At 57.9% G+C, this 57,671-nt stretch carries 43 protein-coding genes and 16 pseudogenes (1 of these 59 running past the window's edge); 26 read left to right on the top strand and 33 right to left on the bottom strand.

Going from position 1 to position 57,671, the window contains the following annotated elements:
• The 4 genes from ISN39_RS32090 to ISN39_RS32075 form a co-directional block, all read right to left on the bottom strand.
• On the bottom strand, window positions 1-919 hold the 5' portion of the coding sequence (locus ISN39_RS32090) for an N-6 DNA methylase (RefSeq protein ID WP_194732041.1). Its footprint begins 1,430 nt before the window's first position; 919 of the gene's 2,349 nt are visible here — the first part of the coding sequence; the start codon lies at window positions 917-919; its stop codon lies beyond the left edge, outside the window.
• Window positions 919-1,530: a hypothetical protein gene (locus ISN39_RS32085; protein WP_194732040.1), complete on the bottom strand. Its 612-nt coding sequence runs from the start codon at window positions 1,528-1,530 to the stop codon at window positions 919-921. Before ISN39_RS32085 ends, ISN39_RS32090 begins: the two co-directional genes overlap by 1 nt.
• Window positions 1,531-1,623: 93 nt before the next feature.
• Entirely contained in the window at window positions 1,624-2,229 is a 606-nt protein-coding gene (locus ISN39_RS32080) for a DUF1419 domain-containing protein (protein ID WP_194732039.1), read from the bottom strand.
• 156 nt (window positions 2,230-2,385) lie between these two features.
• Window positions 2,386-3,285 carry a DUF3991 and TOPRIM domain-containing protein gene (locus ISN39_RS32075; RefSeq protein WP_348652006.1) on the bottom strand — a complete coding sequence of 300 codons (900 nt, stop codon included), beginning with the start codon at window positions 3,283-3,285 and terminating at the stop codon, window positions 2,386-2,388.
• Window positions 3,286-3,867: 582 nt separating this feature from the next.
• Between ISN39_RS32075 and ISN39_RS32070 the strand changes: the two genes are divergently transcribed.
• From ISN39_RS32070 to ISN39_RS32035, 8 genes and pseudogenes are all read left to right on the top strand, one after another.
• Window positions 3,868-5,175 (top strand): hypothetical protein, encoded by a 1,308-nt coding sequence (locus tag ISN39_RS32070; RefSeq protein WP_194732038.1) that lies wholly within the window; start codon window positions 3,868-3,870, stop codon window positions 5,173-5,175.
• Window positions 5,176-5,182: 7 nt separating this feature from the next.
• The gene (locus ISN39_RS32065) at window positions 5,183-6,913 is read left to right on the top strand and encodes a hypothetical protein (protein ID WP_194732037.1); all 1,731 of its coding nucleotides are present in this window, start codon (window positions 5,183-5,185) and stop codon (window positions 6,911-6,913) included.
• Between the two features lies 1 nt (window position 6,914).
• The gene (locus ISN39_RS32060; RefSeq protein WP_194732036.1) at window positions 6,915-8,084 is read left to right on the top strand and encodes a hypothetical protein; all 1,170 of its coding nucleotides are present in this window, start codon (window positions 6,915-6,917) and stop codon (window positions 8,082-8,084) included.
• A 51-nt stretch (window positions 8,085-8,135) separates the two neighbouring features.
• Window positions 8,136-9,002 (top strand): S1/P1 nuclease, encoded by an 867-nt coding sequence (locus tag ISN39_RS32055; RefSeq protein ID WP_194732035.1) that lies wholly within the window; start codon window positions 8,136-8,138, stop codon window positions 9,000-9,002.
• A gap of 6 nt (window positions 9,003-9,008) precedes the next feature.
• Window positions 9,009-10,319, top strand: coding sequence for a serine protease (locus tag ISN39_RS32050; RefSeq protein ID WP_194732034.1), 1,311 nt, complete (start codon window positions 9,009-9,011; stop codon window positions 10,317-10,319).
• Window positions 10,320-10,321: 2 nt separating this feature from the next.
• The gene (locus ISN39_RS32045) at window positions 10,322-11,131 is read left to right on the top strand and encodes a DNA/RNA non-specific endonuclease (RefSeq protein WP_246763565.1); all 810 of its coding nucleotides are present in this window, start codon (window positions 10,322-10,324) and stop codon (window positions 11,129-11,131) included.
• The gene (locus ISN39_RS32040) at window positions 11,088-11,435 is read left to right on the top strand and encodes a hypothetical protein (RefSeq protein WP_194732033.1); all 348 of its coding nucleotides are present in this window, start codon (window positions 11,088-11,090) and stop codon (window positions 11,433-11,435) included. Before ISN39_RS32045 ends, ISN39_RS32040 begins: the two co-directional genes overlap by 44 nt.
• A gap of 292 nt (window positions 11,436-11,727) precedes the next feature.
• Window positions 11,728-13,079, top strand: a pseudogene (locus ISN39_RS32035) (transposase).
• 27 nt (window positions 13,080-13,106) lie between these two features.
• On the opposite strand, the pseudogene ISN39_RS32030 reads toward ISN39_RS32035, so the two are convergent.
• The 6 genes and pseudogenes from ISN39_RS32030 to ISN39_RS32005 all read right to left on the bottom strand — a co-directional run.
• Window positions 13,107-13,487: pseudogene (locus ISN39_RS32030) on the bottom strand (Zn-dependent hydrolase); the annotation flags it as partial.
• Window positions 13,474-14,148: an ABC transporter permease subunit gene (locus ISN39_RS32025; protein ID WP_194732032.1), complete on the bottom strand. Its 675-nt coding sequence runs from the start codon at window positions 14,146-14,148 to the stop codon at window positions 13,474-13,476. The gene ISN39_RS32025 and the pseudogene ISN39_RS32030, both read right to left, overlap by 14 nt.
• Complete coding sequence (locus ISN39_RS32020; RefSeq protein WP_194732031.1) at window positions 14,133-14,813, bottom strand: ABC transporter permease subunit; 681 nt, start codon at window positions 14,811-14,813, stop codon at window positions 14,133-14,135. The genes ISN39_RS32025 and ISN39_RS32020 overlap by 16 nt, the downstream gene beginning before the upstream one ends.
• Window positions 14,810-15,721 carry an arginine deiminase family protein gene (locus ISN39_RS32015; RefSeq protein ID WP_194732030.1) on the bottom strand — a complete coding sequence of 304 codons (912 nt, stop codon included), beginning with the start codon at window positions 15,719-15,721 and terminating at the stop codon, window positions 14,810-14,812. Before ISN39_RS32015 ends, ISN39_RS32020 begins: the two co-directional genes overlap by 4 nt.
• Before the next feature lie 3 nt (window positions 15,722-15,724).
• Window positions 15,725-16,498, bottom strand: a complete 774-nt coding sequence (locus ISN39_RS32010; protein WP_194732029.1) for a transporter substrate-binding domain-containing protein — start codon at window positions 16,496-16,498, stop codon at window positions 15,725-15,727.
• 18 nt (window positions 16,499-16,516) lie between these two features.
• Window positions 16,517-17,887 carry an amidase family protein gene (locus ISN39_RS32005; protein ID WP_246763531.1) on the bottom strand — a complete coding sequence of 457 codons (1,371 nt, stop codon included), beginning with the start codon at window positions 17,885-17,887 and terminating at the stop codon, window positions 16,517-16,519.
• Window positions 17,888-18,012: 125 nt separating this feature from the next.
• Between ISN39_RS32005 and ISN39_RS32000 the strand changes: the two genes are divergently transcribed.
• The 4 genes and pseudogenes from ISN39_RS32000 to ISN39_RS31980 form a co-directional block, all read left to right on the top strand.
• Window positions 18,013-19,266, top strand: coding sequence for an aminotransferase class III-fold pyridoxal phosphate-dependent enzyme (locus ISN39_RS32000; RefSeq protein ID WP_246763530.1), 1,254 nt, complete (start codon window positions 18,013-18,015; stop codon window positions 19,264-19,266).
• A 31-nt stretch (window positions 19,267-19,297) separates the two neighbouring features.
• Window positions 19,298-20,095 (top strand): FCD domain-containing protein, encoded by a 798-nt coding sequence (locus tag ISN39_RS31995; RefSeq protein ID WP_194732028.1) that lies wholly within the window; start codon window positions 19,298-19,300, stop codon window positions 20,093-20,095.
• Between the two features lie 43 nt (window positions 20,096-20,138).
• Entirely contained in the window at window positions 20,139-21,062 is a 924-nt protein-coding gene (locus ISN39_RS31990) for a 3-keto-5-aminohexanoate cleavage protein (protein ID WP_194732027.1), read from the top strand.
• 790 nt (window positions 21,063-21,852) lie between these two features.
• Window positions 21,853-22,104: pseudogene (locus ISN39_RS31980) on the top strand (helix-turn-helix domain-containing protein); the annotation flags it as partial.
• A 61-nt stretch (window positions 22,105-22,165) separates the two neighbouring features.
• Here ISN39_RS31980 and ISN39_RS31975 read toward each other — a convergent pair.
• Window positions 22,166-22,321, bottom strand: a pseudogene (locus tag ISN39_RS31975) (YecA family protein); the annotation flags it as partial.
• A 153-nt stretch (window positions 22,322-22,474) separates the two neighbouring features.
• On the opposite strand from ISN39_RS31975, the gene ISN39_RS31970 reads away from it, so the two are divergent.
• A complete protein-coding gene (locus ISN39_RS31970; RefSeq protein WP_194732025.1) occupies window positions 22,475-23,674 on the top strand; it encodes an IS256 family transposase in 1,200 nt (399 codons plus the stop codon).
• A gap of 70 nt (window positions 23,675-23,744) precedes the next feature.
• On the opposite strand, the pseudogene ISN39_RS31965 reads toward ISN39_RS31970, so the two are convergent.
• From ISN39_RS31965 to ISN39_RS31950, 4 genes and pseudogenes are all read right to left on the bottom strand, one after another.
• A pseudogene (locus tag ISN39_RS31965) lies at window positions 23,745-24,171 on the bottom strand (UPF0149 family protein); the annotation flags it as partial.
• A pseudogene (locus ISN39_RS31960) lies at window positions 24,161-24,394 on the bottom strand (transposase domain-containing protein); the annotation flags it as partial. The pseudogenes ISN39_RS31960 and ISN39_RS31965, both read right to left, overlap by 11 nt.
• A 110-nt stretch (window positions 24,395-24,504) precedes the next feature.
• On the bottom strand, window positions 24,505-25,512 hold the full coding sequence (locus tag ISN39_RS31955) for a tyrosine-type recombinase/integrase (protein ID WP_194732024.1): 1,008 nt from the start codon (window positions 25,510-25,512) through the stop codon (window positions 24,505-24,507).
• Complete coding sequence (locus tag ISN39_RS31950) at window positions 25,505-26,461, bottom strand: tyrosine-type recombinase/integrase (RefSeq protein WP_246763529.1); 957 nt, start codon at window positions 26,459-26,461, stop codon at window positions 25,505-25,507. Before ISN39_RS31950 ends, ISN39_RS31955 begins: the two co-directional genes overlap by 8 nt.
• A gap of 198 nt (window positions 26,462-26,659) precedes the next feature.
• Between ISN39_RS31950 and ISN39_RS31945 the strand changes: the two genes are divergently transcribed.
• Window positions 26,660-27,757, top strand: coding sequence for an IS630 family transposase (locus ISN39_RS31945; protein ID WP_194732023.1), 1,098 nt, complete (start codon window positions 26,660-26,662; stop codon window positions 27,755-27,757).
• Here ISN39_RS31945 and ISN39_RS31940 read toward each other — a convergent pair.
• The 4 genes and pseudogenes from ISN39_RS31940 to ISN39_RS31925 all read right to left on the bottom strand — a co-directional run bounded on the left by ISN39_RS31940 (window position 27,740) and on the right by ISN39_RS31925 (window position 31,208).
• Window positions 27,740-28,258 (bottom strand): tyrosine-type recombinase/integrase, encoded by a 519-nt coding sequence (locus ISN39_RS31940; RefSeq protein WP_194732022.1) that lies wholly within the window; start codon window positions 28,256-28,258, stop codon window positions 27,740-27,742. The two genes, ISN39_RS31945 and ISN39_RS31940, sit on opposite strands and share 18 nt — an antisense overlap.
• A 757-nt stretch (window positions 28,259-29,015) precedes the next feature.
• Window positions 29,016-30,355 (bottom strand): annotated as a pseudogene (locus ISN39_RS31935) (IS66 family transposase); the annotation flags it as partial.
• A 48-nt stretch (window positions 30,356-30,403) separates the two neighbouring features.
• A pseudogene (gene tnpB / locus ISN39_RS31930) lies at window positions 30,404-30,760 on the bottom strand (IS66 family insertion sequence element accessory protein TnpB).
• A pseudogene (locus ISN39_RS31925) lies at window positions 30,757-31,208 on the bottom strand (transposase). Before ISN39_RS31925 ends, tnpB begins: the two co-directional pseudogenes overlap by 4 nt.
• Before the next feature lie 81 nt (window positions 31,209-31,289).
• On the opposite strand from ISN39_RS31925, the pseudogene ISN39_RS31920 reads away from it, so the two are divergent.
• A pseudogene (locus tag ISN39_RS31920) lies at window positions 31,290-31,990 on the top strand (IS630 family transposase); the annotation flags it as partial.
• 162 nt (window positions 31,991-32,152) lie between these two features.
• A complete protein-coding gene (locus ISN39_RS31915) occupies window positions 32,153-32,776 on the top strand; it encodes a hypothetical protein (protein WP_194732021.1) in 624 nt (207 codons plus the stop codon).
• A 422-nt stretch (window positions 32,777-33,198) separates the two neighbouring features.
• Here the strand turns inward: ISN39_RS31915 and ISN39_RS31910 are convergent.
• The 8 genes and pseudogenes from ISN39_RS31910 to ISN39_RS31875 all read right to left on the bottom strand — a co-directional run.
• A pseudogene (locus ISN39_RS31910) lies at window positions 33,199-33,576 on the bottom strand (transposase); the annotation flags it as partial.
• A gap of 132 nt (window positions 33,577-33,708) precedes the next feature.
• A complete protein-coding gene (locus ISN39_RS31905; RefSeq protein ID WP_194732020.1) occupies window positions 33,709-34,356 on the bottom strand; it encodes a LysE family transporter in 648 nt (215 codons plus the stop codon).
• Complete coding sequence (locus ISN39_RS31900) at window positions 34,340-35,467, bottom strand: radical SAM protein (RefSeq protein ID WP_194732019.1); 1,128 nt, start codon at window positions 35,465-35,467, stop codon at window positions 34,340-34,342. Before ISN39_RS31900 ends, ISN39_RS31905 begins: the two co-directional genes overlap by 17 nt.
• A gap of 889 nt (window positions 35,468-36,356) precedes the next feature.
• Window positions 36,357-36,635: a hypothetical protein gene (locus ISN39_RS31895; protein ID WP_348652005.1), complete on the bottom strand. Its 279-nt coding sequence runs from the start codon at window positions 36,633-36,635 to the stop codon at window positions 36,357-36,359.
• Window positions 36,636-36,938: 303 nt separating this feature from the next.
• Window positions 36,939-37,469, bottom strand: a pseudogene (locus ISN39_RS31890) (transposase); the annotation flags it as partial.
• Window positions 37,470-37,816: 347 nt separating this feature from the next.
• On the bottom strand, window positions 37,817-38,344 hold the full coding sequence (locus tag ISN39_RS31885) for a hypothetical protein (RefSeq protein WP_194732018.1): 528 nt from the start codon (window positions 38,342-38,344) through the stop codon (window positions 37,817-37,819).
• A gap of 74 nt (window positions 38,345-38,418) precedes the next feature.
• Window positions 38,419-39,561 carry a hypothetical protein gene (locus ISN39_RS31880; protein WP_194732017.1) on the bottom strand — a complete coding sequence of 381 codons (1,143 nt, stop codon included), beginning with the start codon at window positions 39,559-39,561 and terminating at the stop codon, window positions 38,419-38,421.
• Window positions 39,548-42,055 carry a hypothetical protein gene (locus tag ISN39_RS31875; protein WP_246763528.1) on the bottom strand — a complete coding sequence of 836 codons (2,508 nt, stop codon included), beginning with the start codon at window positions 42,053-42,055 and terminating at the stop codon, window positions 39,548-39,550. The genes ISN39_RS31880 and ISN39_RS31875 overlap by 14 nt, the downstream gene beginning before the upstream one ends.
• Window positions 42,056-42,100: 45 nt before the next feature.
• Here ISN39_RS31875 and ISN39_RS36995 point away from each other — a divergent pair, with 45 nt between their 5' ends.
• The 3 genes and pseudogenes from ISN39_RS36995 to ISN39_RS31870 all read left to right on the top strand — a co-directional run bounded on the left by ISN39_RS36995 (window position 42,101) and on the right by ISN39_RS31870 (window position 44,413).
• Window positions 42,101-42,562: a hypothetical protein gene (locus tag ISN39_RS36995; RefSeq protein ID WP_246763527.1), complete on the top strand. Its 462-nt coding sequence runs from the start codon at window positions 42,101-42,103 to the stop codon at window positions 42,560-42,562.
• A gap of 15 nt (window positions 42,563-42,577) precedes the next feature.
• Complete coding sequence (locus ISN39_RS36990) at window positions 42,578-43,102, top strand: hypothetical protein (protein ID WP_246763526.1); 525 nt, start codon at window positions 42,578-42,580, stop codon at window positions 43,100-43,102.
• Window positions 43,103-43,574: 472 nt separating this feature from the next.
• Window positions 43,575-44,413 (top strand): annotated as a pseudogene (locus tag ISN39_RS31870) (transposase).
• 211 nt (window positions 44,414-44,624) lie between these two features.
• Here the strand turns inward: ISN39_RS31870 and ISN39_RS31865 are convergent.
• On the bottom strand, window positions 44,625-45,773 hold the full coding sequence (locus tag ISN39_RS31865) for a restriction endonuclease subunit S (RefSeq protein ID WP_194732015.1): 1,149 nt from the start codon (window positions 45,771-45,773) through the stop codon (window positions 44,625-44,627).
• A complete protein-coding gene (locus ISN39_RS31860; protein ID WP_194732014.1) occupies window positions 45,770-47,881 on the bottom strand; it encodes an N-6 DNA methylase in 2,112 nt (703 codons plus the stop codon). The genes ISN39_RS31865 and ISN39_RS31860 overlap by 4 nt, the downstream gene beginning before the upstream one ends.
• A 131-nt stretch (window positions 47,882-48,012) precedes the next feature.
• On the opposite strand from ISN39_RS31860, the gene ISN39_RS31855 reads away from it, so the two are divergent.
• From ISN39_RS31855 to ISN39_RS31830, 6 genes and pseudogenes are all read left to right on the top strand, one after another.
• Window positions 48,013-48,396 carry a DUF2924 domain-containing protein gene (locus tag ISN39_RS31855; protein WP_194732013.1) on the top strand — a complete coding sequence of 128 codons (384 nt, stop codon included), beginning with the start codon at window positions 48,013-48,015 and terminating at the stop codon, window positions 48,394-48,396.
• Window positions 48,397-48,751: 355 nt separating this feature from the next.
• Window positions 48,752-49,081, top strand: a pseudogene (locus ISN39_RS31850) (hypothetical protein); the annotation flags it as partial.
• A 76-nt stretch (window positions 49,082-49,157) separates the two neighbouring features.
• A pseudogene (locus ISN39_RS37715) lies at window positions 49,158-49,400 on the top strand (plasmid pRiA4b ORF-3 family protein); the annotation flags it as partial.
• Between the two features lie 55 nt (window positions 49,401-49,455).
• Window positions 49,456-50,287: pseudogene (locus ISN39_RS31840) on the top strand (ISKra4 family transposase); the annotation flags it as partial.
• A 270-nt stretch (window positions 50,288-50,557) separates the two neighbouring features.
• Window positions 50,558-51,439 (top strand): hypothetical protein, encoded by an 882-nt coding sequence (locus ISN39_RS31835; RefSeq protein ID WP_194732012.1) that lies wholly within the window; start codon window positions 50,558-50,560, stop codon window positions 51,437-51,439.
• A gap of 88 nt (window positions 51,440-51,527) precedes the next feature.
• Window positions 51,528-52,577 carry a DUF2278 family protein gene (locus ISN39_RS31830; RefSeq protein ID WP_194732011.1) on the top strand — a complete coding sequence of 350 codons (1,050 nt, stop codon included), beginning with the start codon at window positions 51,528-51,530 and terminating at the stop codon, window positions 52,575-52,577.
• A 173-nt stretch (window positions 52,578-52,750) separates the two neighbouring features.
• Here the strand turns inward: ISN39_RS31830 and ISN39_RS31825 are convergent, their stop codons facing one another.
• Window positions 52,751-53,038, bottom strand: coding sequence for a hypothetical protein (locus tag ISN39_RS31825; protein WP_246763525.1), 288 nt, complete (start codon window positions 53,036-53,038; stop codon window positions 52,751-52,753).
• Between the two features lie 317 nt (window positions 53,039-53,355).
• Between ISN39_RS31825 and ISN39_RS31820 the strand changes: the two genes are divergently transcribed.
• Window positions 53,356-53,829 carry a ProQ/FinO family protein gene (locus ISN39_RS31820; RefSeq protein ID WP_194732010.1) on the top strand — a complete coding sequence of 158 codons (474 nt, stop codon included), beginning with the start codon at window positions 53,356-53,358 and terminating at the stop codon, window positions 53,827-53,829.
• Here ISN39_RS31820 and repC read toward each other — a convergent pair.
• The 3 genes from repC to repA all read right to left on the bottom strand — a co-directional run bounded on the left by repC (window position 53,822) and on the right by repA (window position 57,538).
• Window positions 53,822-55,126, bottom strand: coding sequence for a plasmid replication protein RepC (repC, locus tag ISN39_RS31815; RefSeq protein WP_194732009.1), 1,305 nt, complete (start codon window positions 55,124-55,126; stop codon window positions 53,822-53,824). The genes ISN39_RS31820 and repC overlap by 8 nt on opposite strands.
• Window positions 55,127-55,307: 181 nt before the next feature.
• Window positions 55,308-56,327, bottom strand: a complete 1,020-nt coding sequence (repB, locus tag ISN39_RS31810) for a plasmid partitioning protein RepB (RefSeq protein ID WP_194732008.1) — start codon at window positions 56,325-56,327, stop codon at window positions 55,308-55,310.
• Window positions 56,324-57,538: a plasmid partitioning protein RepA gene (repA, locus tag ISN39_RS31805; RefSeq protein ID WP_194732007.1), complete on the bottom strand. Its 1,215-nt coding sequence runs from the start codon at window positions 57,536-57,538 to the stop codon at window positions 56,324-56,326. Before repA ends, repB begins: the two co-directional genes overlap by 4 nt.
• Window positions 57,539-57,671: the final 133 nt, after the last annotated feature.

Raw genomic sequence — 57,671 nt, 5'->3', positions numbered from 1 at the left:
TGAGTTTGCGGATGATGCGGGCCTGCTTGGCAAAGACGCCGTCGGCTCCCCTCGCCTTTTTCACCTCGACGGCAACCGGCTGACCATCGACGATCTGCATTAGTGCCGTCGCCTTGCCGATGAAATACCTGCCTTCGCGCACGCCCAGACCATCAGGACGCTCGGCGACGATGTCCCCGGCGTGATCCCCGTTCAGGACATCGACGGCCTCCGGCTCGCCATCATAGAACCCGGTTGGAAGCATCTCGATCGCGGATCCCAGAGCAGCTTCCAGATCGCTCTCGCACGGCAGGCACGTATACGTCTCTCCGTATGGGCCCGACACGATCGCATGCCGACCCAGCACCATGTCCGGGTGGTCGGCGAACCAGCGGTTGACGAAGATCGGTCCCTCCCCTTCCTGGTTTTCCTGCACTTCGGAAAGCTCAAGCCAGCTGTCGCCGGTCGCCGGCTCATCGGCGCGCCGCTTGCGCAGGAAGAGGATGTCGACGACCACGTCGGTTCCGGCGTCCTGCCGGAAGGCGCCTTCCGGCAATCGGATCGCACCGACCAGATCGGCCATGCCGGCGATGCGCGCGCGGGCACGCGCATCCGCCTTGTCCATCGTGCCGGCCGAGGTCACGAAAGCGGCGAGCCCACCCGGCTTCAGCGTCGTAATCGACTTGCAGATAAAATAGTCGTGGAGCCGGAGCCCCTCGCTTCGATAGAGCGGATCGGATCGGAGCGGATCGGAGCGGACGATGCGATCGGAAAACGGTGGATTGCCGATCGCCAGATCGAACCGCGCCGACAGCGATACGCGGGTGAAATCCTCATTGAGAATACGGGCGCCCGGCTGAAGCAACCCGACGATCCGGGCGGTGACGGGATCGAGCTCGATACCGGTGACACGGCTTCGGTCAGTGATCGCCCGCGGCATCAGTGCCGGATACAGGCCGGTCCCGATGCCGGGTTCGAGGATGCGCCCGCCCTTAAAGCCCAGGCGCAGCAGACCGGCCCAGATGGCGCGGACGATGAACTCCGGCGTGAAATGGGCGTATTGCGTGCAGCGCGCAAGGGAGGCGTAGTCCGCCCCAGAGACGGCGGCCTCGAGGTCACGGCCGAGCTTGTCCCAACCCTTGGCGAAACTCTCCTCGCCCGGCCGGCGAAAGACACCGTTGGCGAGGTCGGAGGCGCCGAAGCGATGAAGCGGATGAGCTGAGCCTGTTCCTCAGGCGTCGCAGGGCGCTTCTCATCGATGATCTCTGTTGCCAGCCGGATCGCCGAGATGTTTCCGGTTGCCCTATCCTTCCAGCTTTTCGCCAGGCCACGATCGCCCGAGAGTCTGAAGTTCTTAGGCCCCGTTTCCTCGGTCGCCTCACCGGCGACCATCTTCTGCACCGCCAGTCGCGGCGGTGCCGGTCTATCATCGACCGGACGATCGACATCGGCGCTCGGCGCCGGGGTGTCGAAACCGGAGGTGAGGTCGAAACCAGCCAGCCGGCCGGTATTGGAGAACAGGTCGAACGTAAAGGGGTCGTTATGCGCCATGGGGATTTCCTCTTGGGTGATGGGCGGTCGGCGGACGTTGTCCGCCTTTCGCGCGTGCGATGAGGTTTGGGAGGGCTTAAACGGCAGGCGCCGTCAGGCGGCGACGGGTTCGCCAAGGTGGCGGAACTGCACGGGCAGCTTGACTGCGATCTCTTCGTCGGTGAGATCGGCGACGAGCTTCCGGATCGCCGCCTGCGCCGCGCTGAAGACCATGACGATGCGCCGGCCGGCAAAGCCCGCCGCAAAGCGCTGATCGGCATAGGCACGGAAATCCGGACCCGTGATGCTCCAGATGTGCTCGAGCTTCTCGGCCCGGCTCATGGCGCGCACCGGACGCGACTCCCGCTCGATGATCGCTCCCCGCATGCGGTTGACCGAGCCGGCGTCGGCCAGATCGCAATAGGCATGGAACCAGCGGAACCGGCCGTCGATCCTCAGGGTAAAGAAAACGCTGGTGATGCTTTGCGCCTGAAACTCGCGCATCGCGAAGTGATCGCCGCGCATGAAGAGCGGCGGCAGGATCTCGAACATGCGGTCATGATCGGCTTCGGATATCTCGAACCACTCGCCGGCATATCGGCGTCCACTTGAGCGTTCCTCGTCGAACGGCGATTGGTTGTGGCGGTTCAGCATCGCGTAGAATTCGTGACGGCTTGCAACGCCTTCGAAGATTTTGCGGGCTTCGGGATGGCAGCTCATGGTTTTCTCCTTGAGGTTCTGGCCGAAGCGCCTCGTCTCCGGACCTTTGATCACCCCTCCCGCCACGGCCGCCTGGGCGTTTGCCGGGTCAAGGGCCGCGCATGCGGGCGAAGTCTCGCCCTTGACGCGGCAAACCCCTATGCGGCAGATCCTCCTTCATCCTCCTCCCCTTTCCTTCAGATCCTCGTTCCAGTCGTCGCGATGCGGCCGTCGCCGCTGGAACCCGCAGTCCTGGTTGAGCGCGATCTGGCGCAGCATGTCCGCGTAGGCCTCGCCCTGGCTGTTGCGGTCGGTCGCCGCGACAAGAAGATCGACGCGGCCCGCAAGCAGCTTGACCGCCCCCTCAGTTGCCGGCGACCAGCCGCCGGCGGTGCTGGCATAGAGTGTATCGACACGGGGGCCATCGATCGCGGCGAGACTGAGGGCGTCGATCGCCGCTTCGGTCACGCAGAGCCGGGCCGGCGATCGCCCGCCGAAGCGAAAGAGGATCTTGGTGCCGCCTGACGAGAAGCCCCGCCATTCCGGTCCACGCTCCTCCCAGCCGCAAATCTGCCCGGCGTCGTCCTCATGCGCGAACCAGGCGCTGCCGAAGGGGCCTTGCCGGATCAGCTGCGCGCGGGTGGCCTGCCCAAGAACAGCCCGGGGAATGGCGCGCGCCTCGGCGAGATAGCGATACGCCGGCGCGTCTGTTCGCAGAAGCGATTTGGCCGACCAGCGCTCGGGGATCCCGCCCTGGTTCCTGCGCGAGCTCAGCCCCGTCCATATCGGTTGGGATGGCTGCACACCGGCGAGCGCTCCGACAGCTTTCACTGTTGCCGGAAAGTCGGCAAGCTGTAGCCAGCCGGTCAGGGCAAAGACATCGCCTTTCCTGTCCGAAAGAGGATCGAACCAGCCCTTCCCCCCGTGCGTGACAATAATGATCTCGCCGCCACGCCGATATTTGATGGCTCGGCGCGTGCTTTCCTTAAGATCGATCTGAAATCCCACCTGCTCCAGGACAACCACGCAGGATACCTTCTCGCGCAGCATCTCGATGTCGTGTCTTTCCATGTTCATAGGTCCTTTCCGCCCTTTAACCCTTGGGCAATCCCCGACAGGCGCGAAGACCGGCGGCTGCAAGGGCGCGCGATTGCGGATCGGCGAAGACGGGATTGAGCGCGGCGAAGCCTCCCTTGTGGCCGGCCGGGCGCAAGCGGCACGGGCCGCAGAACGATGTCGCAGCGTCAGGGATGGACGCCCGTAGGGGGAAGACCGCCTTAGGGCTTCCGCTTCGCCGACAGCCCGGCCCTATGGGGCGACGCCAAACCTCTGACGGTCGACGGCGCGACGATCGGACCAGCGCCTCTCAACCGAGCAATATTTAAAGACAAGACTTGTCTGTCGCAGAATTTTCATTCAATAATGCAACTATAACGGCAGCCCGCAAGACAAATGCAGGGGACATCTTCCCTTTCGGCCAGTCTTATTCTTGAAATCGAAATTGACGCTTTGGGGAGCAGATCGCCTGCCGGGGACTGGGGTGCAATTGGCGCCTGGGCAGGCCGAGCCGACCCTCCAAGCCTTGGAATGACGAGCCGTCATGATGGCGGCCATCGGGGAGATCGCGCCGTGGCGCGACATGTCAGTCGAGGGGAAAGCATGGACGTCGTGGTCTTTGTTCCGGGAACGATGGGGACGGTTTTGAAGACGCCGGGTGGCGAGGAGGTCTGGCCACCGACCGCGCTGGAGACGCAGTTCGGCTACAAGCGCAAGGCCGAGTTGATGCGCGAGGACCTGGTGGTTGGCGGTGTTGTGCGCAAGGTCTTGTGCTTCGGCGTCTACCAGCCGCTGCTCGACCAGCTTGCAGAGATCGGCTTTACAGAAAGCGGCGCGGCGAAGCGGCTGGTGCCTTTCCCTTACGACTGGCGTTTGGATCTGGAGGGAAGTGCTGATCGTCTTGCCGCCAAGCTTTCGGATCTTGTCGCGCACGGTGCAACATCGATCACCATCGTCGCCCACAGCATGGGCGGTCTTATCTCTCGCCTGGTTATGGAGTCGAGCAAATTCCAGGATGAGCCATGGCATGGCAAGATCAACGGCTTCCTGGCGCTTGCAACACCGCATCTTGGCGCCCCGCTGGCGCTGGCCCGGATCCTCGGCATGGACAGCGCCCTCGGCATCAGCGCGGAAGACTTCAAGGAGCTTGCAAACGACCGGCGCTATCCGTCCGGCTATCAGCTCCTTCCTGCACCTGCAGAGGCCTCATGCTGGGATATCAGCCGGCTGGAGATCGATCCTCTGGACATCTACGACGACCATGTCGCGGCGCAGCTTGGCCTGGACAAGACACTGCTCGCGAGAGCCCGGCTCGTGCATGATACGCTTGCAGCGGGACGCCAGCCCGACCACGTGCGTTATTTCTACTTCGCAGGCACCGGCCACAAGACGGCAACCCGGGTCAACATCGATGGGTCTGAGCGGCTGCTGACCGTCTCGGAGGATGCGGGCGACGGCACGGTCCCGATGTGGAGTGCCCTTCCGAAGTCGGGCCAGAAGCAGTTTGTGGTCGGCGAACACGCCAGCTTTTTCACGAGCAGGATCTTCAAGCCGGTCTTCTACAATCTGCTCGGCAAGGACTATCCGGAACCGCCGGTGCATGCTGCGTCGACACTGGACCTGTCGGTCCACGCAATCCTTGTCAAACAAACCGATGCGATCGAACTTTTGCTGATACCGTCTTTTCCGACGCGCGAAATCGAGGGAGCGCTAAAGATCGAGCGTACGGACGACGAGGCCAAGCCATTCGTCCCCTTCAAAGACCCAATTGCCGTTACCTACAAGGGTCCGCTTGTCCCGCAACTGAAACTCCTGCTCGATCCGACCGGCGAACCTGGGCTCTACCGCATCAAATTCAACGGGCGTCCCGGCGGCTCGTCCGTCGTTCAGTTCGCCGTCTCCGACAAGTAGGTGAACCATGGCCGATAGCGGGGACGTGACGACCGGCAAGGTAAGGCTGCAATATATGGTGCGCGACCTGGCGGCCGCGGGCACTGGCTCCGATCTTCTGGAAGGTTGGGAATATATGGCCAGCGAGGCCATACTGGATGGCCCTGTTTGCCGCAAGGTCGCAATCGTCGATATCGATCCCGATACGAGCCTGGTCAAGCCGGGCACCCGCTTCGTTTCCCCGAAGAAGGGTGCCAAGCTTGGGCGCTATCTGATCCGGGACCCACAGAATCCGGGCGCTGCCGATTTTCAGCAGGCAAGCGTCTTCGGCGCGATCATGAAGACGATCGACCTTTTTGAGGAGCCCGACGTTCTTGGCCGTTCCATACGCTGGGCGTTTGACGGCGGCCAGCTTCTGGTCGTGCCACGGGCGGGCAGGATGGCAAACGCCTTTTATCACCGCGATTCCCGCAGTCTGCAGTTCTTCTTCTTCGATGCGTCGGTCAACGGCAAGGACACGACAATCTATACCTGCCTGTCGCCGGATATTGTCGCTCATGAGACGACCCACGCTATCCTCGACGGGATTGCGCCTGACCTTTACGATGCAACCTCGCCGCAGGCGCTTGCCCTGCACGAGGCGATTGCCGACCTCAGCGCTGCAATCTTCGCCATCCGCACCAAGCGCCTTGCCCTCGAGGTCCTGAGACTGACCGGCGGCGATATCGGCCAGGCAACCGCCTTCAACGAGATCGCCCTGCAGTTCGGGACGGCGCTTGCCGGTTCAGAGCGGCCGCTTCGCGACCTCAATAACACCTATTCGTTCAGCAATTGGGGCAAGCCCCCGGTCTCGAACGACCCGCATGACCTGTGCAACGTTCTGACAGGTGCCCTTTATGGATTGTTGGTCGAAGAGCACAAGAAAGCCAAGCTCGAGATCGTCAAGAAAAAGAAACACGTGCAGGGCGACACCGCGGCATCCGCCATCCCCGACACAGAGGCGGCGGCGCTCTTTTCGGCCTCCGGAAAGGCGCTCGCCACCGCCGGTAACATATTCAAGCGCATCGTCTTCAGAGGACTCGACTACCTGCCGCCGGGTGAAATCTCCTTTGCCGACTACGGACGTGCGCTGATAGCCGCCGATACCTCCTCGAATCCGGACGATCATCAAGCCCGGGACTACATCATTCAGGAATTCGTCCGTCGGGGCATCGTCTCGGCGGCGAATGAAATGATCACCCCCACAGCCGACTTCGTTTTGCCCCCGGATCTGGATCTCGACCTCCTCGTTCGCAGCGACTGGTCGGCCTACCAGTTTGCCGAGACCTATCGCGGCAAGCTGATGATCCCGCCAAACGTGCCCTTCGAGGTCCGCCCGCGACTGGATGTCGTCAAAACGACCTACCGGTCGGGGTCAGGCAAGGCACAAATTCGCGAATGCCTGTTCAAGATCGCCTGGCGCGAAAACCAACGCATCGAATATCCAGGTGGACGATTTAGCAAGATCAGCGTCATTTACGGCACCACTCTGGTCATCGACCGTGATTCCATGTCGATCCGCGCGCTCCTGTCCACAAGCCCGCGCCACGCCTCGCAGCAGGCTCCGGCGACCGCCGCCAACAATGCAATGCGCATGGCTTTCCTGTCCGAGTGCTTCGAAAAGGGACTGCTGGAAATCGGTTCGCCGAACGTGCAGATCCAGGACGACACGTTGCGACTTCGGGCCATGGGCCAGATGCTGCATATGGCGGGGCACTGAGATGAGATCTCTCCGTGTCCGGATCTACAATGTCCTTTTCGGCGACGCCATTCTGGTGAGCATTCCGGAGCGCAACGAGCACGGAGAGGAGACGGTCGTGCATCTGCTGATCGATGTCGGCAATGCGCTTGCCGGCAAGGCCGGTCATGACGCCGTCTTCAAGGATGTGCTGGCCGACATCCAGACGGAGCTCGGTGGCCGACCCGCCGACCTTTACCTGATGACCCATGAGCACATGGATCATATTCAGGGATTGCTCTTCGGAAGCGAGAAGCTTGGCATCACTCTTGAGGCCAAACAGGTTTGGATGACTGCTTCATCGGCAGAAGATTACTACGACCGCTTCACAGAAGCGCGCAAGAAGCGCTCGCTTGCGCTGGCGTTTCGGGAGGCAGCTTCAGACTTTTTGGAAAAGAGCGCAGCACCCGTGCCGGCCGGCATCGCCGCCTTGCTCGCCATTAACAATCCGCGCGCCAGCAAGGACTGCGTCGACCATATCCGCAAGCTCTCCGAGAGCCCTTTCTATGTGCATCGGACCGCAGACATCGAAAATCGGCATCCCTTCCGGCGCGCCAAGATCCGCCTTCTCGCGCCCGAGGAGGACACCTCGATCTATTACGGTCGGCTTGCTCCGAGCACCTTCGGGCTGGGCGGCGGCGACGTGATGCCGACATCGCTTCCGGCAGGTGCGGTGACGCCGCCCGCTGGTGTGGCGGCCGGCGCCTTCTTCGACCTGATCAGGTTCCGCTCGAGCGGCATGACCGACAATTTGAGGACGATCGACAAGGCTGCGAACAATTCGAGCGTCGCATTCGAACTCGAATGGGAAGGATGGCGGCTGCTATTTCCCGGAGACGCAGAGGAGAAAAGCTGGGAGATCATGGATCGCCTGGACCTGCTGCGGCCCGTTCACTTCCTGAAGGTCAGCCATCATGGCAGCAAGAACGGCACGCCTTCGGTGGTGACCGAAAAAGTGCTGCCCGAGGATGCGCCGGATGACCGCAAAAGATATGCCGTGGTCTCAACCCATGTCGGCGCCTATGACGGCGTCCCGGACCAGGCGACGCTCGATCTGATCGGTTTGCGCGCAGAGCTTCTCGACACGCGGGACCTTGCGCCCGGAGCCTGGTTCGACATCGAATTTCCGGCCGAAACGCAGCAGCATGAATAAGGTTTGCAGCATCTGCCCGCCGGCAGATTAAAGGGGATGATGATGAGATTGATGAGCGTTCTGTGTGTGACGATGTCGCTGTCCGCGCTCGCCGGCAACCAGGCATTGGCATGGGGCGACAGCGGTCATTCGATCGTCGCCGAACTGGCTGAACGCCGCCTTTCGGACAAGGTCCGGACGGTTGTCTCCGCGCTCGTCGGTTCGGGTACGTCGCTTGCGTCGCTGTCGAGCTGGGCTGACGACTTCAAGTTTACCGCAGCCGGCACGAAAACGAAGCGATGGCATTTCATCGACATCGATATCGACAAGCCCGACCCGGTCGGTGCCTGTGCCCTCGACCAGAACGAAGGCGATTGCATCGTCGCCGCCCTCAAGCGGGAAATCGTCGTGCTGGCGGACGCCGATGCCGGAAAAACTGCAAGGGCGGATGCGCTCAAGATGGTGGTTCACCTGGTTGGCGACGCCCACCAGCCGCTGCATTGCTCGGAACGGGCGGGCGACGGCGGCGGCAACGGCCTCCAAGTGACCTTCCAGGGCAAGGGCCCGGATGGCAAGACAAGAAACGCCGATGTCAGTTTCCATCAGCTCTGGGATGAGACACTGATTGCCGCACATGCCTTCAGTTGGGGTGCCTATGCCGGCGAGCTTGAAACATCGGTCATGCCAGGCATGACGGCCGGCAACCTCGAAGGCGACTATGTGGCAGGCTGGGCCAACGAATGCTTCCAGGAGGGCGTGCAGGTCTATCAGGCGCTGCCGGTGCCGCCAGCGGCCGGCGGACGAATCATCGTCGACGAAAGCTACCAGAAGCACGTTCAGTCGATCCTGGATCGACAACTCGCCCTTGCCGGGCTCAGGCTCGCCGCCGTTCTCAACGACACTCTCGGCAAACAGACGGCCGAAGCGAACGGAAAGTGAGACGGCATGGCCCGGATCGTATCACCGCTTGGAACGGAAAGCCCCAAGAACCTGGCAACGGCGGCAAAGGCGGCGATCGCCGAGCAGAAGCCCGCCCAGGAAGCCGACAAGAAACTGACGGCAGACGCGGGCGCCGAACCGCTCGCCATCAGGACGGAGGATCCGTCGCGGATGATAGTGCGCATGTCGCTGCTCAATCGCAAGGATCCCAATGCGCGCGAACGCATGCTCGGCAGCCGCGACATCGTCAGCATCAATTTCTTCGATCGCGGGCTACAGGTCGCAAAGGCGATCTGCCGGATCAAGATCCTCGGGCAGCCGGCGACACCGCCCGACTACGGGACCGGCTTCCTGATCACCCCCAGCTTGGTGATGACCAACAACCACGTGCTGCCGGATGCGGAAACGGCGTCCTGCAGCCTGGCCGAGTTTAGCTATGAGCTGGATCGAAATTTCGTCGAGCGGCGGGGACACATTTTCCCTTTTGCGCCGAACGAGGCCTTTTACACCAGCGCCGAGCTCGACTTCACGATCGTTGCCATTCGCCCGGTCGGTCATGACGGCACGCCGGTCGCCGATTTCGGGGCGCTTACCCTGATTCCGATGAGCGGCAAGGGTGTGACGGGCGAACATGTCTCGCTCATCCAGCACCCCGGCGGCGGCACGAAGCAGGTCGTCGTTCGCGAAAACCGCATCATCAAGCTCGATCCGGAGCGGTTTCCGAATGTCGGCGCCGCTGCGATCCACTACCAGGCCGATACGGAGGCTGGTTCCTCGGGTGCAGCCGTCTTCAATGACCAATGGGATCTTGTGGCGATCCATCATCTGGCCATTGCCGACCGCGACGATGAGGGCCGGGTTCTGAACAGGCGCGGCGAGATCTGGAACGAGGCGGAAGGTGACGACGCCAAGCGCTGGGTCGCCAACGAAGGCATTCGGATCAGCGAGATCTGGAAGCATCTTCGCGAGGCCGCCACCTTCGATCCCGACGCTGCGAAAATCATGGCGATGCTGGCGGCCGACCCGCGCACCACCCATCAACCGCCTCCCCTCGCCGAGGAGGACCACGATCCGAAGCCGTGGCAGACCGTGCCGGACGCCGGCGAAGCGCCAGCCTTCGAGAGCACCCGCTTTACCGATCCCAAGTTTGACGATTCGATGGGCTTCAAGACCAATTTTCTCGGCGCCGATCTCCCCGTCCCGCTTCCGAAGACGAGCAAAACCTTCAAGGGCCGACTGGCGGTCAATAAGGAGACCAAGGGCACGGTGTTCGACTACACGCATTTTCGCTCGCCGTTCATGCCGATCGACGGCTAGCGCTGTGGACCGCCGTCAATATCGACGGGAGCAAAGTCCTGTCGACCAAATCGCGCAGCTGGCGCCGAGACGATCGCCTGCCGGCGAGCGAGCAGACACTTGCCGACATCTACGGCAAGGTGCCCGGCAAGGGCGTGCAGATCGACCGCGGACATCTGGTGCGACGGCTTGACCCCGTGTGGGGCGATCAGGATGTTGCCGACCGGGCGGGAGACGACACCTTCCACTACACGAATGCGGCGCCGCAGGAGCATGTCTATAACAGCGAGATCTGGGGCAATCTTGAGGATTTCGTGCTGGCCCGGGCAGACAAAAAAGCCCAGAGGGTCTCGGTCATGGCGGGTCCGATCCTGCGGCCCGACGACGACTTTTTCGGCAAGACATTGCCTGGCGGTCCCTGGCAGGTTCCCTGGTCCTTCTGGAAGGTCGCCGTGTTCAAGCGCGAGGACAAGACGGTCTCGGTGACCGGTTTTGTCGTCGAGCAGACCGCCAACATCGCTCTAATCTTCGAAAGTACGCGCTACAATCCCTATACCGTCGAGCAGGCCAGGGTCTACCAGCGGCCCGTCCATCAACCTGGCGCGCTGCGCCGACGAGGGAATCGGCAATACGGGAAACAGCCTTCAGCGGATCATCTCGCTTGTCATCGGCGTCGTGCTGGTTGCGGGGCTTTCCTATATCACCGCGATCGCGGTTGTTGCCGGATCACCCGGAACGCAGATGGACGACCGGATCGCCAGGATCGAGAACATCACCCTGCTTGGCGCCATGACCTTCCTTCTGACCATCGTGGCGGTACATCTGCTGTTTGAGCCGGGTGCCGCGATGATCACCGCGGCCTATGCGCCGACACCGCCGGCCGACATCGCCGCGCTTCGGAACTACGCAAGCCTACGGAGCGCGATGACGCTCTATTGGGCCACGATCTTTTCGCTGGCGCTGGGCACGGCCTATTTTTGTGCCGTCACCTTCGTGCAGGGGCAGGTCGAAAAGAAGGTCGATTTCGGTGGCGTGTGGAATGTCGTCAAAGCGCTATTGACGGTACTTTCGCCGGTGATCGCTGACTGGGTTCTAAAGCTCGGAGATACGTTTGCCACCGCCGCCGGTGCCAAGTGATGCGAAAACGTATGAGAACCGACAGCTTCAAATCTTCCAAGGGCTCTTCAAGACGCGACGCTATTTGCGACCTATGAATGGCTAAGCGACGTCGAGAATGGAGACGGCTCTACCTTTTCACCGCGACTTCAATTGTCGCTTGCCATTTAATTAGGGTCTTCCTCACTTTGTGTGGTTAACAAACCGTTAGCAATGACGCCGGTATGGGCTGGCATGCGAACGAAATCGAAATGGTCGCCCGGTCCGGGTATTAAAGTGCAGAGCGTTGTATTTAGCGACGAAGGTAATTGGGTTGTGTCTGCTTGCTGGCCCAACGTCTGGCATATGCCCTGATTGCCGATACCGGAGCAGAAATCGGCACGGCTGGTCGTACCGCAGCCCTCAAGACCTGCCGGCCCAAGGTAATGTCGTGACGGTAAAGCTCCAGTTGAGCCGCTGGCGTTGCACAAATCGGCAATGCAAACGGCAAACGTTTACTGACCGGATCCCAGCGATCGCTTCTCCCTACGCCCGCCGGACAACGAGGGTGGACGAAATAGTCCACCTGCTTGGCCACAATACGGGCGGGCGGCCCGGCGAACGCTTGATGCAGCGGCTCGGGTTGCCGATAAGCGACGACACCATCCTTAGACAAGTCAAGCGGAATGCTGCACGAGCCGACGGCGAAGCCCCGACTCGGATCGTCGGTATCGATGACTGGAGTTGGAGGAAATCGTGGCGCTATGGCACGATCATTGTCGATCTTGAACGCCGAAAGGTCGTGGACATTCTCGAGGACCGGAGCGTGGTAAGCGTGGCACGATGGTTGAAGCGGCACCCCTCTATTGAGGTTGTGAGCCGAGATAGATGCGGACTTTACGGAGGGTCTGTCGTGCTCGGAAATTGCACGTCGCACAGGATATGGCCGACGCAGCATCGCGAAATGGCTGACTTTTGGGGCGCCACCCGATCGACGCAGCGCCGCGCTGCAGCCGACATCTCCTCTGTACTTCGAAGCGTTTCTCACCCAGTGTTGGAAAGATAGCAATCGCTGCGGACGGCATCTGTTTCACGATATCAAGCACCGCGGATACACCGGCAGCTTCTCCAATCTTGAACGCCTCCTGGCAACCTGGCGCCGCGCCGCGAAGCTGGGAAAAGATCAGGATAATGCGGTACCGGCTTCGATCGTCCTCGCTGACCAAGCAGATGACAATGCGCCTGTGCGTGATCCGCAAACCGGTCATTTGATCTCACCGGTTGTTGCCGCTACTCTTTGCATAAAGCCGCGCGGAACGCTGACAATAAATCAGGCGCGCAAAGTCGATGCCCTCAAACAGGGATCACCAACGTTTGCTGTTTTGCGCAGCTTTTCCATGCGATTTCGCGGTATATTTCGTAGCCGAGCTTCGACGAAACTCGAAGAATGGATCGATGAGGCCATTCATTCCGGGCTCGCCTCCTTGGCCCGTTTTGCCCGCGTTCTTCGCCGAGATATCGACGCCGTCTGCAACGCCATCGACCTCCCCTGGAAGCAATGGTCAGGCGATAGGTCAGATCAACCGCCTGAAAACGATTAAACGTGCAATGTATGGCAGGGCAGGCCCTGAACTTCTTAGAGCACGGATGATGCCGATCAAAACGGCCGATCTCCACACAAAGTGAGGAAGACCCCAATTAAATGGCAAGCGACACCACGATCGGCCTTCGGGTTCGAACATTGAGATCATTGAGGGTTCGTACTATTTCGAGCCCTGCGAGAACGCCTAAAACTCCGTCATATTTCCCGCCGGTAGGCTGAGTGTCCAGATGACTGCCGACATACAATGGCAAGGCGTCATCGTCTTCACCGTCTCGCTGTGCGAACATGTTTCCCATGTCATCAACAGCCACCGACATACCAGCCTCAACGCACCACTTCGCGAATAATGTCCGGCCTTGCGCATCCTCATCTGTGAGTGCCTGTCGATTATTGCCGCCAGCTATCCCAGGCCCAACTTTAGCCATCTCCATTAGACTATTCCAAAGACGATCTGGATTAACTAACGCGTTGCTGAGGTTACTCGTGCGCATTCGACCTCCTGAGATAGGTAACAGCCCCCATCAGAACCATAACTATGGCGGCATACGTCAGCGCCACCACCGAAAACATTTCGACGGGTGCAAAATTTGATGAAGATATTCTTCGTGCGACCCCGAGCAAGTCTGCAACCGCTATTGCACTCAGTAGGGCGCTCCCTTTCAGCAAGAAGATGATCTCGTTGAGATATGCTGGGAGTATCAAGCGCACTGCCTGGGGAAAAATAACCCGGGTAATTGCCGTTCGCTTCTGAAGACCAAGCGATCGTGCTGCCTCCCACTGTCCCCGATTCACATTTGCAAACGCGCCGGTCCACAGCGGCGTGAGGTAGCCCGCGTGGTTAATGGCGAATACTACAGTTGCACACGAGATGGGGTCTCTGAGGATCCACCAGAAAGGCGAGCTTCGAATCCATGAGAATTGAGCAAAACCGTAGTAGACGAAGAACAATTGGACCAGAATTGGTGTGCCCCGTATGATCCCCGTGCCCACTTGTACAATCGCTCGCACCTCCCACTTGGGAGATAGCATTAAAAGGGAAGCCACCAATGCTAAGCTGCCTCCTATCAAGGCAGCGCTAACGACAATCTGCACAGTATTCTCGAGTCCTTTTGTCAGCGCAGGCAGGCTGGACAAAATTAGATCGACATCCATCTGTGTGGCTCCCTCCCTCGAGAGGAAAGGCGGCGACCCAAAAACAGATTTGAGCAATAAGTCATCGCCAAGTAGATGCATCCGGCCAAAGCGTAGAATTCGAAAGAGGCTCCGGTCACGCGCGCGGCTACAGTTGAATTCCGCATTAGTTCAGCCACGCCAATGAGCGAAACGATAGACGTGTCCTTAACTAGCGAAACCCAAAGATTTAATGCGCCCGGTCCTGCAACCTTCACGGCGAGCGGCGCTCTTATTAGGAAGAATGATTGCCCGCGATGAAGGCCAAGAGCGTCAGCAGCTTCAACGAGACCGCGGTTCACGTCCCGTAAAGCACCGCGCATAAGCTCCCCGAAATACGTGGCGTAGGCGACGCCAAGCGCGAAGCCACCGCCCCAAAAGGGTGATAATTGGAAGTCACTGCCGAATATCTTCTGCAATAGGAGGGTTCCGGCGAAGTAAAGCAGGAGGAGCGTGATGAATTCGGGTACGGCCATCACTGCTAAGCAGAAGCTCCGGAGTACGACTGCGCCGGGACCTCCTTCATAAGTCAGGGTTGCGTAAATCAAGCCGACCGTGGCGGCTATTACCGCGCTGACTAGCGAAAGCGTGGCGGTAAGGGCCACGCCCTCGACTATTAGATATCCGTAACCGCCGAGAAAGCTCATGCTGCGACGGGCTCTCGCTTCAGTGGCATCGTTAGGCAATGAATCCCGCTACCACCTTTGGCAAATTCTGGGAAATAGGGATCCACTACCGTGAGGCCCTCTGCCCGCAATTTGTCGATCACAGAGCGATTGTGCCTCGACGTTATAACCCGGTCATTTCCCAGAGAAACAACGTTGCATCCAAGATCCATCGCCTCCTTGTAGGTCACCGGGATGAGTCGGATTTTTTCCTCCCGGAGAAAATCGATGAAGGCATCAGGAACGACTTCAGTGCAAACCAAAGCCAAGTTTTCCGCCGCCATGCTGAAAATAACATCCAAATGAAGGAAATGCTCTGGGAACGGCTGCAGATGCACCCTCCAGCCATTTGCCTTGAATAGGGAAGTGAACTCCTCAGCGCCATCCCGCGTTGTTCGTTCACCGCTGTACCCCACAATCACCAACCCAGGCTTCGTGACTGAAATATCGCCACCTTCAATCGTGCCTTTGGACGACATCAAGGGAATAGGAATGCCCTTTGAGCGATAGAAATCGATCACCGATGCGTACTCGCCCCGCCGCTCAATGTGCCTGAGTTGGAGGATTGCGGCACCCCAAGGGGTCATCTGACTACTGTCACGCGTGTCGCTCTGAAAAACCAGGTGTGGCTGAGGCTGAAGAAAGTGCACGTTGACACCGCTCTCCCCGAAGGCAGACACAATTTCGTCGTGCTGTGTCACCGCAGCCGCTACGTCCGGAACGTTTTCGGTCATCTTTTCCTTGACGACCGAGTTGATCGGAACCCATCCGTAATGCTTCGGCGAGCATAGCAATACATCTTTCAACACGCCGTACTCAGAATTCACCCCCCATTTGTACGTTTCAAGAGACGTTTCCGCGGTGACGTTTCGTGAATCATGTAGCGACATTTCTTACCTCAGGTCGTATGGGAAGTATGTTTTGTTGATGGTCTTGTATTTTCCGCTCGAGATCACTCTATCTAGAGCTTTGTTCAGCTCGTCACGAAGTTCTGTATTTTCCTTTGCGACGGCAATACCTACTCCTTCACCTAGGATGGGGTCGACCACCGGCTCGCCTATAAGGCGCAGGGCGCCAGCTTCACCATCACGTTTGATTGCGAAGTAGCTGGAGTTTGCATCATTAAGGACGTAGTCGATGCGCTGCGATTTCAGATCGGCGAAAGCTTCTGTGACCGTCGGATACTCACGAATCTCAACGCGATCGCCGAATTTAGATTCAAGATACTTGCCGTACGCTGTCGAGGTTTCGACACCGACGGTCTTTCCATCGAGTTCAGCGGCTGTGATCTGTTCAACAGAATTTGTGCCAGGACCGACGAACAACGCCTTTGCGGCGTAGTAGGGCTTTGTGAAAAGAACTTTTTGCTTGCGCTCAGGCGTGATGAGCATGCTCGCGAGAATTGCATCAAACTTGTTCACTTCCAAACCCGGGATAAGTGCATCCCACTCCTGACGCACCCAAACGCATTTGCGCTTCATTTCCGCGCAGAGCGCCTCTCCCAGATCGATGTCGAAGCCAATCAGTTGGCCCTCGGTGTTCGGGGATGCAAACGGAGGGTAACCGCCATCCAGTCCAAAGCGGAGTTCGCCGTCCGCGGCCCCGCCGGTCGAGTACGACATAATTGATGCTGCGCTCACTACGAGAGCAAACAGGTACTTTCGCATAGCATTGTTCCCTTTCTTCTATTGTGAATTTTGCAGTTCCAAACGCATTGCAGCTTCCAGGATGAGCGCATCCCGGTACTTTCCCGCAACGATCTGAACCGCGATCGGCAGTCCAAATTCCGAGCGCCTCATCGGGAAAGACATCGCGGGAGATTGCGAGAGGTTGAAAAGATAAAGGTTCGCTGCCCAATCCAGCCAACTCGACATTCCCATTTTAGCCGGGAAGTCCTGGCCTACGTCGAAGGCAGCGAACGGCGTTGCAGGCATCAACAAGACGTCGAAGGTGTTGAGGAAGACATTCACCGAACTGGCCAGGACGGCACGCTGATAATCGGCATTCGCCATTTCGACGGCCGAAAGGCGCAGCCCCGATTGGGCCATCTCGGCCAAACCCGGATCCAGGAGGTGGCGCCTGTCAGCCGGCGTGCGGTCCCAATCCATGGCGCTGTCGCGGGCCCAGAAAATCTCGAACAGCCGGCGGACTTCGTCGAACGATACCGGGAGGCTCACGGGGGTGATCGACCCGGTCGATCCGGCCATGATTCTTGCCGCCTCCTCGACCGCCAGGAGAACTTCCTCGCTTGGCTCAGGGCCAAGGCCTGAGGCACATACACCAATTCTCAGAGGGGTTTTCTCGCCGCCAGTGGGCGACTGGAATACGTTCGAACTTGTGGCGAGCCAATCCCGGGGATCATGCTTGCCGGCATGCCGGAGCGAAATGGCAGCCTCGTGAACGGTCGCAGTAATCGGGCCGTGGCTGGACATTGTCGAGACAAGCGGAAATTGCGGCACGGCTCCGAACGATGGCTTCAGCCCAACGACTCCGCAGAAAGCCGAAGGGATGCGTATGGATCCGCCGCCGTCCGATCCCGTATGTATCCGCCCGATTCCGAGCGCTGCCGCGACCGCGGCTCCCCCGCTGCTTCCGCCCGAAACCTTGGACTTGTCCCATGGATTTCTCGTCACCCCGGTTAGCGGACTATCTGTAACCCCCTTCCAACCAAATTCCGGCACCGTCGTTTTTCCAAGGAATACACACCCGGCTTCTCGAAGGCGAGCCACCAAAGGAGAGTCCTGGCGCGCAGGATTCTTCTCATCGGAGCTACAAGTCGAGGAGCCCGCAAATGTTCTCCAGCCAGAGACGTGATGTAGATCTTTAATAGTAGCTGGAATCCCATCAATGTCGCTTAGCGGCTTTTCAGAAACCCAACGCTGTTCGGACTCTTTCGCCTGAGCAAATGCCGTTTCCGGATCAAGGTAAACGAAGGCGTTATATTCCGCAGCCTTTCCGGCTCTAGAAAAGGCATCCGCAGCAACTTCGACGGGCGATAACTGGCCAGTTTCATACGCGCGCGTCAGTTGCGGGATAGTCCAATCTTTGAACGACATTCACTTGAGCTCCACTAAATCGGACCGGGCCCTAAGGCCCCTTGCATTCTGTTATAATTGTTATAATGATTATATTCGTAAGCACATTTTTAAACGCAGTCAACCCATGCTTGGAGCCTACTACGGTGAATGATGTCGATGAGCTCAACGAAGCGGTGGAGCGCGAAAGAGCGGAGGTTGCTGCCGCCAACCCGAAGAGCGCTGCTCTCTACGACGAAGCCGCAGCATTTCCTGGCGGAAGTACGAGGAGCGTGCTGTATTATCCGCCCTTCCCGCTATCGATCGTCAAGGGTGAAAAGTCGAAGATTTGGGATGCAGACGGCCACGAGTACACGGATTTTCTGAATGAATATTCGGCCGGGCTATTTGGTCATTCGAATGCCGCGATCAAGCGCGCTATCCTTGCAGCACTGGAAGACGGTATCAGCTTGGGCGGCCCCAATCGGTTCGAGGCACAACTCGCCAACTCTTTGACGAAGCGCTTCGCAGCGATGGAGCGGATTAGATTTTGTAACACGGGCACTGAAGCGAATATTGCCGCCATTCAACTGGCGCTACACGTTACTAGCAGAGATAAAGTATTGTTTTTCAAAGGAGGTTATCACGGAGGATTTATATGGTTCCCTGAAGGGCGAATGCCGCTCAACATCAGCTTCAATGAAGTAATAGCGCCATTCAATGATGAAGCTGAGCTAGAGACCGTATTTGAACTCCATGGCGATCGGCTAGGCGCCTGCATCGTGGAACCTGTAATGTCCGCGGGAGGGGCCATACCTGCCGACCGATCTTTTCTTTTGAAACTAAAGGAGAGATGCGACCATTATGGGGTGATATTGATCTTCGATGAAGTGGTATCTTCCCGCCTCGATGTCGGTGGCATGCAAGCGGTCCACGGTATTTATCCTGATATCACCACTCTGGGAAAATACATTGGTGGCGGCCTAAGCTTCGGCGCTTTCGGGGGGAAAGCAGAGCTTATCGATAGGCTGGACATGCGCCGACCAAATGCAGTGCCCCACGCTGGAACATTCAATAACAATATTCTCTCGATGGCGGCAGGCCTTGCAGCAGCATCAGTTTTAACACCCGAGGCTATTGCGCGCATTAATGCACTTGGAAACTTTTTCAGAAGGGAGTTTGCGGGTATCTCGCCTGATCAATCGAAGATGAGCGTGAGCGGGTTCGGGTCCCTGTCATGCGTACACTTCGCGTCTAAGCAGGTGCACGACCTGTTCCATCTGCATCTTCTTAGGAGCGGTTACTATACGGCTCGGAGAGGCTCTGTGTATCTCTCGCTTGAAACGACAAAGGAAGAAGTATCCGGACTAATTCGGGTTTCAAAAGTCTTTGTTGAACGTTTTGGCTCATACCTTCGATGAACCACAAACCCGCTAGGAGGCCCTACTTATCGTGTCGATAAAGCCATACGATCACCCTGAGGTTACATTAGGTCAACCACAAAAGGGGCTAAGCCGCCGTCAGGCGTGGCACATCGCAGACCATATCCGTAAGGAAATTATAAAACAGGGCCTTAGTCCCGGCGATCGCCTACCCGGCGAGAAGCATCTCATTGAACAGTTTGGCATGGCCCGGGCCACAGTTAGAGAGGGTCTCGCGATCCTTGAAGCGCAAGGGCTTGTCTCGATTTCACCGGGCAGAAGCGGAGGGGTATCGGTCTCGGCAATTCCAACTGATGCCATAACCGATGGCATGGCTGCCTACTTCTACTTTGAAAGCGCAACGTGGTCCGATCTCTATCAAGCGAGGCTCGTGATAGAGCCGGCCGTAGCAGGTTTATCCTTCGACGCGATGGACGATGATGGTATCAAGCAGATGCAGGAAACCATCGATGAATGTAATCGCGGCGTCAGAGGCGAAATCAGCCCAAGAATGCATAAAATGGCTGAGATCAATTTTCATTCCATCATAGCCCAGTTCTGCCCCAACCCCATTTTGCGATTGAGCGCCCTCCATCTCGTTCGAGCTATGGAGGACATGGTCGATTCCTTACTTACGGTAGAAACGGACGATGCTGCGAAGCGCATCATCAGGGATCATAAAGAAATCCTAGGCGCATTCATCTCCGGCTCTAAGGCCGATGTAGAAAATCTGATCAGAAAGCACATCGTCGACACGGAGACAGAGCTCCTAAGGCTCGTGAAAGATCAAAGCTCTCGAGCGTTTACACAAGCGCCGGGTGGTGAATAAACCGAGCGATACGCCCGCTCAAATGCAAATTGTGGGAACTTCCATGGCCGACATCAATTCCAAGGTAATCATCACCTGCGCGATCACTGGGTCAATACACACCCCCTCCATGTCGCCTCACCTACCGCTTTCGCCGGAGCAGATCGCGGTTCAGGCTATCGACGCCGCAAACGCCGGCGCTGCTATGTTGCACCTGCACGCCCGTGACCCAGAAACTGGGCAACCCACACCCGATCCGAGCGTCTTTCGGCAATTCGTTCCTCGCATCAGAGACGCGACGGATGCGATTATTGCCATCACCACCGGTGGAAGTGCGTCTATGAGTCTTGGTGAGCGCTTGCAAGCCCCGCGCGAATTGAGGCCCGAGATGTGCTCACTTAATATGGGCACGATGAATTTTGGCATATTTCCATTGGCACAGAAGGAACGCACGTGGATCCACCAGTGGGAGAGACCCTTCTTGGAGTCGTCGCGAAGTGGCATGTTCCGAAACACTTTCGAGGATATCGAGAAGATTATCTCTGAAATGAGTGAATTGGGAACACGATTTGAGTTTGAGTGCTACGATTTAGGTCACCTCTATACGTTGGCATACTTTCTTGAGCGATCCTTGGTAAAACTTCCTCTATTCATCCAATCTGTCGTGGGAATTCTTGGTGGTATAGGCAGCGACCACGAATCCCTCCAGCAAATGCGAGCAACTGCAGATCGACTTTTCGGAAGCAATTACCAGTGGTCCGTACTCGCGGCGGGCCGAAGTCAGATGCGATTGGGAACAATGGCAGCACTGATGGGCGGGCATGTCCGGGTGGGCCTAGAGGATAATCTCTGGCTCGAGAAGGGACGTCTCGCGCCCGATAATGCCTCCCAAGTGACCAAAATGCGAAGGATCCTTTCGGAACTCGGGGTGGAGGTTGCAACACCCTCTGAAGCGCGTGAACTGTTGGGGATCACCACGCGGAGCTAGAAACATGCCGTCAGCTATCGAGAGACTAAACGCGATTCGGAATGGCGTTGGCGCTGCTCCGCCGATTTACAAACTACTGGATATTTCGGTCGTTGAAGCCAAAGAAGGCGAAGTTTCGTTGCAACTTAGGCCCCATGATGGCCTTAGGAATCCGATTGGATTGGTTGCGGGAGGAGCAATAGCAACCCTCCTCGACACCGCCCTCGCCTGGGCTTGCGACACTTGCGTTCCCAGCGATAAGGTGTCCACCACAATTGAGCTAAAAGTGAATTTCTTGCGGCCGGTGTCGGTCAGTGGCGGGACAGTAGTCGCAACCGCTCGCGTAATTCATCCAGGTAATCGCATATTGGTTGCCACGGCAGACCTGAGACAAATGGACATAGATGGTGCTCAAGCTCGCAATTGCGCCGTAGCGACGGCCACGTGTATGATCATACCTGCTACGGGATAGGAAGGCAGGGAGCATACGTGGATGATGGATAATCAGCCACGTCGATCGTGCGCACGCAGTGATGTGCGCGGGAAAGTGAAGCAATGATTTTCCCGCGCTCTTTGCCTGACTTGTGTCTGCGCGTCTTCTCAAGGTATGTTTTTTCGGCTTTTCCAAGGAGGACAGAAGTCTTGCGAGCTCTTGTACAGAGAGTGTATTCTGCCGCTGTGAGCGTTGGTAGCCATGTAGTCGGTGAGATCGGCATTGGCTTACTAGAGCAGATCCTGCGATCGATGAATCGATTGTGAGGTGACGATGCGGGCCGAAGCTGATTCAACATCCACTTTAGCGAGGTGGATGATGGCACGAGCACTGAGTGATGATCTTCGATTGCGGGTGTTGAAAGCGTCGGCAAAAGGCGTTTCCGGGCGTCAGGCTGCCGCCCGGTTTGGGATTGGAGTTTCGACAGCAATCCGCTGGATTGCGAGAGCCAGAAATGGCGAGCAGACGGCACGGCCACAAGGTTGGCGCAGATCCTCGAGCTTGGATGCACACGAGGCGTTCGTCATCGAAATGATCGATGATCGCAAGGACGTGACGCTCGATGAAATGTGAGCGCGACGAACATCCCACGGTCACAGATGTTGACAACCGGGCTTTGTAACGCGGTCGTTTAAAACTTCTGCTTTGCGCGCCGCGGCATGAAGTAGCTCCGGATCTTGACGAGTGCTTCAGCGACCGCGGCGGCATCCGACTGGGTGGCCGGCCCGGTGGCCTCGCTGAGTTGGCGGATCGGCGCAATGATATCGCCGGTCACGGCATGAGGTCGTGTCCCCCCAGGTGGTGTAGCTCGGCGGTAGCGAAGCCGCTCGCGAGCGCGCCCTCAACAGCGCCGTAGTGAGCGGGCGGCGGAGCGGTGGTCATCGATGTTCTCCGGTAAGGGTCGGGTTGCTGACACCAACCTGATTCGAAGGAACCACCGATGACCGACGACATGATGAACCTGCGTGCGCTCGTGGAGAAGTCCCCCGACGCCGATCTTTTGCGCGAGATGATCGGCTTTGCCGCCGAGCGGCTGATGGAGCTGGAGGTGGGCGCTGCCACCGGTGCCGGCTATGGCGAGAAGAACCCGCTGCGGACGGCCCAGCGCAACGGCTACCGCGAGCGGGACTGGGAGACGCGGGCCGGCACGGTCGAGCTGCGCATTCCGAAGCTCAGGAAGGGCTCCTACTTTCCGGGCTTCCTGGAGCCGCGGCGCATGGCCGAGAAGGCGCTGACCGCGGTCATTCAGGAGGCCTACGTGCAGGGCATCTCGACCCGCTCGGTCGACGACCTGATTAAAGCGATGGGCATGAGCGGTATTTCGAAGAGCCAGGTCAGCCGGCTGTGCGAGGAGATCGACGGCAAGGTCAAGGCCTTCCTCGAGCGGCCGATCGAGGGCGACTGGCCGTATCTGTGGATCGATGCCACCTACCTGAAGGTCCGCCGCGGCGGCCGCATCGTCTCCGTCGCCGTCATCATCGCCGTCGGCGTCAACAGCGACGGTCGCCGCGAGGTGCTGGGCATGGAGGTCGGCACCTCCGAGGCCGAGCCGATCTGGACCGAGTTCCTACGCAAGCTGACCCGCCGTGGCCTCAGAGGCGTCAAGCTGGTCGTCTCCGACGCCCACGAAGGCCTGAAGGCCGCCGTCACCAAGGTGCTCAACGCGACCTGGCAGCGCTGCCGGGTCCACTTCATGCGCAACGTTCTCGCCCACGCCGGCAAGAGCGGCCGGCGTGTCGTCTCCGCCTTCATCGCCACCGCCTTCGCCCAGGAGACGCCGGAAGCCGCGAGCGCCCAATGGCGCGCCGTCGCCGACCAGATCCGGCCGAAGGTCCCCAAGCTCGCCGCCATCATGGATGATGCCGAAGAAGACGTTCTCGCCTACATGACCTTTCCGAAGGAGCATCGCGCCAAGCTGCACAGCACCAATCCGATCGAGCGCCTCAACGGCGAAATCAAGCGCAGGACCGAGGTCGTCGGCATCTTCCCAAACGACGACGCCATCATTCGCCTCGTCGGCGCGCTCCTGCTCGAGCAGAACGATGAATGGGCGGTGCAGCGCGCCCGATATATGACACTGGAAACCATCAGCCAGATGAGCGATGATCCGCTCATCAGCCTGCCGGCCGTGGCACGCTGATCATCCCGGCCCATGCCGGAGAACGCGGTGACCAAAGCCGCCACCTACACCACTTCACGGGACACGATCCGGCATGACCGCGAATGACGGGGGCGCCACTGCTTCGCCGCGAAGTCGGTGCCTATCAGGAAACTGATGCTCCAATCCATACTGTCATAGGTTTGAGCATCGACTTTGCTGAACCTGGGCCGGTGGCCCTCCGGTGTTTCGGCGAGGCTCGCCGATATCCGGTTATACTCCGCAACGATGGTCTGCACGGCCTGGTGTTCGGTGGTTTCCATCGGCGCGTTCAAGGCATCTGGGCCGGTGAGCAGCGGGATCCACTGGCGCGGGTCAATGAACTTCGGCCCGATGATGAGGGCGGTCAGATAGCCATCCAGCCCGCTCATGGTCCATACCGGAGGCACCGGACGGCGTTTCCTCAGAAAGGCTTCGAACGCCTCATCATCCAGCTTCGGTCGGGCTGTGTATCTTGGCTGTGATCCGTCATGCTGCAATCTGCCTGTTCTTCTCCACTCCCGCGCGCTCAGCCTTCCAGACCCAGGGAAAGAGTGTGTCCATCCGGTTCGCGGCCACCTTACCCGAGACGATGCGCTCGAGCACATCGGCAAGCCAGGCCTCGGGATCCACGCCATTCAGTTTGGCCGTGTTGACGAGCGACGAAAGGACCGCGAAGGTCTCGCCACCGCGGGCACTGCCCACGAACAACGAATTCTTCCGATTATGCATAGATTTGCATAAGAGGAATTATGTGAAGAGCCGGATTATGCGAAGTTGGTTGAGGCGGATGCCCGGTCACGGCCGTTTCCGCCTCAGAGAGCTTGACATAATCAGAGGGCTTCGAGGAAGCGGATCAATTGGTCGGGCGGTCTGTAGCGCCCAATCTTAGCCTCCTGAGGCTGCAACTTCGCAAGTGCCAGCTCCTTCATGGAAAGATCGGCCTCCACGTACATGTGCGTGGTCGCGGTATCTTCATGCCCCAACCAAAGCGCGATGACGGTGATATCGACACCGGACTGAAGCAGATGCATTGCTGTCGAGTGCCTGATCACATGAGGTGATATGGAGCGGCCCGCGAGGGAGGGGAGATGTCGAGTTGCTGCATCGACAGCGAGATCGAGCCGTTGCGTGACGTTCGCGCGGGTCATCTTGCCGCCTGCGCGATTGGGTAGCAAGAAGCCATCCAGCGCATTCGCCCCGGCTAGTCGCTGCCATCGCCGAACAAGAGCCGCCGTCGGGCGCCATAACGGAACGCATCGTTCCTTACGCCCCTTGCCATGCAGATGCACGGCGGCTTGGCCATCAAGAACGACATCGCAGCAACGCACGCCGATGATCTCGGAGACGCGTGCGCCGGTGTTGTACATGAGACTGAACAGCACTCGGTCGCGCTGCCCGGCCCATGTCGTATCATCAGGGGCGTTTAGAATGGCCTGGATCTCCGACCGTGTCAGGAACCCGATGAGAGGACGATCTGTCCTCTTCATCGGAATGGCGAGTGCCTGCTCTATGGTCCCGAGAGCCTCAAGATCATGATGCCCTGCGTATTTGAGGAATGTTCGCAGCGCGGCAAGCCGCGCATTCCGGCTCCGAGCGCTGTTGCCACGAGCTTTCTCCAGATGATCGAGGAAATCGAGCAACAGTTGTGCGTTTAGGTCGGTGAGTGTGACTGCACTTGGCGTCTTCCCGATTGAAGTCTCTGCGAATGCCAGGAGCAACCGGAACGTATCGCGATAGGCAGCGATAGTCTGCGGACTGACGGCCCGATGCTGCCCCAGATGCACGACAAAGAAGCGCTGAACCAGCGCGGCAAATGATGGTGCTGATCGGTCACCCATGACAGCAGTCCTCCACTGCGAGTGCTTCGAAGCGACTGCAGGCTACGGCCATCAGGTCGGGAATGCCGGTAAGGTACCAATAGGTATCGGAGACCTTGGCATGACCGACATAGGTCGCTAGCGCGGCGATGGCGTTGTCGATATCGGCGCCTTCGACCTGCCATCGCTGCACACGCCGACAGATGAACGTGTGCCGGAGATCATGAATGCGAACCTCGTCGTAGGCGCCGCGAGCAACGATGCCGACGTCGCGGCGCAACTGCTGGAACGTCCAATGGACTTGCCGCTTGGATGGAGTTCGCCCCGAGGCGCCGACAAAGAAGGGAGCATCGGGCGCAGACGGAGCATAGCGGACGCGGACAGCAAGGTAGCGATCGAGTGCGGCGGCGACGCTGGCATGGAACGGCACGTGCCGCGACTTGGTGAACTTCGTCATGCGTACGGTCAGACATCGACCGGTAATGTTGACGTCGCCACATCGGAGCTTGAGTGCCTCGGAAACTCGCAATCCCGTGGCCGCGATCAGCCCCAGCACTGTCTCATAGGTTATCGGTCGTATGGAGCCTGACGGCTGCAACCTCCGCGCCGCATCCAGCAGCGCGGTAATCTCATCACCGGTATAGATATGCGGCGTCAGGCGCTGATCGGCCCTGCCAAATATGGCAGTCTGGGGGAACTTGGTCGCCGGATCGAGGCGCATCTCATGCCTGGCAAAGGGTCGCAGCACGTTCAGCCGGCGCGCCCAGGAAGCCGGCGTCGCGTTCCGTGCTTCCCCTTTAACCCAGGCGAGCACGATCTCTGTTGTGAGCGGGCCGACATGGCCCGAGAGATGGGCGAAGCGGGCAAATGAGCGGAGCTGTGCGCCAGGAGCACTGAGTTCAAACCCAAGGCAGCGTCGCTCGGCGAGATAGGTGTCGACCCGCTCCTGCATCGTGAGCGACCTGGTCATGCTACGCTCCCCGGCCACGGCATGGCGACTGCCGCGAGCCTCTGAAGATCGACCTTCGTGTAAATCATGGAGGTATCGAGGCTGCGATGGCGCAGGATATCGGCGATCTGCTTCATAGGTACGCCAGCCGCTAGTCACCTGGAACTGAAGTAGGCATCATTTTATTATGCTTCTGCTGCAACAGCAGGAGTTTGATTGATGGTCGGCAGGCAAGCAGACCTCGTCGTTCTGAGCGACGAGGATAGGAATTTTCTTGAATCTCAGGTGCGCCGGCATAAAGCGCCGCGCTCGTTATCGGATCGATGCCGGATGGTTTTGCTGTGCGCGCAGGGCCTGCAGAGCAAAGATGTTGCCGAACGCCTCGGCGTCCACGAGCACACGGTTGGCAAGTGGCGCCGCCGGTTCGTGCAGGATGGCATTGACGGGCTGACTGACGAATATCGTGCCGGTCGGCCACGAACCGTCTCTGACGCGCAGGTAGCTGAGGTCATCGAACGTACGTTGAACACCACTCCGAAGGATGCCACGCACTGGTCTATCCGCTCGATGGCAGCCGACAGCGGGCTGTCGCACACCACCATCCGTCGGATATGGACCGCATTTGGTTTGCAGCCGCACCGTTCGGAGACATTCAAGCTATCTTCCGATCCGCTGTTCGTCGATAAGGTGCAGGACATAGTCGGCCTTTACATGGCGCCGCCGGACCGGGCAGTCGTGCTATGCGTGGATGAGAAATCGCAAATCCAGGCACTGGATCGCGAGCAGCCCGTTCTGCCCATGGCGCCGGGTATCGCCGAACGGCACACCCATACCTATGTCCGCAATGGCACGACATCCCTGTTCGCCGCGCTCGACGTTGCGACCGGCGCGGTGATCGGCCAGTGCTACAAACGTCACCGGGCGACCGAATTCCTCGACTTCTTGAAGCGGATTGACGCGGAGATGCCCAAGGGGCCGGACGTGCATCTGGTGATGGACAACTATGCGACCCACAAGACGCCGAGGATCAAGGCCTGGCTCGCACGCCGCCCGCACTGGCATGTTCACTTCACACCAACTTCGGCCTCTTGGATCAATCAGGTCGAGCGTTGGTTTGCAGAGCTGACGCGCAAGCAGTTGCAACGCGGCGTCCATCGTTCCACCGCAGAACTGGAAGCCGACATCGACGCGTTCATTACAACGCACAACGAGAATCCCAAGCCATACAGATGGGTGAAATCCGCCGACCAAATCCTCGCCTCGGTCAAGCGATTCTGCCAAAAAACAATGAGCCGAACTTCAGATTCGGGTGACTAGCATTCGGCTAGCGATGCTGTGGCGGAGCATGTGAACGTTGGTGTGGGACCAGCCGCAGCGCCGATAGGCATCGACTACAGCGCGCACTACGACGCCCTTTTGGATGGGAAGATCGAAAGGTGCAACGTGACGGACGAACACTGCGCGGTTTGCGGTCACGGGACGCTCGTGCTGCAAATAGGCGGCGATCGCGCGGCCTGTGTCGGCTGGCAGTGGAAGAACATCGAACTGGCGGCCCTTTGTTCGATCAATGCAAATGGTACCCTGCCGCCAATCGATGTTGTCGAGGTGTAGTTGGACCACTTCGCTGCAACGCAATCCGAGGTCGGTCAGACATCGCACCATAGCGTAGGCGCGCCTGCATGAAGGAAAGTCCTGATCGAACGATGCCAGCAGCATGTCGATCTGAGCGCTGGACAGCACATCGGGCAATCCAGCTAGTCGCCAGTGGGCGGCGCGGGGAATGGCGGCGAGCAGACGGCTAGTGTCGTCGCCCATCATCTGTCGAAATCGCAATTAGCAGCCAATCGCTCCACCAACGACGCGAATTGTGCCGGCGCTCCAACCTCGGTCGTCGCCAAGAACGAAACGCCTCACCGATATAGGGTCAAGGTCGGCGACAACGATCTTCCGGTTCCCGAAATGCTCGTCTAGAAAGCGACAAACGATGCGCGCGCGTTGCCGCTGCGTGTTAGACGCTAGCCCGCCCGCATCCCGCATATAGGCCTGAAACGCAGCCATCTCCTTGCCATGCACGGCCCCGAAAACGCTGCCGGCCTGGGGGATGGCGCCTTCCGCGCGCAGCATTATAAGCAAATGAGTGATGGCCGCTCTGAGCTCGTGCGGCAAGCGACGGGCCGGATAGGGACAGTCGCAGGCGGGAAGGTGTTCGCGGATAAACCGAGCCCGCGCGGCCTCGTTTATGGAGTCGAACCCAAGTCGTTCGGCCGAAATCCAACTAGCGAAATGAGCGACGCAACACAGATAAACGCGCGCAGTGCTTGGCGCATAGCGGCCGCGGCTCAGGTGCTCCAGGTATCGATCGGAAAACGGCGCTAGCGGACTGCTTTCGAGCCACTGGCGGGGTGCGGGCTGTAAGTTGATATGATTCATAATAATCTCCTGTGTGGTTAGCGCACAGAGGAGATCAGGATTATGTAAAGCTATAGTCGTACGGCTTCATGGATATTGCTTATCGCCCGCTCGCATCCAGGGTTGGCGCAATGGAACTTCGCATAATCCGGCTCTTCACATAATTCCTCGTCAAGGCCACCGATTTCATCGAACGCTCGACAACATTGGAGTCCACTTCGATCCGGCCATCGTCCAGGATGGCTGTCAGCCCGCCCCAGTGGTTAAGCGCGTAGGTGACGGCCTTGCCAAGCGCCGATTTCGACGACACGTCCTCGCTCAGTTCGGCGAGTTGGGCCTTGAGTGCCTTCATGATGGGAGCGGTCTCGCGACGCCGCGCCACCAGCCGGCCGGGTATCGGCACTTTCGCCGCGCAGTTTCGCTTCGATGCGATAGATCTCGGCAATCCTGGCAAGGATCGACATAGCCTCGGAGGACCCAGTCAGCTTGACGACCTCGACGAACTTGCGCCGCGCGTGGGCAAGGCAGAAAGCCAGCCGCAGCGGTGCTGCATTGCTTCGCCCCCGGCGCTTGGCCAAGGTTTTATAGGCACGATACCCGTCGACCTGAAGAACGCCGGCAAACGACGACAATTGCCCCTCGATCTCGCGAGCACTACGGCTTTCGGCAAAGATATAGGCGACCGCCGGCGGCGCCGGACCATTCCAGGGTCGGTCGTCGATCGCTTGCGCCCAGAGTTGGCAGAGCTTGGTTCGTTTGCGCCCCGGATCAAGCCGCGGAAGCGGCGTCTCATCACAGAACACCCTCGGCTGCGAGCGGATGAAGGCAAGCAGCGCGTCGTAGAGAAGCTCAAGCCACCAGGCGACCCGCGTCACCCAGGCGCCGAGCGTGCCCCGATCGATGATGACGCCGCAGGAGGCAAGCATCTGCGCCTGACGATGGATCGGCAAATGCCAAGCAAACTTCGAAACGGCGACATGAGCGGCAAATGCCGTGGTCACCATACCGCCGTCCATCACGCGGGCCGGTGCTGGCGCTTGCACAATGACGCTCTCGCAGGCCCGGCATGCGTAACGCGGCCGGATCGTCCGCTTTACCCGGACAACCGCAGGCGAGTGCCTCGCTGACATCCGTGCCGATGCAATGAAGCTCGAACGAGCAGCAGGGGCAAATCTTGCTCTCCGGCTCGATGAGCTCATCATAACGCGGAAGGTGCCAGGGCAAACGCCCGATATTGCGGGACGGTGATCGTCGTGCCTGCGTTGTCTGGTCGGCCACTGGCGCAACATCGTCATTGGCAGCCACGGGGATGTCGCTGAGATCACCAAGGTCGAGCGTCGCCTGCGTCGGGTCGATCGTCGTCATCTTCTCCGACTTCGGCCCAAAGAGCTGGCCCTCGAGGAAGGCAACACGCGCCTTGAGGTCGGCATTCTCTGCATCGAGCGAGAGAACGATCCGGGTCAATTGCGCGGCATCCTGAGGCAAGGGGTCGGGTCGAAGCGGCATGAGAGACCCTACCACACAAGGGGGAATCTTCAAGCAAATACAATGGGATCAGCCCGCTTTCGTCGGCCTCTTCACTGCGTTTCGCTTGACCCGTGTCCAGTCAATGCCGGCCAGCAAAAGTGAGAACTCTTGGTCACTCATCTACATCGCGCCATCGCGGATCGGTGGCCAAACGAACTTGCCCTGCTCCAGCCATTTCGTCGCCAGGATCATGCCTGACCCGTCCCAGTAAATGCAGCGCAGGCGATCGCAACGCTTGGCGCGGAACACGAACACGTCGCCACAATACGGATCAGCCGCAAGCGCTGACGCCACCAATGCCACTAGGCCATTCATGCCGCGCCGGAAGTCGACCGGCTGCGTCGCCACCATGATCTTCACGCCATTCGGAGAAAGTCCAATCACCGGCGACCTCGCAACGCCGCTACTACCGCTTGCGCCAACTCGGGCGCCACCGAGCCGATCACGGTCAGGCGCGCCCCGGCAATCTCGATCTCAATTTCGGCACGTGGGCGACATCCGACGGCGAGCCCTCTTGAGGCGTTCGATCTCCAACCACCGTCACCGGCACGAACACCGCCTGGTGCGCGCAGGCATTGGCAGAGCGCCGAGAGGTAAGCCCGGCTTCCCGACGCCAGACGTTCAGCAAACCTCGATTGACGCCCCAGCGCCGGGCAACAGCCGAGATGTTCGCGTCGGGTTCTGCACTCTCCGCCAGAATCCGCGCCTTCTCCTCGTCAGTCCAATTCCGCCGCTGGCGCCGACCGGTGATCACCTCGATCCGCCGGTAGACTCCTTCATGCCTGGCTTCATCCATGGCTTCAAGCATGGCATCAGCGCGATCTCCAACCATTCCGTTCTGCTCCTGTCGATGAAGGAGCATATCTCGCGGCCTCTATCAGCAAAGGAAAGGTGGGGCGTTCGTCGCGCTCACGATGAAATGGTCGAGCGTCTGTTCGTTGAGCGGCAGCTGCGCATCAGCCGGAACGCGCTCGGTGCTTGGCTACGACGCCGTGGCTGGACGTTTAAAAAAAGTCCGCACATGCATTGGAGCAAGATCGGCCGGATATCCTGAAGCGGCGACGCGCCGGGTTCGATGGCCAGCTCGATCTCGATCCCGAGAGGCTGATCTTTATAGATGAGACCGGCCTGTCGACCAAAATGGCACGCCTTCGCGGGCGCGCAATTCGAGGCGAGCGTTGCCGAGCCGGCGTGCCGCACGGCCATTGGAAAACAACGACATTCACCGGCGCGCTCCGCCTCACAGGCATGACCGCACCCTTCGTCTACGATGGAGCGATGAACGGCAATGTCTTCCTGGCCTACGTCGAGCAAGTGCTCTCGCCGACGCTTCAGACCGGCCACGTCGTCGTTATGGACAACTTGCCCGCCCACAAGGCAGCGGGGGTGCGCGAAGCCATCGAGCGCGCCGGCGCCAAACTCATGTTCCTGCCACCCTACAGTCCCGACTTTAATCCCATCGAAAACGCATTCTCGAAATTGAAAGCCATGCTGCGGGCAAGAGCGGAGCGAAAGATTGATGCCCTATGGGCCGCAGTCGGCGCCTTGCTACCCCGGTTCACTCCTGGAGAATGCGCCAACTACTTCAGAGCTTCAGGATATGACCCGGATTGAACAGGATTTGCTCTAGTGCTTCTCTGCGCCATAAGAGGCGACACAGAGATAACAGCAGACCACCCCCGCCCGAAAAATTGTGGGCCTCCGCATTTTTGACGACGAGTTTCGTCGAATGAACAGATCCTTCTACACGTTACGGGCAGCATCGCAGCATCCTGATTGTCAGTCAGTTCACGTTTGCTGCAGAGACAAGGGGTAACCGACCGAGCACACTCACCCAGCTACAGAGCCGAAACGGCACTTTTTGGAATCTCCCGTAGCGAACATGCGAGCAAGAACAACTCTTGGACGCGAACCAGCAAAGATACCGAAACGGTCATCGCGCTGCTTCAGGACAAGCGCTTCTCGCCCGGACTTCTGGTAGGCCCTTCAAAAGGCAATCTGGTGCTGTCAGAGGCGCTCTACGCTTTAGTGCAAGAGCAGCCGAAAGTGGCCGAGCGTGTCTCAGAGCGATCTCGCATAGTGACGATTAGCGCGAAGATCGGTATGCCGTCGATCTTCCAGCATGTGATTGACGTCGTGGGCGAATGGGACTGGTTCGGAGCCCTGAACTCGCGCCCTGATATCCGCGCGGATCTGGTCGTTCCCCATGCATGGCACAGCACTAATTCGATCTTCCCGATGGGGATGGGAATAGACGTGCCCCAATTCCTCGCACGCGCCATGACCATGTTCGAATCGGAGGCACCGCCTGCGCGTACCGCGCGCCTTTCGCTCATCCTCGACGCGCCGCAGCAAGCGGCCGCGGCGCTGAGAAAGAGTTCCACGTCTGACCGTACCTGATGCACAGCAGTGGCGGCTACGGAGCGACGTGATAGCCGAAGTTCCGATCCCGTTTGTGGATACCTCGAGGGGCGGCGGTAATCGGCCACGGTGTGAAGCGTGCGGCCGGATCATCAGGGCACCCTACGGCGGCATTCTGCATGCGGATGCCTATGGCGGCTACACCAAGCCCTGTCTTTCGGATCGATAACGGAAGCAGCGTGCTGTCCACGCGGCGATCGGCGAGATGACGAGCGCCTTCTTGCCCTGCGCCTTTCGGCGCGCAGTTGGCGAGGAGCCGGGAATTGCTCACGTGGGCAGTCGTCTTGATTTCAGCGGAGAACGCAATAGCAACTTCATACGAACCCGACCATTGGGGTTCTCGACCGCGCCTTTCTGCCAGCGCGACTGCGGGTCGCAGAATTTAGAATCACCAAGAGCCGCTGGCGGATCCGATGGACGGCCTGCATTGTCAGCTGATCGGCTGACTTCGGCGGGACAAAGCGCATCGACGGTCGACTAATGGCCTCACAGATCGCTTCCGCATCGTTTTGATCATTTTTATTCGATTTCAAGTACGGTTTCACAAATTGCGGATTGATGAGCCGAACCTCGTGCCCCAGCGCCTTCAACGTTCTCGCCCAATAATGGGCGCCGTTCGAAGCTTCCATACCAATCAGGCACTTCGGCAGGTTAGCAAAGAAAGTGGAGACCGCATCTCGTCGCAACCTTTTGCGCAAGATGACCTTGCCATAAATGCCAAGGCCGTGAACTTCAAAGACGTATTTGGCAAGATCGAGACCAATCCGAACGACCGACATGGCAATCCTCCTTCTTGTCCGTTTCGGAGTTGTGAAGGTTGCGCCCGATGGCCGGCGGGGTCCATACCATTGCCCCGGGCGATGCAAGGGCTTTTCGGATAGTTTAAACGTGAGATCGGGTGCGGTCATGTGTCAGGACGGTGCAGAATGTTGAGTTCCGGGCTGAAGCGGCGACGTGACGCCAAGAATCAGCCAAACAGCGCAAAATACCAAAAGCGCTGCGGCAACAAATTCCACCATGTTCCTGTGCCATCGTTGCGAAACCAGAGCCGAGGCCTGCCGAGCAACCGCCGATAGGCTGTAGAACCAGCATGCAGAGGCACCTAGCGCACCTGCAATGAACAGCATTTTGGAGGTGCCCTGATGTGGCGCAGCGGCCGATCCGAGAATGACGACGGTTTCCAACAATGCAAGCGGGTTCAAGAAAGAAAGCAATAATCCTCGCCTGATGAGTCCATTTCCTTCATAGACAGTCGAATTCAGCTCCAAGTCAAAATCACTCGATGTCCGAGTGCGCTGGACGGCACGAAACGCGAGCATCAGCAACATAACAGCGGTGCCAATTGTCAAAATGAGCATGGCACTTCTGTTCAGTACGATCAGGCTTCCCAGTCCCCAGGCACCAAACGTCACAAGAATAGCGTCGCAAAGCACGAATACCGAGGCCAGGAGGAAAGTCGGCCCCCCCAGTGTCCCGATCCTCAATATTTCCGTATTCTGCGGACCTATGGAAACGATGAGCCCTATGCACAAGAGGAACCCGCTATACAAGGCTGACATTGCCTCTCCACAGCATTGTTTCTAGGTTTCCTGGCACATCAAGCTCGGCGGGAAAGTCCGGATAGGCGACCGAATTTCCATCGCGTTTGAATGTTGCCACCCCAGCATTTGGATCGTACTCGGCGATATCTTCACGCCTCACTTTTCCAACCCTCGTATCCATGACGAAGCGCGTCGAGTTAATCCAAGAAGGGCTGAACCAATTAATCCTCTCAATTATGCCGATCAACCGAGCAAGGTTGATCCGGAATGGAGCCGAAAAATTAATTGGGTCGGGAATGAAAATCGATAGGTTCCGGATTCCAAGCTGATCTAGCTGTTCCAGATGCTGAATAAGCACGACATGATGATCATTAATCTGCCGCAATATTGGGAATTGGTTATAGCATCGGATTCCGGCCTGGCGGATCTTCGCGATAGCCTCCCTCACGTCGTCGCAAACCTCATACGGGTGTGTGAGGTGAAAGACGAGGCGAACACCTGCCGATGACAAAAGCTCTAGCTTCCTCTCGTCGATGATGAGCTGAGGATTATAACTAATTGCTTTGGTGTGAATTCGTATCGACCGAATATTGCGATGCGCTTTAATGACTTCGAATATTTTCGCCAAAGATGAGGCCGAGAGCGTCATCGGATCACCTCCGGATAAAATCACTTCCTCCGCATCCGTGTAGGTGTCGAGATACCCAGACAGTCGTTCGACGGAATTTATGAACATATTACGCTGGGAGTGTTGATGCTCTGACAAAACATCCTGGCGGAAGCAGTATTGGCAATGCGAGACACATGTAGATGTCGGCATGAATAGGATGCGATCACGGTATTTTTGGATGATGTTGCCCGTTGTGTCTGGCGGCATGTTTACCCTGTCATCAACAAAGTCAGGAACCTCGCCGGGTGCCCGTATTTCGAGGCGCTCGTTCGTGGGATAAACCATACGATGGAGGGGACCTTCCGTGTGGCCAAGGTGCTTAATTTCGTCGTTTACTTTCCGTTTAAAGAACGGTGAGACTTTTATCGGTAGCAAGCCCTCCCGTTCTCGCAATACCTCAAATTGCTCATTCACCATTCCCTGCTGCTGCGGGTTTGTTCTCAACGGTTGATGTTTCATTTCTCACCCTCATTGTTCCCGTGCGGTGCTATGGCGAGACAGGCTTATGCGCGGCCGACACGCTCTTCAATCAGTGAGAATTCAATGGACCAGAGGACCAGATGCAACGTTTCAAGCTCAACCGACGGAGGCGATTTCCCTCCTGGCGATTGTTCGCCATCTCTCAGTGTTGAGTCTTCTAAGATTACGTCTTCGCGAAACATCAATCCCTCCATCATCTCGTAAGCCCGACCTCGCGCCCCTTTCGGACCGGCAAGAGTCGGTGTGAGCGCAATGGAAAAAGGCTATAGAACTTGCCATCCCGGGGTAGCGAGGTTTGGACACTGGCTTGTTACATATCCGCACACGACTTCTCTTGCTCACGCACAGAGTCGGTCGTCGACGAGGAACTCGGGGCCAAGCGCCCTTTCGGGAGGCGGATCTGACATGTTATTTTCCTCACTTTGTTCAATCCTCGGCGCTACCTGCAATCTAGATGCAGCTCGGCAGCTTCCGCCGCCTCTCACAAAGGCATTCAAGATTCGTGCCAACTAGCTCGCCGAACTGAAGAAAAGAGGTTTGTGGTTACTCGTCAGCAAGTTAGCTTAAATAAGGATAGGAGTTTGGCTAAACAAGTCTGCGTAGCGAGCCCTACAAAGCCCGACTGAAGGTGTCGGATGGCTAACTGCACACTGCACACACCTTTTGGACAATGGGATAGATGCTCTGCACGCCGAGGCTCGCTCGGTTCACCTCGGCTGCTTTCTTTAGGCTTCGGCAATTCCGTCATAAACGCGCGCGGGTCGATCTCGACGGCGACCGTAGCCGCTTTCTTGAGCGTGAAGCGGCGGCGCAGGAGTTCCATCCGCTTGCGCTCGTAGGAGAAGTAACCCTCCGGTGAGGCTTGCAATTACCCACATCTGAGTGTCGCTGCTATTTCGGTTCCGAGGCGGATGTCTGTCAGCCGGCTGAAGCCGCGCCAGACGACCGTATTTCCCGGTGGCGGATCTGATGTTCTTGCGAGGTAACCACCTAAACGAGCGAGTTTGGTGAGATAAAAGTTTAGCGATCCCGGCGTCGCCTGCCGGTTACCTGAGTTGCTGACCATTTGATCGAGGATTTCAATTTCCTGTTCGGTGAGAGCTGCAGTTGGCGGTGTTTCGGGCGCAGTGCGCGCGAGCATTGTCAACCAGAGTACTCTCCAGCTCACAATGCAGAACACCGCGACGAGGTTTGCCAGTCGATCGGCCGTTCGTAATCTTGCGTCTTCAGCCCGACAGCCAGACTTGAGGATCTTATGGAAGACCTCGATCTTCCAGCGGCAACTACACGACTGCGGTGTCTTTGACGCCCCTGTCGGCTGGTTTGCATCGACCGAACCCTTGGTGCTGTTGCGCTTTACGTCGCTCAGGCACGATTGGCCAAAGCACGCGCCTCGCGGCTCCTCGGCATGCCGACGCTGATCGTTGCAATGATGCCGCGCATGATATGATCATGAACTGTCGTTCCATGCTGGCCGGCGTACCGGCTGGAGCGGGGTCCACGCGCCGATGATCGTCATGGTTCCGCCGCAACAGGAGCAGCGGTGCGGCAAAGGTGGTGGTTTTGCGTCCGGTTCTTTGACCGGCTGCTCCGGCGGCGGGACGTCGAGCAGGCTGCGGCACAGGTCCAGCTTCAGTTGCCGATGGCCATTGGCAAGCAGGCCGTAATGACGAATGCGGTGAAAGCCGTCCGGAACGGTGTGAAGCAGGAAACGGCGGATGAACTCGTGGGCATCGAGCGTCATCAGCTTTTGTCTGCCGCCCGTTCGATAGTCCTTCCATCGGAATGTGACGTGATCGCCATCGATGCTGACGAGGCGGGAATTGGAGATGGCAATGCGATGGGTATAGCGCCCGAGATAGGCGAGCACCTGTTCGGGTCCGGCAAATGGCGGCTTGGCATAGACCACCCAGTCGACACGCCGCGCTTCTTTGACAATGCGATTGAATGCGGTGGCCCGAAGGCGGAGGTTGCTTCTTGACGGATTCCGTCTACGAGGGCGAATTTCATGCTGATCTCCAAATAGCCGTGAGCTGCGCCGAAAAGGACGCATACTCGTTCACAGGGGGAAAGTGGCGGGCGGCTTCGTTACCGCTTGGAGATTCTTCGGGCAGTTCGACTGCCTCATGTTCTTAATCGTCTGGACCGCCTGACGACCAATTGCAAGGTATCCGTCTACGATCCGGAAAATCAATCGTCGGTCATGTTGATCGACCACCGGCGGCGGAACACTGCACGACGAGAGATAGGGAAGCTGAAATTAGCGCCCTTGCGTGCAGTCGGACGAGGCCAAGCGCCATCCCCTCCCGCCGCCGGGCGAAAGGCCTATCACAGATGCTGAAACTCGCCGAAAACCCCTTCGCTGATCGATAGCAGGCACGTGACGATTGACAGCAGGCATGCAAGGTAAAGCGCCATAAGCAGGAAGTAGGATGCGATGACCGCCTGCCACGGCCACAATTCAGGCACGACAGCGTCACATCCAAAGAATCTGATCTTTGCAGTATTGTTGTCGAAGCCCCGATACTGAATCTTTTTCAGTCCTTCGGCGTCCGCCCAAAGCCCGATCACCGCGCTGTTGCCCGAGCGTCCGGCATCCGCGTTAATGACGGGCGCAGTCAGGATTTGGCGCGAAGCTAGATAGCTGGGTCCCAGAACGATTGATGCCCCAAGCAGCACCACTGCCAGGACGAACCAGCTTCGTCGACGCGTCTTTGTCCGGCGTTGACGTGTCGCAGCAATAATGATGAGCGTCAGCGCCAAAACAATGAAGGATGCAATACGGCCGTTGATCGTTTCACTGCCAGGACTATCGCAGACCGAGCCAGGCAGAGGCGGAGCAACAGCAAGCAGCACGGAACCGAACAAGCCGAGGATCGATCCGACCAGTTGGCTTGCCCTCAGGACTATGTGCGAATCCATGGTTTTACTCACTGCTGGCATCGATTAGGGGACTTTTGGGCTCGCTTGCCCAAATAGATCAAATCGAGAGGTGGGGCTTGTTCATCGAAATGGTTTGGAGGTTCCCACATTGCGACCTCGCTGACGATAGTTCCAACTGGCTCCTCCGCCCAAACGCAATAGATGCCGTACATGGCAGCAAAGGTGACGGGCGAAGAGAGGCCTGCGCGTCGGAATTGTTGCGGTTTGGTCTGGTAAGGTTTCGAATAGAAAATCGTAATCCCGCGCTGTGGACGTGTCATTGCCAAATCACCCCAGAGCCTCACTTCTATCTTCATCTCCATCCGCGTTCCGCCGGCGGGACTTGCTGTGCTACCGAGCGTCTCGCCAAGGAAACTTGCCTGGTATTGTCCGTCCGCAGCAATGTCGGCGGCAGTAGCTAGATCGGTGGCGACCGCATTCCCATCAAAAACACGCGACACGATTCCATTCAGGGTCTCGAATTGTTGTGAAAGTCCTTCGAGCGATTGAACCGAAAAAGGCCGCTGCCTTGCGTCGAGTGCGTTCATCCAAGCCTGCGAAATAGGCTTCATCGCCGCGAAGTTTTGAGCCAGGGAGGGATCGATGCTTTTTCCGTCCAGTTCCTGAATTCGTTTATCAAACTCATCGAGGGCATTCCTGAAATCATTCTTCAGGTTGCGGTCGAGAAACACGACCAGCTGATCGCCCCTCTCTATGCGCGCCTTCGTATCGGCGTTAGTGATATCGGCCGTTGGAACCAACAAGCTCGGTTTCTGCGCAAGTCCCACGAGATCGGAACTGCCATTGACCCGGAAAAGAAATTCGATGAGATCGCCGTCGAGCCGGAAATGCCTTTCAGCCACTGATTGACCGATCTCGGACAAAAAGGTTGCAGGCTCTTGCTTGGACAGAGCGACGCTTGCCAAACCAACCTTCGCGTCGGCTGCCGTCACCTGCCCGATATCCGAATTATCCTTGTTCACGGCGAGCAGTTCGAAGGGCAGACCGGATGGAAAGTCCGCGCTTTCCACCGTATGGAGAACGCTTGGCTCCTGTGCCTTGGGACCGTCCGAACCAAGTCCGGCTACGCACAACCAAAGCAGTAAGACAAATCCCCAAAGTAACGAATGTCTGATGTTACGGCTTGTCATTTTCCCCCTGCCCCTCCGGTGATTTCTCAAGTGAAGCGGCGCCTTCGGCTGGCTGCATCAGGATGATTTCGCGCGCCCGGTCCTGAATCGACTTGCTGAGCCGATAAAATTGCGCTCGCTCAGCCTCCGAGGGACTCCCACTGCCGAGCCCCGGCAGAATGAACTCGACATAGTCCAGGAGATCTTTCAGGCTCGCATGTGTCGGATAGGTCCACAGACCCTTCGCCGTTAGCGCATCATCGACGATCGCCCGGGTCAGATAGGTCTTGCCGAGCGCTGTCGCCCGCTTGCTCGGCTCGGAGGACACGAGCACGATCATCTGCTTGTCGTAGATCAACTGTCCGAGGCGCGCACCATTGAACGGTCCGAGTTTTCTTCCCCCCGCGACGACAGCCGAGGCAGACGAACATGTATCGAGAACAAGAACAAGATGGCGAGCGTCGAGTGCGGCAAATGACGTGGTCAGCTCCATATCGCTGATGGCGCACTCACAGGGTTTGTTACCGGCAATGTCATAACCCGGATCGGTATCCTGTGGCATGATCTGAAAGACATTCCCCTGCTCGACGCCGTGGGCTGCAACATAGAGAACCACCGCATCGTCTGGGCTTACAGGCTTGAGGCTATCGGTGATCTGGCGGGGCCACCCGTCGGTGTTCACGGTCCGTCCAGCCAGAAGATCGAGAACGCCAAGAATGGTTTTCTTGTCTGCAGGAAGCACCGGCGGCCGGTGCTCGCCGGGCACGAGACGGCCGGGCGACCGTGCCTCAATCGGCACTTTAACGAGTTGATAGTGCAGGCCTTCATGATCGATTGCATCGCTAAAACCGTTCAGAAATGCTTCTGAACTGGCCACCGCATGGCTGAGGACCAGACCGCTATTGTCGTTGGCATTGACGCCGACGGCGATGACATACATGGTCCGCGTTGCGGTCTGTCCGGCCGCATGCGGAATGCTGAGGGCAATTGGTGCCGATGGCGTCGACCGACGCCCTGTGGCGTTGAAAGCGTAAGCGGTAAAGACGGTTTGCGAAATCGCCGGGTCTTTCGGCAGCATGACGCTGTAAGTTACCTCGATCGCCCCGTCCGGGTCGATTTTCGCCTTGCCCGATTTGCTTATGTCTCCCGGTGTGCCCGCGACGAGTTGGCCATCGCGAAACAGCTTCAGGTCGAAGGCCCTCTGTCGCGGCTCGGGTCTTGTCACGACGGTGACGTCTGCGCGCCACGCGTCCACCGGCTGCACCCCACTTATAGACACCGTCGGCGGCTCTTCGATCAAACGACCCTCGTCGACATTGCCGAGCGTTTCTCCCCTAAATACGTCACCGATCAGGCCCGGTGAGAAATAAGGTTCCATCAACGCTTCGAAAGAAAGCGCATGGCGCACGTCTTTCGGATCGAGACGCCAACGAAAATCCCCGAGGATGTCGAAATTGTTGGTATCGAAACGGCCGGTCGGATCGACCGCGATCCAGCTCCCGTCCGACGTCTCGAACAGGCTCAGTTTGGGTTTAAAGCTGACCGCATCGAATATATCGACACCTAAGCTTGAAACGAGCAGTAGCCTTTTGTCCGGGGTGAAGGTCACGCGGCGCACATCCTCGTAGGATCCCCAGATGCGTCGAGGTGTACCGAAACCACTTCCCGCCCGCGGCACGGCGAAGAGCTTTCCGCTCTCCACACCAATCACAATGCTGCCATCAACCGGAGAGATCGCCAGTGTGCGCACATATTGCGGCACGGGGTCCGGCCCCCATTCGTCGACGGGAATCACCAGTTCCGGCTTGCCAGAGCTCTTGAAGTCGAAACGCCAAACACCACCGCGAGCGGCGTATAAAACGGATTTGCCGTCGGTGTCGAAAACCGCGTCTTCGACATATTGGTCGTCACTGAATTCGGCGATCGGTGACGGCTGACCAAATTGGAAAACCCGCACTCCATATTCGTTGCATTGGATAAAAACATCCGAGGTCGGATGCGGCACGAGACAGGTCGTGAGCCATTGGGAGTCCGGAACGTAGACGGTCTCGGTCTCAAATGTGTCGGCGCGCAGCTGATAGAGCGGCCCGTAAATAGTGGCGTAAAGGAGATGATTGCCATCCGGAGAATAAGCGATGTTGGTCGTCGGGTAGAGCCCTTGTGTGACGCTGGAGAGTTTCGTAGGCCCATCGGGTGACCAACGCGTCAATTGCTCGGTCGGGGGATCGGCATCTCCTTGGAGCCGCTGAACTGTTAGTATGGTTCCGTCTTCCGGATTGATTGCAAAAACCCGGCCGGCGATATTCACATCACGCCCTGATGTCGTGTCGAGCAATCGCGTGTTCGGAGGCGGAGGATCGACGTCCATCCTTTTTGGTCCACTCACGGTATTAGCGAGCGCCAGCGTTCTTCCTTCACCGAGAAACGACAGTTTGGCGCGCCGCTCAAATTCCATCTTCGGATTGACCCGTTTCGAAATCGTCACCGATGGCTGCTCGCCAAGCTGTGGCGCCATGATCGCCCAAAGGGCGAAGCTGCCATCTGCGCAAGCAGCCAAAAGATGGCTATCGTCGAGAAAGGAGAGCGCCAGGGTGTCCTGGCCACCGAACCGGTCGTAGGCCGCGTGAAACCTTGTCCTTCTCGAAGGGTCCGGCAGGTAGACGAGATCGATATTACAGCCCATGCCGCCATAGGCAAGCCAAGACCGGGCCTGAGACACGGCCAGGACATTCCCGTTCAGCCCGTCGACCCCCGACAAATCGACGGCGGGCTGGACCGGCGAGAGATTGGCGTCGAAAATCGAAAGGGCAAGCTTTCCCCTGCTTGGACCGGTCAGTTTCATTTGAAGATTGTTTGCGTCGTCGAAAGTCGCGAGACCAAAGGCACCCATCGCGCTCCTGCCGATTTCAGCGAGCTTTCCCGTCTCCCAATTGATGACAGCTGTATCCTCCACATAGCCGAAGAGCTTCTCATCGTTGGCGAAGAATTTGAGGTCCCGAGGCCGCCGGTCATAACGGGGTGAACGCGCGAGAACCTTTTGGCTGCTGGCCTCGACGATCACAACTTGGAAACTGCCATCCCCGTGCGACAAGGAGAGCGCGATCATTGCGCCATTGGAACTGATCGCTGCGTTTTCTATCCAGTCAGGATCGGTCACGAATTTCGACAGGACCGCTCCGGTTGCGCTTTGAAGCAACTCCGCGCGCCTTATTTCCTGTGCCGAGAAAATGAACGAGCCATCGCGGCTCACCGCAACATGGTTGATCGCCGACTCGTGCTCGGGATAGCGTGCAACCGACTGTCCCATCGCCAGATCCCACATCATGATGAAGCCGTCGTCGCCGCCTGTCACAAGCCAATGCCGATCGGCACTGACAACCGCGGTGCGTACCGGACCGGAATGCCCGAAGGGGATCACGAGGCGGACGAGATCGGCGGCGTCCAAGACCTCGGGCACCAACAGCACAAGTATCAGAATGATATATCTTGCCGCTGCAAACATGACCCGCCCCCCTCCAGAACGCCGGCAATTCAGTTGATCTTACCGGTCTGTTTTGTCTGATCGTGCCCGCAAAAGTTCACCTGAAAAAGACCGAGGCCAGGTCGAGTATCGTGTTGCGATTTATACTATCTTTCCCGACAAATATGCAACCATGCAATATTGGGAAGGAACCGTAACAGGTCATCTGCGAAACACCGCTTCCATTGCCTCATGGGCACGGTCGACAATCTATTGTACGCTTGCCTCCCGGCGATCTGGCGCATCATGTTCAAAAGCCTAGACGAGGATGCACGGGGTCCTGGACGCTCCGGCATCCGCGGACCCGTCTCCCTCAATTGCGGGATTTCGTCCCGTGTGTTCATCGTCTATTTGTGCACCTTGCCTCTGCCGGCATACGCAGATTCACATATCGCTTTGCCTTTAAATAGGGTCTTCCTCACTTTGTGTGGTTCATCCGCTGTTAGCGACGTAATTGCTATGGGCGGGCATGCAAAGGAAATCGAAATGGTCCCCCGGCTCAGGGGTTAAAGTTCTGGGCGTCGCGCTCGCTGTTGATGACAGTTGGGTTGTTTCCGCCACCGGACCAGCAATCGGCATTTGTCCCGATTGCGGACGGCGAAGCCGTAGTCGGCATGGCTGGTCCAATCGCAGCCTCCAGGATCTGCCGGTCCAGGGCAAGCCCGTGACAGTGAAGCTCCTGCTGAGCCGCTGGCGATGTGCGCGTCAGAAATGTGAGCGACAAACTTCACCGACCGACTGCCGAAGATTGCTTCCCCATATGCACGCCGGACGACGAGGGTCGTGGAGATTGTCGGTCTGCTCGGCCATGGCACGGGCGGCCGTCCTGGCGAGCGATTGATGCAACGGCTCGGGATGCCGGTCAGCGACGACACCATCCTGCGGCAACTGAAGCGGAATGCCGCGGTTGCTCACTGCGCCTCCGAGATTCGGGTGGTTGGCATCGATGACTGGAGCTGGCGACGAGCAACACGATACGGGACCATCATGGTTGATCTCGAGCGTCGCTCCATTGCTGACATTCTCGATAACCGGAGTGTCGATAGTGCAGCCAGGTGGCTGCGGAATCATCCCTCCGTCGAGTTCGTCAGCCGCTTCGCCGCAAGAAGTCGGAAGCACTGGACGCGTGGATCGACGACGCGATCGTCGTCCGAACTCATTCCGATCATGCGGTTCGCACGTGTTTTGCGCAGAGACATCGATGCCGTCAACAACGCCATCGAGCTACCTTGGAGCAACGGACAGGCCGAAGGGCAGATCAACCGCCTCAAGACCCTCAAGCGCGCAATGTACAGCAGGGCAGGTCCCGAACTGATGATGGCACGAATGCTGCCACCGCACCACAGAAATTGAGGAAGACCCCGTTTAAGTGCCAAACGACAGCGATGGCATTCTTTGCTTTTCTACGTTGACGAGGTCATCGAAGCGGGCTCTTTCGCTCAACGCCCCATCGCATCGAGCAAAGCTCACCACAAGCGCGGGGACACCATGAACTCGGAAAGAGAGTTGGCTGATAACTGCCCTTTGGCAATATGACCCTACCGGCACGGGAACGTGGCTGTGTTTATGCAGCTTCCAAGCCAGCAACATTGACCTTCATTTTTGAATGATACTGAAGAAGCCTTACTATCCGCTCCTTGCCTTGGTGGAGTCGAACCATTCTATCAGCTATTATTCTCTGTCGCGCGATATCCGGCTCTCCCTCATCATTGGTGGGCAGCAGCAACCGACAATGCTCGACCATTTCCGTGGTCACGCGGGTGTAGTCTGGGGAACCGTCGTCGCGGTATCGGCCGACAGCAATGTCAAGAAGTATCGGCGTGAGGAAAACCTCGACGTACGGAAGATAGACGAGGTCGCGGAACTCGTCCCGCAGCCGCAGAATTCCGCAATGGGAGTTTGCATTGAAGCGCCCTTCGCGTTCAAACGCGTGGCCCGCGTATCCATCCGCCGCCCAGGTGATGCACGGCCCTTCAAAAGAAAACGTGTCGATGTATCCGGCCACTTCTTCTCGGACGGAGGATCCGGAAAAAACTGGATAGGGACCAGGATGGGATCGGATATACGCCTGTGTCAGTTGGCCATTACCTCGGGACGGCTTTTCGAAGAGTTCCGAGACAGGAAACTCCGCTGTGGGCGCCTCAATATGCGGGTACGTGATGTTGAGGGACTTGAGATGATCTGCCATGGCCATAAGCTTCTTTTGAGCTCGTGCGACAACCTCAAACCTGTCCGCAATCTCGCGCTGAGCCTCAAGGTCCGGTTTTCCATTATTGTCTACAGGCACCGATACAAAAACATCGGCTGCCATACGTGTAGCGAGCTTGGTATAGTCCGCCTCCCCTTTCTCCTTGAATCTTCCGATCGCAGCCGCTCTGAAGGCCGTCGTCAGGGCTGGCACAAAGTAGGATAGGAAAAGTCGGTCAGCGATATCCGGCCGTGCGATGAGGATACCTACATCGCGGGTCGCAGAGAAGCGACCTGACCGGGAGAATACATGTCCTGCATAGCCATTTGTAGTCCACGTCAGGCATTCTTGGTCAAAGTCGTAGCTATCGATCCATCCTGCAATGGATTCCTCGAACGTTGAGGCAGAGTAGACCGGGTAAACGCCAGGATTTTCCTGATAGTAACGCCGAATGTACTTCGTCTGGCCGCGTTCGATTAGAAACAGATCTTTCACTCTAAAATCACGAAACGTCGGATTGTTCATTCCGGAAACTCCTTGAACATCTCGCCGATTTGGTCCTGAACTGATCGAACGGCGTCAAAGAATTCGTCCTCTGACACACTCATCATTTCTTCGTGCAAGCCGAGGGCGACCTTCTCGTCCGTGGTCCAATAACGGTCGACGGCCCAGGATTGCGAATCGAGGATCTGATGGGCATCAATCAGTTTTACTTTGGGGGAAGTGAGATGGCTGCCCGCTTCCTTATCCTCAGAGAATCTGGTCTTCACGCTCACGAAGCTACGAAACATTCGGGCAAGCTCTGGCATATCACTATCGCTTGTCGGAAAGCGTAGTCCGTCAAGGGACTCACCGAATGACCCTACCATATAAGCGAACACCGGATGCGGTTGGCCCGGTGCAGACACCGCTTTCTTGCTTAGGCATAGCACGTAGGTCTTCTTCTTCACGGCATAAAACGTTTTAACCGGAAGAGAAATGATCGCGTCGACGTGGCATTCACGGGCCACCCAAGCGCGCAATTTGGCGTCAGCAGACCGCACAAAGACGCCGTCTGGAAGGATGACGAACGCTCGACCATTTTCGTTCAGCTCCTTCACGATTTTTTCCAGGAAAAGGCCCTCGAGGCCCGATCCACCTGCTCGGTAATCCAACCCTGCCCTACGGGCGGCCTCCTTGATGCTACCAGCCCCACTGTTCAAATATGGGGGGTTTGACAGGATTAGATCGTATGCATTCTCATTAATCTCAGAAAGGGAGCCGAGGCTTGTTTGGGTATAGGCTTGAAAAACGCTATTAAACTTATCAGCCATAGCTCTGGTCGCGTTGGGATGCTGCACCAGAAGATCTGACTGGTAGATGACGAAGTTTGCCTTGGCCAAGATGATCGTCAGGTTCTCGTCAAGCCTGTCACTTCCCTTGTCGTAACCGTGGTACGATACATCGGAAACTATATGGGGGACCTCGACAACACGTTTTCCCTCTTTCCTCCATTCTATCTCAAGGCGGAATTCTGGCCGCTTCAGGCGTGCCGTTCGCCGAGCGGCGGCCTCCAGCGGAAAGCCACCGACCCCGCAAGCGGGATCTGCTATGACAGTTCCAGCCGACATCGCTTCGACATCGGCCATATCGACTATCCCCTTCATCAATCGACGTGGCGTAAAGAACTGACCAAGGGTACGTTGTCCAACGCTGCCTTTGAGAAAGTCCTCAAAGAGGCGGGATTTGAACTCCTTGTCAATGTGAACAAACTTACCGCCGTCGCTTGATGACTCATACGTCTTAAACTTTTGCAGGATCGTCTTGAATACGAAGTTGTGGTCGCCGTTGTCGGGGTTTAGAGCAAAGCCATTTACCAACGTTGTCTTGTCAATTTCACTTGCAGGAAACTTGTCCCGAATTTGCTGCCGGACGTTCGCGCGATAGTAGCGGAGGCACTGTTCCGATGATTTCGCGAGAACAGCTTCGAATGAAATTTCGGTTCCATTTTCGTCGGTGGTTAAAATTCCAAGGTCCGAGAGATACTTGAACATGAATATTTCAACGAATGTCGATAGCGCCTGCGCAGGTGAGGGGGTGTTGCCGGCGGTGTAGATGTCCTGCCAAACTGATCGAGCCAGGGCGGATGGGTTCAATGTTCGTCGGTCTGGTAGCAGATCACCATCAAGACGCTCGTCGAGATCTTCCACGAGCGTTCGCGCAGCTTCGACTTTAGCCTTATCGCGATGATCCGGAGCGACAAATGGTGTGGCAATAATGGAGCCGTCTTGGCGCTTCAACAGATTGTGGTCGCCTAGCTCGGAGGGTAGGAACCAGTGGGACCGATGGGTATCGGTCGATACACAAAATTTGGCTCTCAGTGCAGCGCCGACCGTTGCTGCCTGAGCAATTCCGTCATCCTTGAAAAGATCCGTTTTGAATTCGACAACCGCAACTACGCGTGGCTTGCCACTTCTGCGGTCGATGATAAGGCCATCCGGCTTACGGCTCTCAAAGCCTGTGTAGTCGCGAGGAGGTATGAGCTTAGCAACCTTCAGCGCGCCTAGAGTCGTTGCTCCAATATTTAGGTATTCAAGATATCCATACTCTTGTCCGCCGTCCTCAAGTCCGCGCTGTTTAAGCTCTTCCGACATTTCCACCCCAAGCGATTCAGCCTGCCGTGGCTCTTGCCACCGCGACTAATTGTGTAGGCCAATCCCTACAACGTTCGAGCATTGACTGAGAGTTCTATTTTCACTATATTGCATAGGGAAAGGAGAAATTGATGGTAGCTATCGATGTTGATTTTGAGGTCTTCAAGGCCCTGACGGCACGACGCACGACCGAGTTAGATACTTACAACGATGTGATCCGGAGGTTGCTGATGTTGAATCCCACATCAACTTCTGGTGACATCCGCGCCGAAAACGGGTGTGTCATGCGAGGAGTGCGGTTTCCTGAGGGGACGCTGTTTAGTGTCACGTATAAGGGCCGAACATTTGAAGGTTCTGTTCGAAATGGCGTGTGGACCGGATCAGATGGGGTAACGTACGCCAGCCCATCGCGCGCCGCGCACGCGGTCACGGGAAACAACGTGAACGGTTGGCGCTTTTGGTTAGCAAAACGGCCGGATGACACGGATTGGAAGCGCCTCGACGAATATCGTTGAGGATCAACAACATCGCCCACTACGACGATTGGCATTAGAGCCATACCCGTTTGAGCGGCAGCGTGTTGATTTTCGGGAGAAGTTGACCCTGTTTGCCGTTCCATATTGACCCCTCATGGTGTCGGAAAGCCGGTCCGTTTCAAGTCACTACAGGTTGCTGAAAGGATTGCGCGAAGCGCGAATATGGGTCAACTAGTGATGGACATCTGCAATCGGACCATGCGGAGGCCGTTTTCTGCCCAAACGCGAGAGCTTTGCAAAGTCCAACCGCCGCCGCCTCTAAGTTTATGCTCTTTCCAGTTGATCGCGGAGTGACACTAACAATTTTATGAATTGGCCGCTGGAGGAGGTTCCTTTGTTGTTTGCTTGGACCGACGGCGTGAAGCGTGCTCCTCTTGCGAAAGGTGAGCGCGCGACCTGCCGTGACTGCGGCGGTCTGCTGACCTCGGTCATGCCGGTCGAGAACGTCCCTCACTGGCGGCACAAAGCGGGAGACTGCGACCCATGGAGCGAACCCGAAGGGCCATGGCATCTCGGCTGGAAGGAACTTTTCGATCTTTCCTGCCGGGAGATCGGTCTGGTCGATGGTACAACGGGAGAGCGTCACAGAGCGGACGTCCTGTGTGGTGCAGGAACCTCGAAGGCGACGGTGTTGGAGTTGCAGCACTCCTCGATCTCCGAGGAAGGGGAGCATGAGGATTTGTGGGGCGGGCCGGAACGGAGTATGTCGTCGCCATTGAACCTCGACGGAACTGGCGAGCGTGAAGAGGGCAAGACGGACAACAAGAACTGGCGGGGAGACGGCGACCTCTGAGGACGAGGTTTTCCTGCAATTCCGTATTTGGCTGAAGGACGTAAGCCCGATGGTGTGGCGCCGGGTTCAGGTTCCCTCGACGACGACGCTGCGCGAATTTCATGGCGTCCTTCAGGTTGCCATGGGGTGGGAAGGCATCCACCTTTATCGATTCATCATTCACAGGGTGCGGTACGGTTCGTGCGAGACGGGTGCCCGCTCCCCGGCTATGACGCTTCGCGACCTGAAGTTACGCAAGGGCAGCCGTTTCTTTCATGCAGGACGCCCATCCGCGCGACTGGATGAACCTGCCCGTTCCCGATGGCCGTATTGTCTATCGGCCTGGATGGCGGGTATATCCGGGACCGTAACGACCGGAAGAAGAATTTTGAGCTGATTGTCGGCCGCTCCCTGCCTGAAGACGGCGTTCCCCGCTACATCGGCTTTGTCCATGGCTATGATCGCAAGCCGCAGCGCCGTATCCTCGACCATCGCAAGAAGCAGGGCGTGCAGGCCAACCAGGATATTACCTTCATCACGGATGGCGGCGAGAGGTTCGCTCCCTTGCCGAAATGATCGCGCCGGCATCACAATGCGCATCACGGTCCTTCGCCAGTTCGCCCAGGCGTCGAAAACCATGATGAGAAGGCCGGGCAGGACCTGCTTGAAACGCTTCGCAGGATCAAATGGCATCTCTGGCACGGCAATGCGTACCGTGCCCGTGAGGAAATCGATAACCTGCAAATCGATGCCGAAGCTCTCAAAACGGACTACCCGAACATGCGCAAGTTCCTGACCGCTATCGGCGAATTCCAGTCTTACATCGCCTCCAACAGCGCAAGCCTGATCAATTACGACGAACGCTATCGATCCGGTGAACGGATATCGTCTGCCTTCGTCGAGGCCACCGTCAATGCTGTCATCTCCAAGCGGTACGCGAAAAAGCAGCAGATGCCGTGGAGCAGGACCGGCGCGCACCTTCTGCTGCAAACCCGCACGCAGACCCTTGACGGCTCCCTGCGTTCAACCTTCCGGCAATGGTATCCGGGCATGGCTAACGACAATCATGAGAAGCCCGAAACGGCCCGCTCCGCCTGACCGCCCCACAAATCCTCATGCTCCCCTCATAGCGGTGGTAAACGCACTGTCAGTCTGCCGAATTCGAGGTGGCCAGCGTGTCAGACCTCGATGGGCTCGGATGCGTTTCATGTACATCAACAGCGCGCATCACCCTTGGCGAAAAACCACCTAAACGTTTGCTCTCGCTAGTTTTGCGCTTGCTAAAAAACAATCTCTGCTGCATGATCCCGACTAGGTGCATTTCTAGACAATTCACTATCTTGCAGATTCCGGGGGGCGACGGGGATCATGCGAAAACTCGATGCACGCGAATACAAATTGCTTCTCAATCCCGCAAAGTTCGGCACTCTGCTCACAAAAGCGCATGCGAACGCATTTTGGGATGGCGAAATCGCGCCCATCCTCGACAGGCATTGGGGCGGAAGCCTTTGCGTTTCAGACACATTCGACAAGCTGCTCGAACGGATATTGCGTTTCTGGGATACGCGGGACTGTGCCCTGACCGCAGCCGAATTCGTACTGCGCTCTCGCGTGGACGCTTCCAATGGGATCGCAGATTCCAGTCGGCAGGAAATAGCGCTCAAGTTGCGCATGGCAGACTTTTTCGTAGTGGCGAATACACACCTGCCAGGTTCCGATGGGGCAACGACTAAGTTTGAAGAAGACATAGCCCCGTTGGAAGTGAAGCCACAGGGTCCCGCATCGCCGGTCGTATTCCCGGGGAGGCACTCAACTCGAAGCCGCTATTCTCTGACGACAAAACTTGACCGTCGCTGGGACCAATCTAACCGCACCGAAGCCCGTTTGGGAAAACTCTTCCCGACACTTGAAGGATTGCTAAGCCGGCCGCTGGTGGGGGACGAGGCCCTAGTCGGCGGGCCGGTGATCCATGAGCTTGCTGCCAAGGGAACTCAAGTGCGGATTGGTAAGGACATCATTGGAGAGTTCACACTGACCTGCTGGTACTTCGAGACAGCGCCAGGGCCACCGTCTGTCGCGGAAGTGTCATTCAAATACGACACGATTGCCGGCGAAATGCCGGGCAAGGCTGCTCGCAGAGCACTCGATCTGTTCAATGCTCTCCAGACCGGTCTGGGCGACTACGTGAATACCGATCATTCCAGCAAAACCGCAATGGCGCTACCGAAGAGTTGCGCATCCCTTGCTTAGAGGCTCGTAGGAGCCGCCACACACCTGAAGGGTAAACAAGCAATGCGCCGGAGCGCTCGGCCTGAAAACAACTGACGCGGAGGATGTCATGCCACTCAACAATTACGCCGTTCTCAAGGGAAGACCGATCAACAATCGCCTGGCATCGGGCGCAAGCCCGCATTATCAGGTGCTTGTCTCGGAAAACGGCACGTTGCATCGTATCGCCATAAATGTCCGCTCTCAGGATGGCAGCGAGGTCGAATTTCTCGTCCGGTCACAATTTGAGCATCCGGTCACGGATCTGCTCGCAGAGCTGCCCGAAGGGCTCCACAAGACCCCGAGCCAACCGGGTGGCGTCGCACTTGACTTCATCCGCGGCAATCTCATGCAGCCCTGGGAGCTTAAACCGCTGCCGATATCGGCATCCGGACCCGATAACGATCTGAACGAGAAGATCGATGCCTACATCCAGCGCGCCATGTCGGACGAGGAGGCGATGATCTACGCCTTTGGCGAAACATGGGGGCCCGAGAACAACAAGGCAGACAAGTATTTCGGCTTCAAGCCGGGCCGAGGCATCCACGACATTCATTTCAATCAGGGCAATCCGCCGGGCCGCTTTGCTGCGCAAAATGGGCCGTGGCAGGATGGCGGGCTGATCATCGAGTTTCCCCGTGAGAAGCAGTGGGTAGCGATCTTCCTGAAGTTCCAGACACAGGCATGGCACTCGGACGATGGCGATGGCTCTCTCATCGTGCCGCAGGATCGCGAGCATCCGAACCGGCCGCATGCGCCGGTCGACCGCGACCGCATTCCCACGTTCGAAGTGCCGGATGGTCTCGTTCGCGTCATCGCGGCATATGTCAACGACGTCAGAACACCTGAACGCGAGACGGTCACACTGCTCAACACCGCCGACGTTCCAGTCGATCTCGCCGGCTGGCAGATCAAGGACAAGCAGAAGAACGCGATGCCCCTTTCTGGCTCGATCGCGGGCGGTGCTACGCAGGTTATCCAAATCAAAGCGCCAGTGGCTCTCTCCAACAAGGGTGGGATTATCACTTTACTGAACGCCCAAGGCATAAAAGTGCACGGTGTTTCCTACACGAAAGAGCAGGCGAGACAGCCGGGGCGGACGATCCCGTTCCAGGCATAGCACACGAGCCTATCGGACACTGAGCGAACGGGCGCAAGGCAAGTCATTGCCCCGGCTCCGGAAGAGGCGCAATAGGCTATGCTCACGCCTCTTTTCAGGTCCGACTGGCGCGGCCGTTGCGAACTGGCCTTCGCAAGCCGGCGGGCGGTAGCAATCAGATCGTTCGACGCGGGTTAGCGTGCGATCTTCTGCTGTTCATTGAAATGGTGTCTGATCTGCGGGAAGCGGCTCTCGCCCAGCGAGATCAGAGCCTTGCGGACTTCGGTCGGAAGTCCAAAGGTGATTTTCGAGCTGATCGGACGGTCGACCAAATTGCAGTTTACGTCGACAAGCAGGATCGCCGCCGACGTCGCGATCCGTGCGAATGTCCACAACCACGAAACCGGCCGGGCCAGGCGATCGCGAAGAACCTCCTCGACGGCGCGCTTTACGCTGTTTGGAATGTCCTGATCCTGGGTCATGCCGCGAGTAGCGGACGAAATCGGATTGGGGCACTCACTGCTCCACCTCAGGCGTCGCTCGTCGCTGGAACGACTCCCTCTCTAAAACTCAATCTATGTTCTGCAAGCGCATAGAGCCGGGGCCTCCAACAGAAGAGGCTTGCCTTGACGATGTTTTGAACGGCTTTCATGTTGGAGGAGAGTTACGATAGGGCCAACGAATTCCCAAGCCTAGACTGAGGCGGATTCTCGCCTTCTCCCTGCGCTCCGCCGTACTCGCAATGGCATGAAATCGGCATGCTTTCCTGGTTACCAGAAAGGAGCCAGGAGAGTGGAAGATGCAGAAACTGTGGACGGAAAGCCGAGGAGTGATCGCCGCTGGGCCCAACGAGATCGGCAAGGCTGAGGCGATCAATGCGCTGCTCGTGCGACCGATCGAATTATTGCCCCGACGTGAGGGAGATGCAATCAAGCCGTTCGCACTCGGCATCTGGACCGAGATCCGTGCGCTACTAATGAAGCCTGATCTGCCGGTGAGCGCGCTGCGCCGCGCGACCTCGGTCTACACCCATTCGAAGCGCTATTACTTCGCTTGTGCGCAGCCCGATGCCAAACGCCACGACGTCGACGGAAACCCGGTCGGCCCAGTCAGTGATGAGGACAGGTTGGCGGCGCAAACCACGGCCCTCAGCTTGAAGGCCAATTCGACCCCGGCGTCATCCCCGGCAGTGGCCGACATCGGTACGCCGAAATCAAACCTCATCCGGGCCGGCACCTTCGGTCGGAACCGGGATGTTCCACCAGTCAGCTGACGTTCCGCCGCAGTCCGGCATTTGCTCGGACAAGCGCCATCAGCATCGGTCCGATCGCAAACTCACCTTTTTCGGTCCTTCGCGTCAGATCGCGTAGGTAACCACCGGCCGAGTTGATATGCCCTCCCCTTTCTAGGATGCAGGCGATCACAGTTGCGGCGTTTTCCGGACCCATGCCCGCGCAGGCTTCCTCGTAGGCCGAGGGACTTACGCCGAGCATGGATCGTACGACCACTGCTGCCGACATCAGGTCCCGCCAATTGCCGATCGTTCCACCGGGGCCATAGTCGAGGATTTGCGGGCAGGCTTGGAGGACAAGGCCGAGCGGGAAGGATTTCAGGCTGTGACCGGCATGCAAATCGGCCGCCCTGGGCGCTCCGCCGTTGCCCTTGCCGGAAGGTATCATCGCTTTTAGCCTCCGCTCACCTGACGGCTCGGTGTTCGGGTTATTGTTGGCCACTGCCCTTTCGCCCTGCTTCGTTTCGAAGCTTGGTTCAAGTTCATAGATGAATTCGGGATTTGAATTCTGTTTGTGGCGCTCAAGTTGAGACTCATTGGCGCTTATTTTTTGTGTTTTTATCCGTTTTTCCAACAGGTTGATGACCCCAGCTCGCAGCGATGCCATCTCGTCGAGAAGCGGGGCCAATTTTTCGACGGTCGCAACGCGAGGAATCCGGGCAAGGAGCGTTTGAAATATCGCTGAAATGCCTTCCCAGTCACCGGAAACCTCTTCTTCGAAGGCAGCGGCAATCAACTTGGAAAGATCGCGCCGGCAGACGGTCAGGCGCTCCCTGGTCACTCGCAGCAGTTCTCGATCGGCCACCGCCTGGGCGGCGAGGCTTTCGATCTCGGCCGCACGCGCGAGAAGCGGCGCGACGCTGAAGCCGAAGGCCTCGTCTACAGCCCCTTCCCTATCGCGTCGCACGTAGCGTTTTCCGTTCGGGCTGTCCTTGCGCACGATCAGACCGGCATCGACCAGGACGGCAAGGTGCCGTCTAAGGGTGGCAGGCGTCATTCCGCGGGAGCGAAGCGAAAGCTGCGCGTTCGATGGGAAGACGATTAGACCTCGTTCCTCGGAGATTTCGTCGTCGGGGTAGAAGGTCAAGAGCGCGTCGAGCACTGTCAGCGCGCGATCGGTCACGCCGAGCGCCGGCCGTGCCTCGCAGATCGCCCTAAACAGCTTCCATTTGCTACGCTTCATCCCCGGCTCGATGGTCTCGGCAAGTTGCTGGCTTGCCAGCATGCCAAGCGACATCGGCCGCCGCCCGAAGGGCGTCGTCACATATCCGCTTTCCATTATCCTTCACCTTCTTCAAGGCAAAAGAAATCTGCTCGTCGAACCGACGCCTAGACTCTTGACAGTGATTCCCGGAAGTGCGATTCTCTAGCTGCTAAACATCGAAAAGGGCTTCCGCGACGGCGACGTTCGGGGGCTTTTTTCTTTTGCGGCACTCTCCTGATTTTATGACTTTAGGCACTTAGTTCTTCGAGCGATGCTCTTCGAACAGAGATTGAAGCTTATCGAGAACGAAGGACGCGAACTCGGGCGCCTCCTTTCGATCGATGACGATTTCCACCTTGGCGTCGCTATGCGTGACTTTTGCAAGACGGACGCCAGCACGCGTTGACCACACGTCAGCCTTCGCCTTCTTCGGGTGCGGTTTCAGATGTGCGAGGAGCGCCTTGAACCGTTCCTCCGAGGGAAGGCTTTGCACCTCGTTTGCTCCGGTAAATGCGATAGCCCGGTCCAGCGACTTCGTATTTGACAAGAGCTCAGCAAGCTCGATCCAGCTGCGCCGGCCCACGGTCGGCGCAGGGCCGATCGATTCAATCAACGCATCTGGTATGCGAGCGACCACCGACAGCATGTTCGACAAATCGCTCTTGTATAGCGACATCGCTGCCATGATCACATCTCGAGAAAAGCGCTGCTGCAGCCTGTCGGCAAAGCGAGCTTTTTCGATATAGGTAAGATCCTGGCGCTCATTGTTTTCCTGGCCCTGCGCGACGACGAGCTGCTCATCGGTCAAATCTCGAACAATGGCACTCACACGAGTACCAAGCTCGGCAATGGCGCGAAGGCGTCGGTGGCCGAAGGCAATCTGATAGCGGCCAGGGCTTTCAGGATGCGGGCGCACAAGGATCGGAACCTGCTGGCCTTGTTCTCGGATGGAGCTAACAAGGCGATCATGCGCCTCGGCCGCTCCAGGCATACGATCCGGAATGAACGACGGATCGATATCTGCAGTGTCCAGCGAAACAACCGCCAGGCCTTCCGTGAGCCGCTTTTCGATGTCGTCAGCGCGGCGGCTGCGTTCACTGACTTCGCTCAATGACTGCCCGATCGCGCCGACGGGAGAGCGTGACGTGTCCTGAATCAAATCGGGCGATCCAAGGATTGGCCGCAGACGGCCCTTTTGGACGCGGATTTCAGCCGAGCTCTCGGCAGCGGCGGCGCCCGGCGGGTTAAGTTTGGCGAAAACGTCCTTCCTGCTCATGTGGCCCTACCCCACGCTTTCCTGATCAATCCTTCAATTTCGGCATTCACGTTGTTCATCGATTCAAGTGCCCGATCGTACGTCGCACGTGTAAATTGGCCGCGCTCGACCTCAAACAGTGTTTGATTTGTTAGGCCCGCGTCGGAGACAGCCGTACTTTTCAACATCGGGTGGATCAGCACATGGTCACCGAATATCGACCGCAGGAACGCTACCATTTGGTTCTGGGGACCATCGCTTGGTTCGAACCGCGTCACCAGATACCGCATCCAGTTATAGTCGGAAGGGGCGCCGGCTGCGGAGATCTCCTCGAGCAGATCTCCGGTCATCGCAAGAAACTGATTCATCGACATCACGTCGAGCATCTGCGGATGCACGGTGACGAGGACGGACGTGGCAGCGGTGAGCGCTGACAACGTGAGGTAACCTAGCTGTGGCGGGCAGTCGATTATCACTACGTCATAGAGATTTTGTGCCTGCGAGATTGCCTGGCCAATACGGGCAAAAAACAGCGTATCGCCGGGCTGACGTTTCATCAGCGCGCGTGGTGTGTCGTGTTCGAACTCCATGAGCTCCAGATTGCCCGGGATAAGGTGCAGGTCGGGGATGTAGGTCGCCCTGACGATCTCTGCGATCGGCCTTTGCTGATCATCATATCGGATAGCACCGTAGAGCGTCTCGTTGGGACCAACATCGACTTCCGGCTGGTGACCGAAAAGGGCTGAAAGACTTGCCTGGGGGTCTAGGTCGATGGCAAGGACGCGATACCCACGAAGGGCGAGATATTGCGCCAGGTGCGCCGACGTCGTCGTCTTGCCCGAACCTCCCTTGAAGTTCATCACGGCGATCACCTGCAGTTCCTCGTCAGCGCGACGGTGCGGCAGATAGCGACGCCCTCCCCTCGTGCCCTGGTCGAGATGCTTCCTCAGTTCGTGAATGTCTTCGACCGAATAGCTCCGCCGGCCGCCACTTTGGCTAACAGACAGGTTCGGCATCTCGGCGGCAACCTGACGCAGGTACCCCTCCCCTATCCCGACAAGCTTCGATGTCTCGGCAGGTGTGAAATTGCGAATGCCCTTTTCGGCATGCGGCGGGAACACGCTTGCGTGGTGGGCCTGAAGTTGCGCTGACAGTGCAGACGAATGCCGCTGAATCAGTCCTTTGAGGTCTGACGTGTTTGACGCTAGAATATTCTCAGCGGTCTGAGTCATGCTATTTTGTCCGGTTTCTCAACTGCGGTTTTAGGCGAAGAATTCGGTTACTACCGCAGTTGCAATATAAGCTCCGATTCTGCCGACAGGGCAAGAGTTTTTTGGTTAACGAAAGCTTAACGTCCCCTGCTCA

This window comes from Rhizobium sp. 007 (assembly GCF_015353075.1).
Taxonomy (GTDB): Bacteria; Pseudomonadota; Alphaproteobacteria; order Rhizobiales; family Rhizobiaceae; genus Rhizobium.
The sequence above is the reverse complement of the archived record's forward strand: the minus strand, read 5'-3'. Positions and strand labels throughout refer to the sequence as shown.

Coding starts and splice junctions, on each gene's coding strand:
- ISN39_RS32085 (WP_194732040.1), bottom strand. CDS start 1,530: ATGGCGCATAACGACCCCTTTACGTTCGACCTGTTCTCCAATACCGGC.
- ISN39_RS32080 (WP_194732039.1), bottom strand. CDS start 2,229: ATGAGCTGCCATCCCGAAGCCCGCAAAATCTTCGAAGGCGTTGCAAGC.
- ISN39_RS32075 (WP_348652006.1), bottom strand. CDS start 3,285: ATGAACATGGAAAGACACGACATCGAGATGCTGCGCGAGAAGGTATCC.
- ISN39_RS32070 (WP_194732038.1), top strand. CDS start 3,868: ATGGACGTCGTGGTCTTTGTTCCGGGAACGATGGGGACGGTTTTGAAG.
- ISN39_RS32065 (WP_194732037.1), top strand. CDS start 5,183: ATGGCCGATAGCGGGGACGTGACGACCGGCAAGGTAAGGCTGCAATAT.
- ISN39_RS32060 (WP_194732036.1), top strand. CDS start 6,915: ATGAGATCTCTCCGTGTCCGGATCTACAATGTCCTTTTCGGCGACGCC.
- ISN39_RS32055 (WP_194732035.1), top strand. CDS start 8,136: ATGAGCGTTCTGTGTGTGACGATGTCGCTGTCCGCGCTCGCCGGCAAC.
- ISN39_RS32050 (WP_194732034.1), top strand. CDS start 9,009: ATGGCCCGGATCGTATCACCGCTTGGAACGGAAAGCCCCAAGAACCTG.
- ISN39_RS32040 (WP_194732033.1), top strand. CDS start 11,088: ATGACCTTCCTTCTGACCATCGTGGCGGTACATCTGCTGTTTGAGCCG.
- ISN39_RS32025 (WP_194732032.1), bottom strand. CDS start 14,148: ATGGATGTCGATCTAATTTTGTCCAGCCTGCCTGCGCTGACAAAAGGA.
- ISN39_RS32020 (WP_194732031.1), bottom strand. CDS start 14,813: ATGAGCTTTCTCGGCGGTTACGGATATCTAATAGTCGAGGGCGTGGCC.
- ISN39_RS32015 (WP_194732030.1), bottom strand. CDS start 15,721: ATGTCGCTACATGATTCACGAAACGTCACCGCGGAAACGTCTCTTGAA.
- ISN39_RS32010 (WP_194732029.1), bottom strand. CDS start 16,498: ATGCGAAAGTACCTGTTTGCTCTCGTAGTGAGCGCAGCATCAATTATG.
- ISN39_RS32005 (WP_246763531.1), bottom strand. CDS start 17,887: ATGTCGTTCAAAGATTGGACTATCCCGCAACTGACGCGCGCGTATGAA.
- ISN39_RS31990 (WP_194732027.1), top strand. CDS start 20,139: ATGGCCGACATCAATTCCAAGGTAATCATCACCTGCGCGATCACTGGG.
- ISN39_RS31970 (WP_194732025.1), top strand. CDS start 22,475: ATGACCGACGACATGATGAACCTGCGTGCGCTCGTGGAGAAGTCCCCC.
- ISN39_RS31955 (WP_194732024.1), bottom strand. CDS start 25,512: ATGGGTGACCGATCAGCACCATCATTTGCCGCGCTGGTTCAGCGCTTC.
- ISN39_RS31950 (WP_246763529.1), bottom strand. CDS start 26,461: ATGACCAGGTCGCTCACGATGCAGGAGCGGGTCGACACCTATCTCGCC.
- ISN39_RS31945 (WP_194732023.1), top strand. CDS start 26,660: ATGGTCGGCAGGCAAGCAGACCTCGTCGTTCTGAGCGACGAGGATAGG.
- ISN39_RS31940 (WP_194732022.1), bottom strand. CDS start 28,258: ATGATGGGCGACGACACTAGCCGTCTGCTCGCCGCCATTCCCCGCGCC.
- ISN39_RS31905 (WP_194732020.1), bottom strand. CDS start 34,356: ATGTCAGCCTTGTATAGCGGGTTCCTCTTGTGCATAGGGCTCATCGTT.
- ISN39_RS31900 (WP_194732019.1), bottom strand. CDS start 35,467: ATGAAACATCAACCGTTGAGAACAAACCCGCAGCAGCAGGGAATGGTG.
- ISN39_RS31880 (WP_194732017.1), bottom strand. CDS start 39,561: ATGACAAGCCGTAACATCAGACATTCGTTACTTTGGGGATTTGTCTTA.
- ISN39_RS31875 (WP_246763528.1), bottom strand. CDS start 42,055: ATGGCGCCACAGCTTGGCGAGCAGCCATCGGTGACGATTTCGAAACGG.
- ISN39_RS36995 (WP_246763527.1), top strand. CDS start 42,101: ATGGCTATCGTCGAGAAAGGAGAGCGCCAGGGTGTCCTGGCCACCGAA.
- ISN39_RS31865 (WP_194732015.1), bottom strand. CDS start 45,773: ATGAACAATCCGACGTTTCGTGATTTTAGAGTGAAAGATCTGTTTCTA.
- ISN39_RS31860 (WP_194732014.1), bottom strand. CDS start 47,881: ATGTCGGAAGAGCTTAAACAGCGCGGACTTGAGGACGGCGGACAAGAG.
- ISN39_RS31855 (WP_194732013.1), top strand. CDS start 48,013: ATGGTAGCTATCGATGTTGATTTTGAGGTCTTCAAGGCCCTGACGGCA.
- ISN39_RS31835 (WP_194732012.1), top strand. CDS start 50,558: ATGCGAAAACTCGATGCACGCGAATACAAATTGCTTCTCAATCCCGCA.
- ISN39_RS31830 (WP_194732011.1), top strand. CDS start 51,528: ATGCCACTCAACAATTACGCCGTTCTCAAGGGAAGACCGATCAACAAT.
- ISN39_RS31825 (WP_246763525.1), bottom strand. CDS start 53,038: ATGACCCAGGATCAGGACATTCCAAACAGCGTAAAGCGCGCCGTCGAG.
- ISN39_RS31820 (WP_194732010.1), top strand. CDS start 53,356: ATGCAGAAACTGTGGACGGAAAGCCGAGGAGTGATCGCCGCTGGGCCC.
- repC (WP_194732009.1), bottom strand. CDS start 55,126: ATGGAAAGCGGATATGTGACGACGCCCTTCGGGCGGCGGCCGATGTCG.
- repB (WP_194732008.1), bottom strand. CDS start 56,327: ATGAGCAGGAAGGACGTTTTCGCCAAACTTAACCCGCCGGGCGCCGCC.
- repA (WP_194732007.1), bottom strand. CDS start 57,538: ATGACTCAGACCGCTGAGAATATTCTAGCGTCAAACACGTCAGACCTC.